The 57,671-nt window shown below is 34.2% G+C and carries 55 protein-coding genes and 1 riboswitch (2 of these 56 running past the window's edge); of the genes, 31 read left to right on the plus strand and 24 right to left on the minus strand.

Annotated features, from left to right (window positions below; all coding sequences use genetic code 11):
• Window positions 1-622, minus strand: the start of a protein-coding gene (tilS, locus tag CSW08_RS03750; RefSeq protein ID WP_106658563.1) for a tRNA lysidine(34) synthetase TilS. Its footprint begins 689 nt before the window's first position; the window shows 622 of its 1,311 coding nt (coding positions 1-622); the start codon lies at window positions 620-622; its stop codon lies off the left edge, out of view.
• A gap of 122 nt (window positions 623-744) precedes the next feature.
• On the opposite strand from tilS, the gene CSW08_RS03755 reads away from it, so the two are divergent.
• On the plus strand, window positions 745-1,437 hold the full coding sequence (locus tag CSW08_RS03755) for a hypothetical protein (RefSeq protein ID WP_106658564.1): 693 nt from the start codon (window positions 745-747) through the stop codon (window positions 1,435-1,437).
• On the opposite strand, the gene CSW08_RS03760 is transcribed toward CSW08_RS03755, so the two are convergent.
• Window positions 1,425-2,750, minus strand: a complete 1,326-nt coding sequence (locus tag CSW08_RS03760) for an anthranilate synthase component I family protein (protein WP_106658565.1) — start codon at window positions 2,748-2,750, stop codon at window positions 1,425-1,427. The genes CSW08_RS03755 and CSW08_RS03760 overlap by 13 nt on opposite strands.
• Window positions 2,751-2,896: 146 nt before the next feature.
• Between CSW08_RS03760 and CSW08_RS03765 the strand changes: the two genes are divergently transcribed.
• The 7 genes from CSW08_RS03765 (at window position 2,897) to CSW08_RS03795 (ending at window position 9,455) form a co-directional block, all read left to right on the plus strand.
• Complete coding sequence (locus CSW08_RS03765) at window positions 2,897-3,790, plus strand: aldose 1-epimerase family protein (protein WP_106658703.1); 894 nt, start codon at window positions 2,897-2,899, stop codon at window positions 3,788-3,790.
• A 68-nt stretch (window positions 3,791-3,858) separates the two neighbouring features.
• Window positions 3,859-4,356: a hypothetical protein gene (locus CSW08_RS03770; protein WP_106658566.1), complete on the plus strand. Its 498-nt coding sequence runs from the start codon at window positions 3,859-3,861 to the stop codon at window positions 4,354-4,356.
• Window positions 4,356-5,108, plus strand: coding sequence for a DUF1828 domain-containing protein (locus CSW08_RS03775; RefSeq protein ID WP_106658567.1), 753 nt, complete (start codon window positions 4,356-4,358; stop codon window positions 5,106-5,108). Before CSW08_RS03770 ends, CSW08_RS03775 begins: the two co-directional genes overlap by 1 nt.
• Window positions 5,109-5,451: 343 nt before the next feature.
• Window positions 5,452-6,585 (plus strand): PAS domain S-box protein, encoded by a 1,134-nt coding sequence (locus CSW08_RS03780; RefSeq protein ID WP_106658568.1) that lies wholly within the window; start codon window positions 5,452-5,454, stop codon window positions 6,583-6,585.
• Window positions 6,561-7,829: a PAS domain-containing sensor histidine kinase gene (locus CSW08_RS03785; protein WP_162495539.1), complete on the plus strand. Its 1,269-nt coding sequence runs from the start codon at window positions 6,561-6,563 to the stop codon at window positions 7,827-7,829. The genes CSW08_RS03780 and CSW08_RS03785 overlap by 25 nt, the downstream gene beginning before the upstream one ends.
• A complete protein-coding gene (locus CSW08_RS03790; protein ID WP_106658570.1) occupies window positions 7,798-8,226 on the plus strand; it encodes a response regulator in 429 nt (142 codons plus the stop codon). The genes CSW08_RS03785 and CSW08_RS03790 overlap by 32 nt, the downstream gene beginning before the upstream one ends.
• 113 nt (window positions 8,227-8,339) lie before the next feature.
• Window positions 8,340-9,455: a sensor histidine kinase gene (locus CSW08_RS03795; RefSeq protein ID WP_106658571.1), complete on the plus strand. Its 1,116-nt coding sequence runs from the start codon at window positions 8,340-8,342 to the stop codon at window positions 9,453-9,455.
• Here the strand turns inward: CSW08_RS03795 and CSW08_RS03800 are convergent.
• Complete coding sequence (locus tag CSW08_RS03800) at window positions 9,452-9,652, minus strand: hypothetical protein (protein ID WP_106658572.1); 201 nt, start codon at window positions 9,650-9,652, stop codon at window positions 9,452-9,454. The genes CSW08_RS03795 and CSW08_RS03800 overlap by 4 nt on opposite strands.
• Between CSW08_RS03800 and CSW08_RS03805 the strand changes: the two genes are divergently transcribed.
• Window positions 9,644-10,993 carry a DEAD/DEAH box helicase gene (locus tag CSW08_RS03805; RefSeq protein ID WP_106658573.1) on the plus strand — a complete coding sequence of 450 codons (1,350 nt, stop codon included), beginning with the start codon at window positions 9,644-9,646 and terminating at the stop codon, window positions 10,991-10,993. The two genes, CSW08_RS03800 and CSW08_RS03805, sit on opposite strands and share 9 nt — an antisense overlap.
• A 117-nt stretch (window positions 10,994-11,110) precedes the next feature.
• Here the strand turns inward: CSW08_RS03805 and CSW08_RS03810 are convergent, their stop codons facing one another.
• Together CSW08_RS03810 and CSW08_RS03815 are read right to left on the minus strand one after the other, a co-directional pair.
• Window positions 11,111-12,055 carry a hypothetical protein gene (locus CSW08_RS03810; RefSeq protein ID WP_157831421.1) on the minus strand — a complete coding sequence of 315 codons (945 nt, stop codon included), beginning with the start codon at window positions 12,053-12,055 and terminating at the stop codon, window positions 11,111-11,113.
• 216 nt (window positions 12,056-12,271) lie between these two features.
• Window positions 12,272-12,823 carry an antibiotic biosynthesis monooxygenase gene (locus CSW08_RS03815; protein ID WP_106658575.1) on the minus strand — a complete coding sequence of 184 codons (552 nt, stop codon included), beginning with the start codon at window positions 12,821-12,823 and terminating at the stop codon, window positions 12,272-12,274.
• Between the two features lie 219 nt (window positions 12,824-13,042).
• On the opposite strand from CSW08_RS03815, the gene CSW08_RS03820 reads away from it, so the two are divergent.
• The 3 genes from CSW08_RS03820 to CSW08_RS03830 are packed head-to-tail and all read left to right on the plus strand — an operon-like array spanning window position 13,043 to window position 15,113.
• Window positions 13,043-13,810, plus strand: a complete 768-nt coding sequence (locus CSW08_RS03820) for a threonine/serine exporter family protein (RefSeq protein ID WP_106658576.1) — start codon at window positions 13,043-13,045, stop codon at window positions 13,808-13,810.
• Between the two features lies 1 nt (window position 13,811).
• Entirely contained in the window at window positions 13,812-14,300 is a 489-nt protein-coding gene (locus tag CSW08_RS03825; RefSeq protein ID WP_106658577.1) for a threonine/serine exporter family protein, read from the plus strand.
• Between the two features lie 33 nt (window positions 14,301-14,333).
• Entirely contained in the window at window positions 14,334-15,113 is a 780-nt protein-coding gene (locus tag CSW08_RS03830) for a S1/P1 nuclease (protein ID WP_106658578.1), read from the plus strand.
• Window positions 15,114-15,282: 169 nt separating this feature from the next.
• On the opposite strand, the gene CSW08_RS03835 is transcribed toward CSW08_RS03830, so the two are convergent.
• The 5 genes from CSW08_RS03835 to CSW08_RS03855 all read right to left on the minus strand — a co-directional run bounded on the left by CSW08_RS03835 (window position 15,283) and on the right by CSW08_RS03855 (window position 21,542).
• The gene (locus tag CSW08_RS03835) at window positions 15,283-15,819 is read right to left on the minus strand and encodes a hypothetical protein (RefSeq protein ID WP_106658579.1); all 537 of its coding nucleotides are present in this window, start codon (window positions 15,817-15,819) and stop codon (window positions 15,283-15,285) included.
• Window positions 15,820-15,849: 30 nt separating this feature from the next.
• Complete coding sequence (locus CSW08_RS03840; protein ID WP_106658580.1) at window positions 15,850-16,782, minus strand: SMP-30/gluconolactonase/LRE family protein; 933 nt, start codon at window positions 16,780-16,782, stop codon at window positions 15,850-15,852.
• 184 nt (window positions 16,783-16,966) lie between these two features.
• Window positions 16,967-18,268 (minus strand): SGNH/GDSL hydrolase family protein, encoded by a 1,302-nt coding sequence (locus CSW08_RS03845; RefSeq protein WP_238987195.1) that lies wholly within the window; start codon window positions 18,266-18,268, stop codon window positions 16,967-16,969.
• Window positions 18,269-18,444: 176 nt separating this feature from the next.
• Window positions 18,445-19,845, minus strand: a complete 1,401-nt coding sequence (lpdA, locus tag CSW08_RS03850; protein ID WP_106658582.1) for a dihydrolipoyl dehydrogenase — start codon at window positions 19,843-19,845, stop codon at window positions 18,445-18,447.
• Between the two features lie 107 nt (window positions 19,846-19,952).
• Window positions 19,953-21,542, minus strand: a complete 1,590-nt coding sequence (locus CSW08_RS03855) for a S41 family peptidase (protein ID WP_106658583.1) — start codon at window positions 21,540-21,542, stop codon at window positions 19,953-19,955.
• A 139-nt stretch (window positions 21,543-21,681) separates the two neighbouring features.
• Here CSW08_RS03855 and smpB point away from each other — a divergent pair, with 139 nt between their 5' ends.
• Window positions 21,682-22,140 carry an SsrA-binding protein SmpB gene (gene smpB, locus CSW08_RS03860; RefSeq protein WP_106658584.1) on the plus strand — a complete coding sequence of 153 codons (459 nt, stop codon included), beginning with the start codon at window positions 21,682-21,684 and terminating at the stop codon, window positions 22,138-22,140.
• Window positions 22,140-22,673 (plus strand): hypothetical protein, encoded by a 534-nt coding sequence (locus CSW08_RS03865; RefSeq protein WP_106658585.1) that lies wholly within the window; start codon window positions 22,140-22,142, stop codon window positions 22,671-22,673. Before smpB ends, CSW08_RS03865 begins: the two co-directional genes overlap by 1 nt.
• A 6-nt stretch (window positions 22,674-22,679) precedes the next feature.
• Here the strand turns inward: CSW08_RS03865 and CSW08_RS03870 are convergent, their stop codons facing one another.
• Both CSW08_RS03870 and CSW08_RS03875 read right to left on the minus strand, forming a co-directional pair.
• Window positions 22,680-23,207, minus strand: coding sequence for an SRPBCC family protein (locus tag CSW08_RS03870; protein ID WP_106658586.1), 528 nt, complete (start codon window positions 23,205-23,207; stop codon window positions 22,680-22,682).
• A gap of 40 nt (window positions 23,208-23,247) precedes the next feature.
• Window positions 23,248-23,901 carry a TrmH family RNA methyltransferase gene (locus CSW08_RS03875; protein WP_106658587.1) on the minus strand — a complete coding sequence of 218 codons (654 nt, stop codon included), beginning with the start codon at window positions 23,899-23,901 and terminating at the stop codon, window positions 23,248-23,250.
• Window positions 23,902-24,049: 148 nt separating this feature from the next.
• Here CSW08_RS03875 and CSW08_RS03880 point away from each other — a divergent pair, with 148 nt between their 5' ends.
• Window positions 24,050-24,724, plus strand: a complete 675-nt coding sequence (locus CSW08_RS03880; protein ID WP_106658588.1) for an SIR2 family NAD-dependent protein deacylase — start codon at window positions 24,050-24,052, stop codon at window positions 24,722-24,724.
• Window positions 24,725-24,728: 4 nt separating this feature from the next.
• Here the strand turns inward: CSW08_RS03880 and CSW08_RS03885 are convergent, their stop codons facing one another.
• Window positions 24,729-28,013 (minus strand): Ig-like domain-containing protein, encoded by a 3,285-nt coding sequence (locus CSW08_RS03885; protein ID WP_106658589.1) that lies wholly within the window; start codon window positions 28,011-28,013, stop codon window positions 24,729-24,731.
• A gap of 331 nt (window positions 28,014-28,344) precedes the next feature.
• Between CSW08_RS03885 and CSW08_RS03890 the strand changes: the two genes are divergently transcribed.
• Complete coding sequence (locus tag CSW08_RS03890; protein ID WP_106658590.1) at window positions 28,345-29,139, plus strand: transglutaminase domain-containing protein; 795 nt, start codon at window positions 28,345-28,347, stop codon at window positions 29,137-29,139.
• A gap of 256 nt (window positions 29,140-29,395) precedes the next feature.
• Here CSW08_RS03890 and CSW08_RS03895 read toward each other — a convergent pair whose 3' ends face one another.
• Complete coding sequence (locus tag CSW08_RS03895; protein ID WP_106658591.1) at window positions 29,396-31,033, minus strand: ABC-F family ATP-binding cassette domain-containing protein; 1,638 nt, start codon at window positions 31,031-31,033, stop codon at window positions 29,396-29,398.
• A gap of 297 nt (window positions 31,034-31,330) precedes the next feature.
• On the opposite strand from CSW08_RS03895, the gene CSW08_RS03900 reads away from it, so the two are divergent.
• Entirely contained in the window at window positions 31,331-31,777 is a 447-nt protein-coding gene (locus CSW08_RS03900) for a KTSC domain-containing protein (protein WP_106658592.1), read from the plus strand.
• 220 nt (window positions 31,778-31,997) lie between these two features.
• On the opposite strand, the gene CSW08_RS03905 is transcribed toward CSW08_RS03900, so the two are convergent.
• The 3 genes from CSW08_RS03905 to CSW08_RS03915 form a co-directional block, all read right to left on the minus strand.
• A complete protein-coding gene (locus CSW08_RS03905) occupies window positions 31,998-34,145 on the minus strand; it encodes a family 43 glycosylhydrolase (protein ID WP_106658593.1) in 2,148 nt (715 codons plus the stop codon).
• 223 nt (window positions 34,146-34,368) lie between these two features.
• The gene (locus tag CSW08_RS03910; RefSeq protein ID WP_238987196.1) at window positions 34,369-35,604 is read right to left on the minus strand and encodes a glycosyltransferase; all 1,236 of its coding nucleotides are present in this window, start codon (window positions 35,602-35,604) and stop codon (window positions 34,369-34,371) included.
• A gap of 69 nt (window positions 35,605-35,673) precedes the next feature.
• Window positions 35,674-36,147: a heme-binding domain-containing protein gene (locus CSW08_RS03915; protein WP_106658594.1), complete on the minus strand. Its 474-nt coding sequence runs from the start codon at window positions 36,145-36,147 to the stop codon at window positions 35,674-35,676.
• Window positions 36,148-36,188: 41 nt separating this feature from the next.
• On the opposite strand from CSW08_RS03915, the gene CSW08_RS03920 reads away from it, so the two are divergent.
• The 3 genes from CSW08_RS03920 to CSW08_RS03930 all read left to right on the plus strand — a co-directional run bounded on the left by CSW08_RS03920 (window position 36,189) and on the right by CSW08_RS03930 (window position 38,396).
• Entirely contained in the window at window positions 36,189-36,758 is a 570-nt protein-coding gene (locus CSW08_RS03920) for an adenylosuccinate lyase (protein WP_106658595.1), read from the plus strand.
• A gap of 92 nt (window positions 36,759-36,850) precedes the next feature.
• The gene (gene purB, locus CSW08_RS03925) at window positions 36,851-38,194 is read left to right on the plus strand and encodes an adenylosuccinate lyase (protein WP_106658596.1); all 1,344 of its coding nucleotides are present in this window, start codon (window positions 36,851-36,853) and stop codon (window positions 38,192-38,194) included.
• Window positions 38,195-38,204: 10 nt separating this feature from the next.
• Window positions 38,205-38,396, plus strand: a complete 192-nt coding sequence (locus CSW08_RS03930) for a hypothetical protein (RefSeq protein WP_106658597.1) — start codon at window positions 38,205-38,207, stop codon at window positions 38,394-38,396.
• Window positions 38,397-38,453: 57 nt separating this feature from the next.
• On the opposite strand, the gene CSW08_RS03935 is transcribed toward CSW08_RS03930, so the two are convergent.
• From CSW08_RS03935 to CSW08_RS03950, 4 genes are read right to left on the minus strand one after another with little or no spacing between them, the layout of a single operon-like run.
• Window positions 38,454-38,996 carry a DUF4252 domain-containing protein gene (locus tag CSW08_RS03935; protein ID WP_106658598.1) on the minus strand — a complete coding sequence of 181 codons (543 nt, stop codon included), beginning with the start codon at window positions 38,994-38,996 and terminating at the stop codon, window positions 38,454-38,456.
• A gap of 7 nt (window positions 38,997-39,003) precedes the next feature.
• On the minus strand, window positions 39,004-39,564 hold the full coding sequence (locus tag CSW08_RS03940; RefSeq protein ID WP_106658705.1) for a DUF4252 domain-containing protein: 561 nt from the start codon (window positions 39,562-39,564) through the stop codon (window positions 39,004-39,006).
• A 42-nt stretch (window positions 39,565-39,606) separates the two neighbouring features.
• On the minus strand, window positions 39,607-40,098 hold the full coding sequence (locus CSW08_RS03945; RefSeq protein WP_106658599.1) for a hypothetical protein: 492 nt from the start codon (window positions 40,096-40,098) through the stop codon (window positions 39,607-39,609).
• The gene (locus CSW08_RS03950) at window positions 40,085-40,594 is read right to left on the minus strand and encodes an RNA polymerase sigma factor (RefSeq protein WP_106658600.1); all 510 of its coding nucleotides are present in this window, start codon (window positions 40,592-40,594) and stop codon (window positions 40,085-40,087) included. The genes CSW08_RS03945 and CSW08_RS03950 overlap by 14 nt, the downstream gene beginning before the upstream one ends.
• Window positions 40,595-40,741: 147 nt before the next feature.
• Between CSW08_RS03950 and CSW08_RS03955 the strand changes: the two genes are divergently transcribed.
• Genes CSW08_RS03955 through CSW08_RS03965 form a run of 3 tightly spaced genes read left to right on the plus strand, consistent with a single transcriptional unit; the run spans window position 40,742 to window position 44,541 of the window.
• Complete coding sequence (locus CSW08_RS03955) at window positions 40,742-42,328, plus strand: S41 family peptidase (protein WP_106658601.1); 1,587 nt, start codon at window positions 40,742-40,744, stop codon at window positions 42,326-42,328.
• A 20-nt stretch (window positions 42,329-42,348) separates the two neighbouring features.
• A complete protein-coding gene (locus tag CSW08_RS03960; RefSeq protein ID WP_106658602.1) occupies window positions 42,349-43,821 on the plus strand; it encodes a S41 family peptidase in 1,473 nt (490 codons plus the stop codon).
• The gene (locus CSW08_RS03965; protein WP_106658603.1) at window positions 43,822-44,541 is read left to right on the plus strand and encodes a Dph6-related ATP pyrophosphatase; all 720 of its coding nucleotides are present in this window, start codon (window positions 43,822-43,824) and stop codon (window positions 44,539-44,541) included.
• 34 nt (window positions 44,542-44,575) lie between these two features.
• Here the strand turns inward: CSW08_RS03965 and CSW08_RS03970 are convergent, their stop codons facing one another.
• Window positions 44,576-46,462: a TonB-dependent receptor plug domain-containing protein gene (locus tag CSW08_RS03970; protein WP_106658604.1), complete on the minus strand. Its 1,887-nt coding sequence runs from the start codon at window positions 46,460-46,462 to the stop codon at window positions 44,576-44,578.
• Window positions 46,463-46,531: 69 nt separating this feature from the next.
• Window positions 46,532-46,807, minus strand: a riboswitch (cobalamin riboswitch).
• 204 nt (window positions 46,808-47,011) lie between these two features.
• Between CSW08_RS03970 and CSW08_RS03975 the strand changes: the two genes are divergently transcribed.
• The 8 genes from CSW08_RS03975 to CSW08_RS04010 all read left to right on the plus strand — a co-directional run bounded on the left by CSW08_RS03975 (window position 47,012) and on the right by CSW08_RS04010 (window position 54,849).
• The gene (locus tag CSW08_RS03975) at window positions 47,012-48,160 is read left to right on the plus strand and encodes an ABC transporter substrate-binding protein (protein ID WP_106658605.1); all 1,149 of its coding nucleotides are present in this window, start codon (window positions 47,012-47,014) and stop codon (window positions 48,158-48,160) included.
• Window positions 48,161-49,192 (plus strand): FecCD family ABC transporter permease, encoded by a 1,032-nt coding sequence (locus CSW08_RS03980; protein WP_106658606.1) that lies wholly within the window; start codon window positions 48,161-48,163, stop codon window positions 49,190-49,192.
• 217 nt (window positions 49,193-49,409) lie between these two features.
• The gene (locus tag CSW08_RS03985; RefSeq protein WP_106658607.1) at window positions 49,410-50,204 is read left to right on the plus strand and encodes an ABC transporter ATP-binding protein; all 795 of its coding nucleotides are present in this window, start codon (window positions 49,410-49,412) and stop codon (window positions 50,202-50,204) included.
• Between the two features lie 133 nt (window positions 50,205-50,337).
• Window positions 50,338-52,062 (plus strand): tetratricopeptide repeat protein, encoded by a 1,725-nt coding sequence (locus CSW08_RS03990; RefSeq protein WP_106658608.1) that lies wholly within the window; start codon window positions 50,338-50,340, stop codon window positions 52,060-52,062.
• A gap of 85 nt (window positions 52,063-52,147) precedes the next feature.
• A complete protein-coding gene (rmuC, locus tag CSW08_RS03995; RefSeq protein ID WP_106658609.1) occupies window positions 52,148-53,464 on the plus strand; it encodes a DNA recombination protein RmuC in 1,317 nt (438 codons plus the stop codon).
• Window positions 53,465-53,474: 10 nt separating this feature from the next.
• The gene (locus tag CSW08_RS04000; RefSeq protein ID WP_106658610.1) at window positions 53,475-53,819 is read left to right on the plus strand and encodes a 6-phosphogluconate dehydrogenase; all 345 of its coding nucleotides are present in this window, start codon (window positions 53,475-53,477) and stop codon (window positions 53,817-53,819) included.
• A gap of 9 nt (window positions 53,820-53,828) precedes the next feature.
• The gene (locus CSW08_RS18545) at window positions 53,829-54,374 is read left to right on the plus strand and encodes an acyl-CoA thioesterase (protein WP_203226845.1); all 546 of its coding nucleotides are present in this window, start codon (window positions 53,829-53,831) and stop codon (window positions 54,372-54,374) included.
• Window positions 54,375-54,489: 115 nt separating this feature from the next.
• The gene (locus CSW08_RS04010) at window positions 54,490-54,849 is read left to right on the plus strand and encodes a c-type cytochrome (RefSeq protein ID WP_106658612.1); all 360 of its coding nucleotides are present in this window, start codon (window positions 54,490-54,492) and stop codon (window positions 54,847-54,849) included.
• Window positions 54,850-54,902: 53 nt separating this feature from the next.
• Here CSW08_RS04010 and CSW08_RS04015 read toward each other — a convergent pair whose 3' ends face one another.
• A complete protein-coding gene (locus CSW08_RS04015) occupies window positions 54,903-57,419 on the minus strand; it encodes a TonB-dependent receptor (RefSeq protein ID WP_106658613.1) in 2,517 nt (838 codons plus the stop codon).
• Window positions 57,403-57,671, minus strand: the 3' portion of a protein-coding gene (locus CSW08_RS04020) for a FecR family protein (protein ID WP_106658614.1). The gene runs 643 nt beyond the window's last position; only the last 269 of its 912 coding nucleotides appear in the window; the start codon falls outside the window, past its right edge — the gene reads right to left on this strand; it ends in the stop codon at window positions 57,403-57,405. Before CSW08_RS04020 ends, CSW08_RS04015 begins: the two co-directional genes overlap by 17 nt.

The raw sequence follows: 57,671 nt of genomic DNA on the forward strand, positions 1-57,671 counted from the left end.
TAGGATTGATTTCCTTTAAAATAGGAATCACATCGTGACGCAATTTATTCCGTAAATATTTTGTTGATGCATTACTACTATCATCTCGCCATTCAATGTGTTTTTCTTTGGCAAACGTTTCCAGATCCTCTCTTGAAAATGGCAAAAGTGGCCTCACAAATTTTCCATTAATTTCAGGAATTCCTGTTAAGCCTTCCAAACCCGTGCCTCGCGTAAAATTGATCAAAAACGTTTCTAAATTATCATCAGCGTGGTGGGCCGTTAAAATATAATCGAATCCCAGTTGGTCGCCAAGTTCTAAAAACCAATTATAGCGCAATTCCCTTGCTGCCATTTGTATGGAACGTTTATAATCTTTAGCATACTGATTCGTATCAAAACTTTCCACAAAAACTTCTAAATCCAAATCCTCTGCCAATTGCAAAACAAAGTCCTCGTCGGCATCGCTTTCCTTGCCTCTTAGGTTAAAATTACAATGTGCCAAAGCGATGTTTAATTGTAATTCATGGCATAAATAGGTTAGCACCACGCTATCCATACCGCCCGAAATGGCAATGAGCAGCCTTTTATCCTTAAAAAAAGGAAACTTCGTATTTATATGGCTTTGAAACTTGTGTAACATCCTTCAAATATACAATATTGCCTTTTTAAAAAGAGTGGCATTTTATCTTAAAATCATACAAATCATAGTTTTTGAATCTAAAATTCAGTATCTTTTATGAGTAAATTTTAATACATGACGTTATGAGCTCTTTTGAAAAAATAATCGACAGAAAAACACAGATAGCTTTCAACAAAAAAGTGCTTTCCGCAAGCCAACAATTGCATCCTTATGTAAAACACAGGCTTTATATTGCCGAATCTACGGGCGTACTTCCTAAAAATATGTTTACTTCAAATGGTATTATTGATGAAAGCATTGCCACGTTTTATGAAAATGGCTATGATATTGACTGCGGTATACATGCCATTAAGTTGAAACTTTTTAAGATTGTTGATAAAGATTTAGACACCCTTTTTAAAAAAGAAGCGTTTCATAAAAACACGATAAGTACCAACTCTATTTTGGAAGAAGAATTGGATGGCTTGGATGAACAATACACCATTGATGATGACTGGGATTTCATTATGGGCGAAGAATTAAACGATATATCGTATCATCAACCCGATAAACACAATCATATCTTTTTATATGACGATAATAACAGTTCTATTTTAAATGCTTTCGACATGGAACATGTTTCTGCCAATAACTCACAAAAAGCTCTAGGAAGTCTTTATACTTGGCTGCCTTTAAATGTGTCGAATATTGTGGATTTATATATTTTTGGAAAGCTGAGTTTTGAAGATATTTCGAAAGTTAAAAACATAGAATCAAGTCGTGTAGAACTTATTTTTGATGAAATCATCAAGAAATTTAAAAATCATATCGAATAACCCTCCAAAACCTCTCGCATGGCTTTGGCTTTAACCAAACACTCCTCGTATTCCTTCAAGGGGTCGCTTTTAGATGTAATGGCACCACCCACGGAATAAGATACATAACGCTTGGTTTCATTGTACAGAATACTGCGAATCACCACATTGAAATCGAAATCTCCCATTGGCGTAAAATAACCAACGGCTCCAGAATAAAGTCCGCGTTTGGTTTCTTCCATAGCCTCAATAATTTTCATTGCCGAAATCTTGGGTGCGCCAGTCATACTTCCCATAGGAAATGTGCTTTTAATAATATCCACCGCATGCGTGTTTAACTCCACTTCCGAGGTGACTGTGGAAATCATTTGATGCACTTGTTTAAACGTATAGACTTGGCATAATTCTTCAACTTTCACACTCCCTTTGATGGCGGTTTTAGATAAATCGTTACGGATTAAATCGACAATCATAGTGTTTTCACTGCGCTCTTTATCGCTTGCTGCTAATTCCGACTTTAATTGCTCATCTTCCTCCAAATTACTGGAACGTTTTGCCGTCCCTTTTATGGGTTGAGACACCACATGTTGTCCTTCTTTTTTTAAATACCGTTCGGGTGAGGCGGACAATACATACTTATCATTGCATTTTAAAAAAGTGGCGAATGGCGGTTTGGAAATGGCATTGAGTTTTAAATAGGTTTCCAACGGATTGATACTTGTATCTTCTGCATAAAACTCTTGGCAAAAATTGGCTTCGTAGATATCACCTCTGTGGATGTGTGCTAGTAAACTTTGTACTTTTTCGAAATAGGAATCTTTGTGGATTCTTAACTTGATTTTTATATTATTGTGGAGTTGTTGAGTCGTTGAGGTGTTGAGTTGTTTAATCGTGGAATTGTTTAATTGTTCGATAGCTTTTAAATCGAATTCTAATTCATCTGAAACGGCATTTAAATAGAGTATTTCAACTTGACTGCCCTTAAATAAAAACAATTTTTTGGGTTGAAAAAAATAAAGGTCGGGAAACTGTAAACCGTCAAAATTATGGGAACTCAAATCTTCGACATCGTTCTTTAAATCGTAGGTTAAATATCCGAAAATCCAATCTTTTGTGATGGATTGATAGTCTTTTAATTTTTCAAAACCATGATGAACATCCGTTTGAATGCTAGTAAAGGCATCCACCGCCAACACAGCATCAAAATTGGAATAGGTTTGTGCGTAATTATTGGAATCCAACCAAACCACATCATCAAATTGTTGGCTCCATAACAACAATTTATGCTTAAAATCTTCGGGGTCTGTAATGGTATGGGTGTACGAGGTTCTCAATCAAAAAATTTATGTAACAAAGTTAGTTAGAATCCTTAAAAAATTAAGATTTTTACGTTTTAGTTTGCATTCCTGCGCAGACAGGAATCTTTAAACCAAAAAAGTGGATTCCGCATCAAGTGCGGAATGACAAAAAGAACAAAATCATGCAATACACCCTACAAAACCACAAACTCAAAATAGCCATTAAAAAAACCGGCGCAGAGCTTTGCAGCATAGAGTCCGTAAAGAACAACACCCAGTTTATGTGGGACGCCAGCCCAGCTATTTGGGCAAATCATGCACCTAATTTGTTCCCGATTATTGGAGCGTTAAAAGACGATACCTATATTTTTGAAGGTGAAACATACAGCTTACCAAAGCATGGTTTTTTAAGGGGCAATACCGATTTTGAAGTTGACGAACACACCGAAACCAGCCTCACGCTTAAATTACGTTACAACGACGCCTTACTAAAAATATATCCTTTTAAGTTTGAATTTTACATGACGTATAAGCTGACCGACAACCGACTTGATATCATTCATACCGTTAAAAATCTGGATGATAAAACGATGTATTTCTCGCTTGGTGGGCATCCAGCTTTTAAATGCCCAGTGTTTGAAGACGAACAGTACGATGATTATGTTTTGGAATTTGAACATCCAGAAAACTCCGAAACACATTTAATTAACACAACAAACGGCTTAATTTCCAACAAAACAAACCCCATTTTTAATAACACCAACACACTGCCACTTACCCATGACTTGTTTAACGACGATGCTCTTATTTTTAAAGATTTAAAGTCAAAAAAAGTGAGTTTGAAAAGCAAAAAGTATGGCAACATACTGACGGTTAGCTACCCAGATTTTGACTATTTAGGCATTTGGGCAAAACCAACAGGCAATTATGTGTGTATAGAACCTTGGTTGGGTATTGCCGATAATAATAATACCGACCAAGATTTTAAAACTAAGGAAGGGATTTTGAGGTTGGATAGTAAAGAGACTTTTATGGCTGGGTATTGGGTTGAGGTTGATGGGAGGGTTTTGGGATAAAAATTATTATTTTTTCGTTAATTTAAAAATATTCCACAAACAAAAAGTTTTTCGTTAATTTGTGCAAGATGATTTTTACAGATAAAATTATATCAGAGTTAATAGCCTGCTCAAAGAAAGTAATAGATTCTCCAAAAAATTCTGTCGCTGTTAGAGGTAGTGACAAAATAAAATTTTTGTTGGAATCTGTTGATGGTGAGCATTCTTTTAGTGGATTTATTTCTAAAAATCAAACTTTTCAAGAGAATTTCTCAATCGGTTTAGTCTATAACCCAAAGGAAGAAAAGGGCAAAATTGTATTACTGAGAGTCAATGGTCCTCATGGATTAAACGAGAATGCACCACATCATGATGGCCCACATGTTCACATTTCTACAGCAGAAAGAATTAATGCTGGATTAAAACCTGAAGGACAAATAGAAACAAATGTTCCATATGCAACTATTCAAGATGCAATACAGTATTACATTCATCGAATAAATATAGTTCCTTCAGACATTCAAAAATATTTTCCGCCACCAGATAACCAATTAAATATTACCTTTGAAGAAGGAGACAATATATAATGGAACATATCATTCAAAATATAAAAAATGAGTTTAATGGTAAACTTTTTATCAAGCAAAAAAGGCCTGATATATACCAATTGTTACTCCCTATTTATCATGAAGATGGAGATATGATTGATTTATTCATTACTCCGAAAGGTGATAATAAATTTGCTCTTTGTGATTATGGTCTAACTCTTCAAAGATTAGCTTATTCATACGATATTGATACAGAGAATAAAGAATCTATCTTACAAAAAATCCTTTCTGAAAATAAACTTAATGAGCAGGAAGGAAATATTTATTTAGAAACTAAACCTGAGACTTTATTTTCTGATATTATGCATATTACTCAAGCTTATGCTAAAATTGGAAGTATGAGGTATTTCAAAAGAGAAGTCATAGAAAATTTATTTTTTGAAATGTTGGATGATTTTATTTTTGATGAACTTAATGAATTTCATCCAAAGAAAAAAGTCATGCCTATTCCTAATAGAGATGATTTAGAAGCAGATTATTCATTTCAACCAAATGGCAAACCTGTTTATTTATTTGGTGTTAAAGATGTAGCAAAAGCTAGGCTGGCGACTTTAAGCTATCAAGCGTATTTATTAAATGATATAAAATATCATGGTTGGGTTGTAACAGAGAATTTTGAAGCTCTGCCAAGAAAAGATAAATTAAGACTAACAAATACTTGCGACAAACAATTCACTTCTCTTGATGAATTCAAAATGAATGCAAAAGTATTTCTTGAAAAGGAAAGATAATTTGTAGAACTTCTAGCTAAACTTTCTAAAATAATTGGACAAAGCACTAAGGATAGCTGAGCCTAATTTCAAAATAGAAGTTATAAACAAAAAGGCATACATTTTTAGTATGTCGATTGAATCGACATGAAACAAAAGAATGTCGAAAAAATTAAAAAAAATCGACATGGTTTTAGTAAAAGTCTAGCGTTCACAAATAAAATTTATAACAAGTTCAATACCTTCCCAATCGAAACTTAAAAGCTCTTCTTACGTATTAATTTTGTTAAAATTTAAAAATAAAAAAACTAAGTGATATAATTACCCTACATTGCAGTCCCCCAATATTTAACACCTACAATGAATGATCTTACGCCCCCAATTTGACCATATTTTTCAAATTTCACCCTACCCCAGTTTAATTCTCCTTCCTGATGCTCCAAAATTCACCATTGTAGCGGTTAATGATGCTTATCTGGAAGCTGTAGATTCAACTGAAAAAGATTTAATAGGTAAAGGAGTCTTTGAAGCCTTCCCTGAAAATCCGGAAGATAAAATTTCAAAAGGCGTTGAAAAATTAAGAAACTCCCTGCATGTTGTAATCGCCAAAAAGGAGTCGGATAAAATGCCGCTTCAAAAATATGACATCCCTATTCGGGGGACTTCAAAATTTAAAATCAAATATGCCAATGTTCGGAACATTCCATTAACGGATGATACTAACAATATCACCCATATTTTTCACTCGATTGAAGATGTAACGGATAAAAAACAACTGGAACTATCGCTTGACATTGAAAGACAGCGATTTAATGATTTATATTTTCAAGCGCCTTCGTGTATGGGTATATTAAAAGGTCCGGATCATGTGTATGAATTGGCAAACCCATTGTATTTAGAGCTAATAGGTGTAAAGAATATCATTGGCAAGACCGTCAAGGAGGTTTTGCCAGAACTGGAGGCGCAAGGGATTTTCGAAATTTTAGATACTGTCTATAAAACCGGAGAACCCTTTTCGGCTAATGAGATGCTTGTACAATTTGACCATCATAGAAACGGAGAACTTATTGACACCTATCTAGACTTCAATTATCAAGCAAATAGAGATGAAGAGGGCACTATAAACGGAATCCATTTTTTTGCATCGGATGTGACTGAGCTGGTACTGGCACGCAAAAAAATTGAGGAAAGCAGAAAACGCTATAAGAAACTCATTGAAAATTTACCCGTTGCCACCTATTCCTGTGACCTTGAAGGCCGCATCTTATTATACAACAAAGCGGCAGCAGCCTTATGGGGAAGAGAACCAGAAATTGGTGTAGATATGTGGTGCGGATCTTGGAAGATTTATAGTAAGAATGGCAAGCAACTTCCCCTCGATCAATGCCCCATGGCGGTAGCCTTGAAGGAAGGTAGAACAATTACTAATAAGGAACTGATTGTAGAGCGTCCCAATGGTGAAAACGCCATGTGGTGCCACATCCTGTTCCTTTCTTAAATTCGTCAGGTCGGGTAACAGGAGCTGTTAATGTGCTGATTGATATCACTGAAAGCAAAAAAGCAGAAAAGATTCTTAGGGAAAATGAAAAAAAATACCGTCAGATTGTGGAAACTGCACAAGAAGGCATCTGGGTGATAGATGAAAATAACAAGACCACATTTGTCAATAATAAACTTTGTGAGATTTTGGGATATACCCAAGAGGAGATGTTGGGAGAAGACATCTATTTTTTTATGGACGAGGATACAAGGAAAATTGCCGAACAATTAATGCAAAAGAAAATAAAAGGATATACCAATCAGATACAGTTTAAATATACATCTAAATGTGGTAAAGACGTTTGGACCCATCTTTCTACAAACCCACTTTTTGATGATGCAGGCAATTATAAAGGAGGCCTCGCCATGGTGACTGATATTACCGAACGAAAAAACACAGATGAAAAACTCGGAGACTTAATCAAAGAACTCGCTCATCAAAACGAGGAGAATGAAAGAAAGGCAGCAGAATTATGCTATTCTAATAAGGAACTGGTTAAAACAAATAAGGAACTGGATAGCTTTGTCTATAGCGTTTCCCACGATTTACGTTCTCCGCTCACTTCTATTCTCGGACTTGTTTCTTGTATTGAAGAAGACAGCAAGGAACCCGACACCCTAGAACAGGTTAAAATGATACGGACCAGCATAAACCGTTTGGACGGCTTCATTAAAAACATCCTGAATTACTCACAAAACAATCGCATTGGATTAGAAACCCAAAACATACCCCTCAACAAAACCTTACACGATATTGTAGATTCGGTACGCAACATCAAAGAGGCCAATGGTATTTCTTTTGAGATTGCTATTGATGAGCAACACCCATTTTATTCCGATTGGCAGCGCTTTAATACCGTTCTTGAAAATCTTGTTTCCAATGCCATTAAATACCACACAAACGAGGTTTCTGGGAGGTACCTTAAATTTACCGGAACATCTAACAAAGATGAATTAAACCTCAGCATCTCTGATAATGGCATGGGTATCGATCCTAAATTTCATAATAAAATTTTTGAAATGTTTTATCGCTTACCTGGCAATACTGTTGGCTCTGGTATCGGGCTTTATATTGTTAAGGAAACCTTAGATAAAATGCAAGGAACCATTAAGATTGAGTCCGAAAAAGGCATAGGAACAACCTTTAATATTTCTCTAAAAAATTTAAAAGATGATGATAGAAGCACAATCCCCTCGATTTGAAAATGTCATGATTATCGACGATAACCACATAGACCTATATATTGCATCCCGCTTGATTACAAAAAACCATTTTGGAAAAAAAGTGTTGCAGTATTCTTCTGCTATCGAGGCATTTAACTACCTTCAAGAAAACCAGGAACACATACACCTGTTGCCTGAAATTATTTTCTTGGATATATACATGCCTGTGATGACCGGATTTGAATTTATGGAAGCATACGACACATTACCATCCTCCTTTAAATCCAAGTGCAAGGTGTTTCTACTTTCCTCATCAATTGACGAACGGGATGTAGCTAGAGCAAAAAATGATAAAAACATTGTGTCCATGAAGGAAAAACCCATTACCAAAGAATTTTTAAACGACTTTAAGATGAGTCATAACAGTTCCTCATAATAATTCTTTAATTTCGAAAATAGAAATCACAGTAGTAGCATACAAATTCAACTCATAATTCAACCCTCCCTCAGGTTAATTTTTTAAATAATTTTTAATACTCCTAAGGGTAAATGAAACACGAATACCATACCGTACCAATTTCTGAGAAAGCTTCATTCGATATTGATCAACATTTTAACATTGAACCTTTTTTTGAATCATCAACAGATTTTCTTTGCATTGCGGGCTATGACGGATTTTTTAGAAGAGTAAATCCTGCATTTATTAAGTTAATGGGATATACCCGGGAAGAATTATTTGCCAGTCCCATAAGCCATTTTGTACATCCCGACCATAAGCGGAATACAGCTGAAACGCGGGCCCTGATTTTGGAAGGAGTTCCATTGTTACACTTTCAAAACCGTTATATCACGAAAAATGGTGAAATTGTATGGCTCACCTGGACATCTATTCCCGAACCATCACAAAATTTAATTTATGCCATCGCAAAAAATATCACCCATATTAAAAAATTGGAGGAAGAGCGTAATTTTCTCCTTGCCAATCTTACAAAAGTCAATGCCGAATTCAAACAATTAACCTATACAACTTCCCATGACCTAAGGACTCCCGTAAATAATTTAATTTCGCTAGTAAGTTTAATAGATACCTCAACCATCCAAAATGAAGAGACCCTGGTTTATTTAGAGATGCTGGAAACGTCGGCTTTTCAGTTGAAAAACACTTTAAATGAGCATATTGATCATTTAAATAAAGAAGATAAACTGAACGTAAAAGTTGAAAATCTCAGTCTAAAAAATATCCTTGACACTACCATAGAACCATTAAGGGCTTTGATTAAAGATTCAAACACTATTTTTAATATAGATTTTTCGGAAGTCCAACATATAAATTCCAATGCTTTCTATCTGCAAAGTATATTTCTCAATTTAATTTCCAATTCCATAAAATATTCTAGGCCCAGGTGTACTCCAATAATTACTATTACCTCTAAAAAAGTGGGGAATTTTGTTCGGATTATTTTTTCGGATAACGGACTTGGTTTTGATATGGAACAGGTTGATGGAAAAATTTTTGGGATAAACCAGAGTTTTCATGATCACCCGGACAGTAAAGGTATAGGCTTATACTTGGTGAATAGTTATATGAATAGTTTAGGAGGCAATATAAGTTTAGAAAGTGAAGTGAATGTTGGAACAACCTTTATTTTAAATTTCAGATGTTAAACTTTAATTGAAAAGAATCTAATTCCCATAAGCAAACTATTTAAACGAGCTTTATCAACTAAAAAATAATAAACGTAACTTTGCCAGCTAAATAACACTTTCCGTGAGTTTTCATCTGATAGTTTATATTGATTTTTATCTGACAGATGCAATTCGCCTTCATCAATAAGTGCAATATCAAGATTTTTATGGCTCATTTCAAAGATTTAAATTTAAGCACCCCACTATATAACGCCTTAGACGATTTAGGGTTTGCGACACCCACACCCATACAAGAACAAGCGTTTAATGTGGTGAATTCTGGTAAAGATGTGGTTGGTATTGCACAAACTGGTACAGGAAAAACCTTTGCCTACATGCTGCCCATTCTTAAAAACCTACCTTATTCCACACAAGAACTTCCGCGTATTTTAGTGCTTGTACCCACCCGCGAACTAGTGGTGCAAGTGGTTGAAGAAATTGAAAAATTATCTAAATACTTGAATACCCGTGTTTTGGGCGTGTATGGTGGCGCAAACATCAATACCCAAAAGCAAGCCATTGCCGAAGGTTTGGATGTTTTGGTGGCAACACCTGGTCGATTTTACGATTTGGCTTTGAGTCGCGTGTTACAGCTTAAATCGATTCAGAAATTAGTGATTGATGAAGTTGATGTAATGCTGGACTTGGGATTTAGACATCAGCTTATTAATATTTTCGACATCCTGCCTGAGCGCCGACAAAACATTATGTTTTCGGCGACCATGACACACGATGTGGATGTGTTGATTAACGATTTCTTTAAAAGTCCGGAACGTGTGTCTATCGCTGTTTCTGGAACACCGCTGGAGAATATAAAACAACTGCGTTATAATGTCCCTAACTTTTATACCAAGGTAAACCTGCTAGTCCATTTGCTTCAAGATGAAGAACGGTTTAATAAAACCTTGATTTTTGTAGGCAATAAAAAAATGGCGGACCGTTTATTCGATAAGTTAGACGAGCATTTCCATGATGAATTATGTGTGATCCATTCCAATAAAACACAAAATTACCGTTTGCGAAGCATCGAGCAATTTAGAACCGGCGCCAACCGTATTTTAGTAGCCACCGATGTGATGGCGCGTGGTTTGGATATAGATAACGTGTCGCATGTCATTAATTTTGACACGCCCGATTATCCTGAAAATTATATGCACCGTATTGGTAGAACCGGACGTGCCGAACGTGAAGGTGAAGCCCTTGTTTTTTCTACGGAAAGCGAAACGGAAGCCATCGACAATATAGAACGGTTGATGAATATGCCAATTCCTGTATTGGATTTACCTGAAGATGTTGCCATATCGGACCAGTTGATTGAAGAGGAACGTCCTCAAATAAAAGAGCGCAACAATCCAGATAAGAAACCCGAAGATGTTGGGCCTGCGTTTCATGAAAAATCCGAAAAGAACAAAAAGGAAAATTTAGGCGGTTCGTATAAATTCAAAATTGCCGAGAAGTACAAAAAGCCTCTAACCAGAGGAGATAAGAATTATAATAAGCGGAATAAGAAGAAGTAGAATTTAGTCTCAGTACTCAGTCACAGTTTGCAGTATTCAGTCTCAGTTTGCAGTGTTCAGTCTCAGTTTGCTTTTTAGAATTTAAGTACTTAAGCTGATTTTGTGTTTGGAAATCTATTAATAATCACTAAAAACTTCATAAGTTAAATCGATAATTATTTGGTGCTGTTTTCCTGGTACATCTTCTAGCTTATATGCAACTTTTAAATCATAATCATTCATTTCAGATAGAAAATTTCCAGTGTTGGTACTGTACAATGTTCCTGAAACTGGGCTTTCCTCATAGGAACCTGGATAAACATCAGCAAATACTTCAAAAGGGTAAAACTCTTTATTATATTCAAAATCCTCATCAAAACCTATCATGATTCTGGAAAAAGGATTTCTATTAGTTTCATACTTAGTCACAAAATTAGTTTCAAATTTTACAGGTCTAATAAACTGTATTTTATCAAAATTCAAATTATTTTCATTTGATATTTCAAACAGCTTATAATTGTCCATTTTTAAAACACTGGAATAATAGAATTCATTGGATTCTTCAGTTGTAAAATTGAAATTATAAGAAACAGTAATAACTTCTTTTTTAAGATTTAGAAGTGGTGCAATTGCAAATGTGCGTACATCTGTCCATAAACTATATTTTTGTGGGTTACCAATATCTGCTGTTCTTATTCTATAAGCCACAAAAACAGAATCTATTATAGGTCCGTTATATTGACTTAATTGATGATAATGTATAAATTGATTACCATAACCAACAGAGGGTAAATTATTCAATAAATGAAATTTTTCATAATCGAAACATTCATATGGCTTGTCAAGTTCAATAATTTGTAATTCACTATTCCATAAACCCTTTGGTAATTCCCATTCAATTTCAACTCTTTCGTCAGAATAAAATATAAGAGAATTAGGATTTACTGGTGAATATATTATAGGTTTATCATATACGGCAAAATATTTTAAACTGTCAGGTGTAGGCATAACCTTTTCACAGGGATCGTTATATAATAATGGTGGTTTATCTGAATTATCCTCACAAGAAGTGACTACACACATAAGAATAAAAATGATAGAAATAACTTTAATTTTATTGTTAAACCACATACTATGATGCTAGTTGATTTAGTTAAAAATTGTAAAAATATAATTAGTGACTAAATTAATTTTTTTAACAATAATAATTAATATTTCAAGGAGAAATAGTTTGTTATCCAGAATTTGGATGCTTAATTGATTTCCGCCTTAATAAAAGTGATATTTAAACCATTCAAATCAATTATATAACCATTTTTTAATCAATTTGGTATAGTGAGGCATGACTAAATAAACCATGAGCCATACAATGACTCCAGAAACCACTAAAGCATCTATCACATGATACTGGGGGATTGGCAACATCCTTAAAATGGGTATGATGATTAATGGAATTCCGAAAGCCAATGGGAATATGGCAGACCACGTTACTAAATACTGTTTCCAACGAACTGGAGGTTTATATTTTTCGCTTTCAGATACAAATAAAAAGTCCAAGCCGCTATTGATATAATAATGATCATCTTTAGCAAAAAGAGGTTTTGCTTTTTTAATTAATCGCTCCCTGTCTTGTGATTCCATCCAATTTTTGAGATTTTGGATGGTATTAAATCTGATGATAACCGTATATATAAACGTTAAATTCGGGATAGGCCGAATAATTTGCCAATCTATATGACCAGGATAGCTTTTACAAATGGGTGCAATCTCGCTTAACCATTCTTCGTATTCTTGATTTTTACCATCTAAAATGTGATGAGAAATAACCACAGAAGCTCCTTGATTTTCCATAAATTTAAAACATTGTTTTGGTGAAATTTATTCTATTAAGTCTAATCTAAAGTAAGAAATTAAAGAATTAGTTTAAAGAGAATGAAAATATATAACTTGGAATGGTATGCAAACGTATGCGTAGAATAAGCTAAAATTAAAATAATTTTCCCAAAAAACAAATACCTTAAAGTTATAAAAACACTAAATTTACACACCGTTTACTGATTTAAAAAAATCATGGATTCTTCAAAGGAACTTATAAAAACAGTAGATTTACTTTTAGACATTTCATCACTATTGATGGTTTCTGGAGCAAATACCAACCGAGTAAATTTGAGCATCTACCGATTTGCTTCTGCATTACATTTTAATACATCTTGCTTTATAAGTCATAAAAGTATCGTCATGACTGTTTATGAAGACAACTCTACCTTAAGTTGTACCCGAGTTAAAAATATTCCGCCTTATGCCATTAATTTCTCCATAATTTCGTCAGTAAGTAAAGCCAGTTGGACCGCTGTTGAAGAGCATTGGACTTTGGACAAAATTTCCAAAGAAATTGAAACCATTAAAAAACAGAAAAGATACCCAAAACTAGTGGTGCTCATCGCCGTTAGTCTATCTGGCGCTGGGTTTTGCAATATTTTTAAAGGCGATTACCTAAACATGGGCGTTGCTTTTTTTAGCACCTTTATTGGATTACTTATTTTTCAGTTAACGCACAAAGAAAAATACAATGTGTACCTCCGTATTTTTTCAGCATCGCTTATAGCTTCTATTCTGGCGTCCCTAGGCATTATTTTTAATATTGGGTCAAACCCTCAAACCGCCTTGGCGACTTCCATTCTGTTTCTGGTACCTGGAGTTGCTTTGATTAATTCGTTTACAGACTTTTTAGATAACAACATCATCAATGGCATGGTACGGTTTACAACAGGATTAATGACTGTGCTTGCCATTGCTTTAGGCCTTTTTATTGCCATGATACTATTTCAATTAAATTAATATGCTAACAACTATTTTAAATTTACTGGAAGTTGCTGCTTGGTCGGGCATAGCTGCCTTAGGCTTTGGCATATTATTTAATATTCCTAAAAGTGTCATTTTTACTGTTTTTATGCTAGGGTTTACAGCAGGTCTTATAAAATTTAGCTTGATGTATTTTAATGTCCATATTGTATTGGCAACCTTTATTGCCGTATTTTTTGTCGGCATTATTTGTATGCCTGTTGCCCATAAAATACACCATCCGCCAGTTGTTTTTTGCATCCCACCAACCATTCCCATGATACCTGGTTATTTTGCTTATGAAACTGTTCTATCTGTCATGAATTTTATTTTTATGGAAGACGATCAAGCCAAACGAGTAGAACTTATAGATACTATTTTCACCAATGGTTTCACTATGATTTTTATATTAATCTCCATAGCTGCAGGGATTTCATTACCTATGCTTTTATTAAGAAAGGACAGTGTTAAGAAGATAGAAGAATAAATCTGTTTAATTGTTTAAATACTAATTTTAAAAATGCAAAAATCACTTTCAATATTACTAACCTTCTTGTTTATGCATTCTTTCCAACTTCATGCTGAAGATGATTGGGGTGCCACTGGCCACCGCACTGTTGGAGAAATAGCAAGCCATTATCTCACGTCCAAAACAAAACGTAAAATAAGGAAACTTTTAAACAAACAATCCTTGGGGTTGGTATCTACCCATGCCGATGAAATCAAGTCTGATAAACGTTATGACAAATTTAGCACCTGGCATTACATCAATATGCCCATGGAAGCGGATTACGATGTGTCCAAACAACATCCTGAAGGGGATTTGGTTTCAGCCATCGCTTTTTGCAAATCGGTCATCCTAGACAAAAACGCTTCTGATGATGACAAAGCGTTTTATTTAAAACTCCTCATACATTTTATAGGCGATTTACACCAGCCTTTACATGTGGCTCTTGAAGAAGACAGGGGCGGAAACGATTTTAAGTTACAGTGGTTTTATAATGACACCAATCTGCACAGTGTTTGGGATAGCAAAATGATTGATGATTATGGTATGGGTTATTTGGAATTGGCCAATAACGAAGATTATTTAACCAAAGACGACATTCAAGAACTTCAAAAAGGAACCGTTATTGATTGGGTAAATGATACCCATAAACTCACGAGAGATGTTTATGCTAACGTAAAACCAGGGGATAATTTACGTTATGAGTACTCCTATAAATACATGAACGTGGCTCGTAAACAAATACAAATTGCTGGTGTGAGATTGGCTAAAATTTTAAATGAGTTGTTTTAGTTGTACTTTTCAAAAATTATGTTGTCTGTCCAGAATACTTTATAGCCACTTTTCATAAATTGGCTTTACATATAACTTTTTACTTGAAAGACATAAAATGCAAACTGCCGCAAGTAAATAGTCAAGTAATTTTATAATGATTTTTTGTATGTGTGTTTCTAGTAAGCTTTTAATCAATTAATATTTTAATGTCTTTTGGTATAAAGTCTTCTTGTATTGAGCTATATACGGTATGACAATTCCCTGTAATTATTATTTCGGGATTTTCGAAAAGTTCCGATTTTTCTATACTCTCTGATATGTTTAATTCAGGTATTTTAAAAACTACAATCCCTTCATTTTCCGAAATTGTCCCTTTGAAAGACTTTTTAAAAGGCTGGGTTTGTGAAATGGTATATTCATCAATATATTTACTATCATCTCCTGTCAAACTCGGTCCCTCAATAAAATGCTTTTTTAATTCTTGTGAGAATTCTGATTCACTGTTTTTTAAATGAAATGAAATTTTTAAATTATTAAATTTTTTGAAAATTCTGATTTTATTTTCTCCATTTTTGGGAAATATCACAACAGTTATTTCAAAGTCATCATTAAGCCTGTATGCTTCCTTATCAGTCTGAAAATACATTTCAGTATCAGAAAAGTCATTTGAATTACAACTAAAAGTCAAAATTAAAAGTAGAGAATAAGCTAATACGTTTTTCATTTCTCAAATGTGATACAACTGATTTTATATCTAATTAATATCAACCGAATGCACCAAACCCGTTTTCATATCTGGCAATAATAAACGTCCTTTATCTTCTTCTAAATAAAAGTCGGCCGCAGATTCCAATCCCTCAATTAATACAGTAGAATCCTCTGTTTTACCATCTATTTTCCAAACTTTCCCTTGTTGCCAGCTACTCACATAATAATTGCCTTTACTATCTTGCTCTACCGCATCTGCACCACGAAACTGACCTTTAAGCGGGGTTAATTGGCCATTTCGAGTTACCAAAAAATTACCTTTAAAAAATTCACCTACCATCATGTTGCCATCATTATCAATGCCTACGCCGTTCGGATTCAACAGTAATGGGGATGTATCTTGAGCAATGGTGACGTTACCGTCTAAATCAATATGGTAAATACGCCCTAATTCCGGAACCAACATGGCCTGTTCACTATCTAACGGCCATAAATTATTGTTTTCATCACGCATGTATATCGTGGCACCCATATCCACCACATAAATACCTTTACCTTCGCCATCCACGGAAACATCATTTAAATAGAGAACGTCTTCTGGGAAATCTTCTTTATCAGCAAAAACCTGTGTATTACCATCTTTATCAACTTTCCAAACACGCGTCACATCCGAAAAATACAAGTGACCTCCTACATAAGCAATACCTTTAGGCTGATTAAACCCTTTTGCAAAAACCTTTAATGTACCATCCTTAGACATTTCAACCAACTCAGCATCTCCCTCTTCATTGCCATTCATCACAGTTACATAATAATTGTCATTAAAACCTTTTGTAATACTTTCTGGATTTTCACCTACTTTAATTGGGAACTGAATATCTGAACCGCAGCCCGTAAAAGATACTACAAGCGTAGTTAAAATTATACCCATTAAAATGTGTTGAAAAGAGGCTTTGGTAATCGTTGATAATGTCTTCATTTTTTTAATTTTGATTGGTTTTAAGATGCGGATTAATAAAATAATTAACCCACAAATACTGAAAATTCAGTATAAGTAAGCTAATTTAGTTTTTTAAAAGTTTAAAGGCAATTTTTTCACTTCGAAAAGAAATCATAAAAACGTTTCACTAAATCATTTTTGAATTAAAATAACGAGGTAATGACTACTCGAACAACTTCAAGTCAATGGATTCTGCCATTAACGCATAGCCTAATTCATTAGGATGCAGAAAATCGCCTGTATGGGCATTTGGCAATATGACCGATGGATTTTCAGGGTCGCTCATGGCTTTATCGAAATCGATAACCGCATCAAATTTTCCACTGTTACGAATCCAATCATTTACTTTTTGCCTTGCTGTTTCCCTGTAATCTTGGTAATAAAAGGACTTATCTATAGGTAAAATAGTAGCACCATACACAATGATATTTTGTGAATGTGCTTCTTCTATCATTTTACCGTACGCAGCAATTAAACCATCGGCAACCATATTGGCGGCTTCACTACTTCGTGTACCACCAAGATCGTTAACCCCTTCAAGGATTATCAACCATTTTACACCATGTTGTTTAAGGACATCCCTATCAAATCTATTTAATGCCGTAGGTCCTAACCCACCTTTAAGCACGGCGTTACCACCAATCCCCATATTTAGAACGCCAATTTGTTGGGTTGCAGGGTTTTTAAGAAACCGTTCCGACAACATATCAGGCCATCTGTTCTGTTTGTTAGTTCCAGAGCCTCGGCCATCGGTAATGGAATTACCCAAAATCACTACAGCGTTCGCTTCTTCTGGTGCTTTTACATCTATCCCATTAATAACATACCAGTGCTCGGTTTTAACGGCATTATTAAAATTTTCTTCTGCAATTTTATTTCCTTCATAGATATATGACGTGGTGCGAGACCCAGGATGCCCTGTCACATCTGGTGATGTTTCGCCAAAATAAATCGTAATGGCAATATCCATTCTTGGGGCTAACTTAAATGCTATGGGGTCGGATGTCATAACATCATTAGGTTGCATCGTAACTTCAGTGTTGCCATTAAATGTCAATTCCTTAATGGTGGCAACATCAATCACACTGCTGTCTTTTGATACGGCTATTTGAACTGCTTTCATAGTGACTGGCGACTTACTAAATTCGTTGTTAAATCGTAACCTAATGCTATCCCCACCAATGGAAACCCTCACTATTTGGCGCAATGTATTGTTCGTTAAACCTGGTTTTGGTGGCATGTTATTGGGTTCAACAAGTTGTGGTGCCGTGCCCCAAGTACCTACCCATTGAGTTGGTAGTTTTGATATATCATTTTGTTTATTGGCAACATTGTCTTTAGTTGATTTAGAGCCTGAGCAACCCATCAATGTAAAAACGACTATAAACGTAAAATGCCATAATAATCTTAAAAATGAAAATCGAAGAAATATAATTCCAGTGGAAAAGGTTTTATAATAAGTCATTGGTCTTAATTTGAATTTTAGTGGTCAATAAAAGTAACTCTTAGATATTACAATTTGTTCCAAAAAAGTGTTGATGACTTATAAAAAATGAACATTCTATATTTTACAAACAAAAAAGCGAACACAATTTGGTTCGCTTTTTGTTATAATGAGATTCCTGCATGCGCAGGAATAAGTTACATATGTAAAGCTCTATCGCCTGTAGCGGCTAAAGCGGCTTCTTTAATAGCTTCCGTAAATGTTGGATGTGCATGCGACATTCTGGAAACATCTTCGGCACTTGCTCTGTATTCCATAGCCACAACCGCTTCTGCAATCATGTCGGCTGCACGGGCACCAATCATGTGAACACCTAAAATTTCATCCGTTGTTTTATCAGCTAGAATTTTTACAAAACCATCTAAATCCATACTCGCTCTACTTCTACCTAAAGCACGCATTGGGAAAGACCCTGTTTTGTATTCAACACCAGCTTCTTTTAATTGCTCTTCGGTTTTACCAACCGCAGCAACTTCTGGCCATGTGTAAACCACACCTGGGATTAAATTATAATCAATATGTGGTTTTTGTCCTGCAATCGTTTCAGCAACAAAAACACCTTCTTCTTCAGCTTTATGCGCTAACATCGCCCCTTTTACCACATCGCCAATCGCATAGATGTTTTTAGCAGATGTTTGTAAATGATCATTGACTTCAATTTGCCCTCTGTCCGTTACGTTCACACCGACAGCTTCTGCATTTAGTCCATCAGTATATGGGCGACGACCCACCGATACCAAACAATAATCGCCTTTAAATTCTATTTCGTTTCCTTTTTTATCATCTGCTTTTACAATAACTTCATTGCCTTTACGGGCAACAGATTTCACTTTATGGGAAACATTGATATTGAATTTTTGTTTCTTCAATACTTTGGTCAGTTCTTTAGATAAACCAGCATCCATCGTCGGGATGATTCTATCTAAATACTCTATAACAGTTACTTCTGAACCCAAACGTCTGTAAACTTGTCCAAGTTCCAAACCAATAACACCACCACCAATTACGATTAAATGTTTTGGTATTTCTTTAAGTTTCAAAGCTTCGGTTGATGTTATAACACGTTCTTTATCTAAATTAATGAATGGTAAGTTGGATGGTTTACTTCCTGTTGCAATGATGGTATTTTTAGCTTCTATTTCAATTGGTTTTTCACCAGAAATAGTAATATGTGTGGCATCTTTAAAACTACCTACACCACGATACACATCAATTTTATTTTTATTCATCAAAAAATCAATACCGCCAACTGTTTGATCGACAACAGATTGTTTACGGGCAATCATTTTCTCTAAATTCACTTTAATATCGCCCGGAATATCAATACCATGCTCTTCAAAATGTTTTACGGCATCTTCATAATGGTGTGACGAATCTAAAAGTGCTTTACTTGGTATACAACCCACATTTAAACAGGTACCACCAAGGGTAGCATATTTTTCTATTATGGCCGTTTTCATGCCTAATTGAGCGCAACGTATGGCTGCAACATATCCTCCTGGACCCGAACCAATTACGGCTACATCGTATGAATTCATAGTATAATTTTGATATTCGTTGATTAAAAAATGAATCACAAAAATACAAATGTTTTATGTGAAGGCAATAAAAAACACTGATTTATAAAGTGAATTTATAATATTAATTAAGGCTTATTTTCTTTTTCATTAATGCTATTTAATACCCAATCCAGCTCTACATCCTTTTTTAAAAAAACATCTTCCCAAGTCGGCAATATGGTTACATCAGGTTTTACTCCATAACCATCCGGTGTTTGTTTATATGGGGCATCAACGTGCATTAAACCCATTCGTACTTTTAGTTTTGTGTTGGGCAATTCGTAAATTTTATAAATCCCAGACACGGTACCATTGTAGGCACCGCCCGTTTCTTCACCAACAAAAACAGCTCTTTTTGTTGCTTGCAAATGTGTTGAAATTAAGGAGGATGCGGAAAACGAATTCCCATTTATAAGTACATACATATCACCTGTAAAATGATTTGGCTTTGGACTTTTTAGTTTGGTGTACTTGAATCTATAATACAGTTTGCCATCTCTTTTTTTTGTTTTAATTAGGTTATGGATAACGACTAATGGTGACACCATACCAGACAATGCTTTTAAACTATTGGGGGTTGTATTACTCATGGCTGCCGTTAAAAATGGGGTGCGACTATTAACCTCGCTATCTTCTAAAAATTGATATTCTTTTGTAGCTAAATAGGAATACAAATAATTGATTTCTGATATTCTACCGCCACCATTATTTCTTAAATCTAAAACCAAATGCTTTGTTTTGGCAGAATCTAATTTTTGAAAACTTTTTCTGTAGAACTTCCGGTAAGGTCCGTTGGTAAAACTTCGAAGGTTCATATACGCCACTGTACTATCTGCTTCCATAAAGCGAAAATTACGAGTATAATTTTTTGTTTCCGCTATAAAACCATGCTTTTTATTGAACTTTCTTTTTTGTTTTATCGCTAATTTGGAAGCCTTTTTTTCTGATTTTGTTAATTTTATTGGTTTTGAAACAGCATTAGAATCTACCTTCTTAGTAGAATCATCTTTCAAAATTCGTTTAAATGTTTTTGTAAAGATGGAATCGTTTTTCTTGAAAGAAATTTGCAGACTATCCATAAATCCTTTGTCCTTGAAATAAAAACTGGAAAAATATCTTCCAACAGATCGATCATGCAACGTCGCATTATAACCATCAGAAGAAAAGCGATTTTTATAAGCCCTAATTAAGTTGGATATGGAGTCGTTTTCAATTTTAACCACCTCACTGCCAACTATTGAAGAATCTTTTCCTTTATTACCCTTAACCCAAAGCTTACTTTGTTGATAGTCGAAATCTAAATCGTAAAACTCGAACTTCTGTTTTTTTAGTTTCTTAGACTCTTTTCTAGTATATCGCTTATTGGCAGAACCTACCGAAATATGACCTTGCTTTACATAACTAACTACTGGTGCTAATTTTTTGTAAAATTCACGAGAATCCATGGGTTCTGTTATGGCATTTTTCAAACTATCAAACTTAAAATCCAAGATCTCTTTACTTGAATATTGATATAGTCTTGGATGATGCTTTTGTAATTGGCTATATAATTTATCTACATCCTTTTGTAAATCGGCTACAGCATGTAAATTAGTAATTTGAGCATTATAGTTTTTAACGCTTTTACATGACGCTAGCAACAACAAAAAAGATATAAAAAGCATCACATTTTTCATAATTAACTCTAAAGACTTCTGCTAAAATAAATGTATTTTGTTTAAAATAATGTATTATTACATCCATTAACTTCTAAATTATTTTTTTCAGAAGCAACTCCCATTTAAAAACATATAAATTTGCGTAATTTTGTGCCCCATGCAAAAAAACATTAACATACAAAACAAAAAAGCACGTTTTCTATTTGAAATAATAGATACGTACACGGCAGGTATTGTATTAACTGGTACCGAAATAAAATCGATACGAAGCAGCAAAGCGTCTATTGCCGAAAGTTTTTGTGAGTTTAATGAACAAGGTGAACTGTTTGCTATTAATATGACCATTGAAGAATATACTTTTGGAAATTATTACAATCACCGACCAAAAGCCGAAAGAAAGTTACTTTTAAATAAAAAAGAACTTAAAAAATTACTTAAAGAGGTTCAAACTAGCGGACTTACCATTATTCCGTTACGATTATTTATCAATGAAAAAGGCTTTGCAAAAGTCGATATTGCTTTAGCAAAAGGTAAAAAATTATATGACAAACGTGAAACTATTAAAGACCGAGATAATAAAAGGGATTTAGATAGGGTTAAAAAAATATATAAATAATGAAATCATCCATATCGCTTTTATTGATCATTTTCTTTGTGTTTAGTTTAAATGCCCAAGAAAAAGAAGTCAAAAACCCAATTGACACTACGTCTGTTTTAACATTAGATAAAACCATAAAAACACTTTACAACGTTATTTCTGGCGAAAGTGGTAAAAAACGGCATTGGGAACAATTTAAATTTTTATTTAAGTCTGATGCCAAATTAATTGCTGCAGGAAAAGATGTTAATGGTGAAACCAAAATAAGCTATATGAAACCAGATGACTATATTAAAAATTCTGGTAAGTGGTTGGAAACAAACGGCTTTTTTGAAAAAGAAATTCACAGAACGGTGAATACGTTTGGAAACATGGCGCAAGTGTTTAGTACCTATGAATGTTTTTATAATATTAAGGATAAAAAACCATTTATGCGTGGCATTAATAGTATCCAGTTATGGAATGATGGCAAACGCTGGTGGATTATTAATTTATATTGGTCCCAAGAAACCAGAGACAACCCAATACCTGAAGCGTATTTGATAAAATAATTTCACTTATTCTTCTAACATTTTTTTTAAATTTACTAAACCATTTTCAAAATCCTCTCCAATTGCTTTCTCCACATTAAACAATAAGAAAAATATACTGGATAATGTTTTGTTTTTTCCAGAAAAACCCCATGTTACAATGGTTGAATTGTATTTATCTAAGTCTTTAATTTTTATATAGGCATCTGATTCTGATTTCCATGGTTTATAAAACCGTAGCTTAGTTTCAATGACCTCATTTTCAACAATACGCGTAATTTCCTGCTCTCCAGAACCTACATCTTTATTACCTTCCCATTTAGCAATAAAACCAATTTTGCCATCAGTACCTACATAGCTTTGTTTCATGTTAGGGTCTTTCTTTTTCCAAGGTGACCAATCATCCTGATTTTTAATAAATTTTAAATACGCGAAAACTTCATTTGCTGGTTTATTAATGACAATATTTCTGCTGATATTAAAATGCTTCGGAACGGCAATAACCAATATAAATAAAGTTATGGCTATCATTAAAATACCAAAAAAGAAAAACATATTTAGAGAGAATTATTTATTCCCTTAAATATAATCATTTTTAAGACTTATAAATTTTTTTTACAATATCTTCATAACTTCTTGTGCTTTTTATGGCCCAATCCAAACGTTTTACAAGAATCTCATGTTCTGTTAGTTGCCAATCCATATCCGATTGCCTTAATTTGGAAGTCACCTGTTGCAAAATAATGGCTGCAGACACCGAAATATTTAAACTTTCCGTAAAACCTACCATGGGGATTTTCAAAAAACAGTCGGCTACATCCAATACTTCTTGCGAAAGTCCTTCTACTTCCCTTCCAAAGAAAAAACAGGACTTTTTAGAAATATCAAAATCATACAATTCACAATCATTGGTATGCGGCGAGGTTGCGACAATTTGATAGCCTTTTTGTTTCATGACTGCAATACAATCGTTAACTGAATGAAACCGATTCACATCCACCCACTTTTGTGCACCCATAGCAATTTCCCTATCAATACGTTTGGTATTGCGTTCTTCAATAATTTGCACTTCTTGAATGCCAAATACATCGCATGTACGAATGACGGCACTGGTATTATGCAATTGATACACGTCTTCTGTAGCCACCGTAAAATGTCTGGTACGCTCAGATAATACTTTTTTAAATTTTTCCTTTCGGGAATCGGTTAAATAGGTTTCTAGATGTTCTAAAAGTTTTATGTCAATCATATATCAAAATTAATAAAGTTTTCGTCTTTACTAGGAACGAGGAGACGAAGAAATCTCATGAATTGAAAAAAAAACAAACAGATTGCTTCGTCGTCCCGATAGCAATCGGGACTTTGCGCAATGACTATAAATTAACTATTTTTATAGGATGCAAAAACACCTAGTAATATTAACAGGCGCAGGTATAAGTGCCGAAAGTGGTATTAAAACTTTTAGAGATGCTGATGGTTTATGGGAAGGTCATGATGTTATGGATGTCGCAACTCCAGAGGGTTTTGCCAGAAATCCTGAATTGGTTTTAAATTTCTACAACCAACGCAGAAAGCAGTTATTTGAGGTAAATCCGAATCAAGCTCACATCGATTTAGCTGGTTTTGAAAATGATTACCGCGTATCTATCATTACACAGAATGTTGATGATTTACATGAACGTGCCGGTAGTACCAACGTGATTCATTTGCATGGCGAATTACTTAAAGTACGAAGCACCTATGATGACAATGATATTAGAGAATGGAAAACCGATGTGCTTTTAGGCGATGTTTGTAAAAAAGGACATCAATTACGTCCGCATATTGTATGGTTTGGTGAAGAAGTGCCCATGATTGAGAATGCCATGCGTATTTGTGAAACAGCCGATATTTTAGTGATTATTGGCACATCCATGCAAGTATATCCTGCGGCAGGTTTGATGCATTATGTACCAGCAAATACGCCTATTTTTTATATTGACCCAAGGCCAGCATTAAGCGGTAAACAAAACTTGACCGTTATTGCAGAAACCGCAACTGTTGGCGTTTCAAAACTTAGGAATTTACTATAAGAGGTTATCTAACCAAACTAAAATGGCCTCGGTAGGTTTTTTTATTTCCGTTTACATCAAACAAATCAACCATGAACCAATAGTCAGTCGCACTCAATTGTTGTCCGTTAAATGTACCATTCCAACCGTCTCCTCTCGGATTTAATTCCTTGATTAACTTACCATAACGGTCAAAAATTAAAACTTTGGAATTTTGGGAAAACGTATCACTCAAGCCTTTAATGTTCCATGTATCATTATAGCCATCATCATTAGGTGTGAAATACTTAGGAAATCCCAGCACAAAAACTTCCAAGCTTGCAATACCACAACCTTTTTTATCCCGTACATAAATGGTATGTACTCCTGCTCCAACATCATTAAAAACAGGCTGGTCTTGATAAGGGCCTGAACTAGCATCCAATGAAAATTCGTAATCCCCAATACCAAGATTATTGGTGTCAATCGTTATGGAATTATTATCTGAAAGCTCCACAATAGTAACATCATCTATGGTGATATTGGCAATAGCGGACTCAACAACTGGAAACACAACAGGAAAAGATTCACAACCAAAACCTGATGTGGCAATAACGGTATAGGTTCCAGGCTCACTTAACGTAACCGTTGGCATATCTCCAACAATGATACCATTAGCATCGGTCCACACATAAGTATAAGATCCTTGTGGATTAAATGTGGATAAGGTTATGGGACTATTATCAAAACAATAGACTTCGGACTGTTCTACCTCAAATTCTGGACGCGGGTGAACCGTCAACGTTAAATGCGGACCTATGCCAAAACAATCTCCATTATCTTCACTTTCTACCCTAACATATAATACTTGCGAAAAAGGATCTTCACTTAAATAATTGGTTTGGTTTGTAATTTCATTGAGTTCTAACTGAGCATCATTTAAATTTCTGTAATAATGCACAGTTAAATTTTGACCTGTTGGAAATTCATCTATAAAGCCTTGCGAGGCTGTTGTTAAGTCAAATTCATGCAATCCGTCAATTATAGCGTCGTCATCACAGGAATCTAATTCCTGCATATAATCATCATCCAATGAAGTTGTAGAAACCTCTAAATTTATGGTAGAAACCCTGTAGCATCCATTGGCATTTTCTACTCGGGCATATACGGTATTTGCTGTTGCATTGTTAAATGGTACTGGATTAATAGCACCAGTTTTTAAATTTGCTTCAGAAGAAGTAAGATAATATGTAAACTCTAAATTAGCAGAATTTCCATTTGTGATGATATCATTGACTTCATTTAAATTAAAATCGGTAAAACCATCTGGAGTACCATCTTCATCACAATTTCTAAATATGACTGATGGTTGAACAACAGGCAGTTCATCAACTTGAATCGAAAAAGACGTATCGGTATAACAGGTTGCATCTAGATTATTATTCATTCTCACATAAATAATCTGATTGGTTTGCACCGTATTTACAAAAGTGCTCGGATTTAGGATTTGATTGGTATAAACGTCATCTAAAAAGTAATTTACTTGAAAATCGGAAACAGCACTTCCATTCAATAAAATAGTTTCATGTAATGTTAAATCAAACACAGCAAAACCATTTGTGTCATCGCCATCTATATCAGTATCACAAATTCTTAAAATTGGAATATCTGAACTTTGTAATGGAATTACTGTATCATAAATAATGACATCTACCGCCAATCTTGTATTGCTTTCACAACCTGATTCCATTTGGGTGGCATAATAGGTTTGAGATGTTAACACTTCGGAAGTATCCAATGGTGTGCCTCCAGTCGCTACATCATACCATAAAATATTGGGTCCCACAGCCGTTAAATTACCTACTGTTGCATTCTCTATATCACAAAACGTTTGCATTGTATTTCCTGTAGGAGGTGCTGTTTTTTGAACATTTATTGTGACAGCAGACCTAGTAGCTGTCGTACACTCATTTAATGTAGCATCCACATAATAGGTTGTTGTATTTGTAACCACGGGTGGTGTAAATGAATTTCCTGTACCAACCTCAGCTCCTCCTGTTAACGAATCGTACCAAGTTATAGACCCCATATTACTTGTAGCCCTTAAAATGGCCGTACCACTATCACATACTTGCCCATCTGTTGTGGAAGTAATACTAGGAATTGGGTTGATTCTAGCAGTGATTGGCACTCTTGCACCTTCCAAACAGCCATTATAGGAAGCCATGGCATAATATGTTGTGGTTGCATTTATATTAGGCGTATCAAATGTATTTCCGTTTCCTACTGATGTTCCCCCAGTTGCAGTCTCATACCATAGTACGGTCCCTAAAGAAGCTGAAGCCTCTAGAGTCAAAGTACCGGCACCACATCTAGTAGCACCATTAATAGCTGTAATTGATGGTATGGTAATTTTTGTACTTGCAGCAATATCAACTGTAGGATCGTCAGGCATCCCACCATACTCTACAATATAGCCCTGTGGAAAATAACTATTAACACCACCTATAATGGGCAAATCGTTCCAGGTACCGGGTGTACCTACATTAAAAGTTACGTGAACATAATCTTCATTCCCTAAATTATTTGGTTCGTTATTATTCCAATTAGCATAATTTGGTGTAGTACCGTTAGAACCACCATTCCAAAAAATAGTTCCTGCTTCAGAAGGAGGGCCAGTTACCCATTTCCAAACACCTTCGGTCTCTTCATCTGTACCTCCCAACCAACCCACACCACCAGCTTGTTCTCCAGACAGCTGCGCTTCATCTGCTGTTAATATGGTTGCCAAATAGCCCTGCAGACCAAAATAAGTTCTATTGGCAGCAGCAGTTCTTGCATCAGACCATGAAATGCCTGAATCTGCCACATATTCGTAATAATGCCCTGTAGATGGTAAATAATTGGCATCGCCTATGGTAAAAGAAAAAAACTTTTCACCAGAAACATTTGCATTAAGACTTTCGTAAACAACATTATTTACCGCCACTATCAAATCTGTATAAAGCATTTCGGCACCGCCAACACCCGTAAATCTTAATTTACCTTCGTTGGGATTCCAAGAAGCCACAATATTGGGATGGGACCCCATCAAAGACAACCTATCGACCCCATTAATATATCCTGTTGAAATTTGAATATTAAATGATTCTATACTGTCATCATCATCATCATCAATGTTAAAATCTGTTACAATTTGCAATTGAGTTAATGGGCAGTAATATTGGTCACCCACAGCAGTAATAGTTGGAGGTTCATTATTTACTTGGGATATACCGTATTGAAAGCAAATAAAGCAAAAAAGCAATACTGAAACACCAAATTTACTCATCAGGTTTTATACTTATTTAGAAGTTGAATTGCTAAAAATAGGAAAATAATTTAGTTATCAAAGAGCTAATCGATTAAATAGACTTTAAGTTCGAGTAACTTTTTGTTTTATCTACTAAAATTAAAAAATGTCATATTTAAAGATTATTTTGATACTAAAAATCAATAAAAAAAACCAATCTCATATTTAATAATTTTATAGGCCCTTTTTTGTCACAACAGCAAATTAGAAGGATAATTAATAAACAAAATTTAACATGATTCATATTAAAATCAGCTACTTTTGGCAAAACCTTTATTACTAACCCTCAGGTTTTATGACACTTTAGTTTATGTGGTTGAAAGTAAGTTGCGAATTGGTATTCGATATTGAAATACCTACCCCTTTTATATTAATGTTACGCCCAAGAAGCGGAGCTCAGCAATGGGTAGCTCGAGAAATTTACAAAATAGAACCCAATCTACAAGCCTATGAATATACGGATACTTTTGGTAATTTATGTCAACGGGTTTTAGCTCCTGCAGGACAGTTTAAAGTGTATACCGAAGCCGATGTAAAAACAGCTGAGTTTATTGATGTGGATCCTGGTGCTCCTTTTATAGACATTCAGAATTTGCCTGATGCTATGTTAAATTATTTATTACCCAGCCGCTATTGTGAGTCTGATCGTTTCAGTGATTTGGCCAATAGCATTACAACCAACCAATTACCTGGCTACGATCAAGTAGCTGCCATAGAATCTTGGTTACGAGATACCATAAGTTATATTCCTGGCAGTAGTGACTTTGCAATTTCGGCCATAGAGGTTAATTATAGACAAAGTGGTGTATGCCGGGATTTAGCCCATTTAGGTATTGCCTTGTGCCGTAGTTTAAGCATCCCAGCACGTTTGGTTGTGGGTTATTTGCATAATTTACAACCGATGGATATGCATGCTTGGTTTGAAGCCTATGTAGGTGGACGATGGTATATTTTTGATGCGACACAAACCGAACATAAGGGAGGCTATGTATCTGTGGGATATGGACGAGATGCTGCCGATGTACCTATGTTTAATCAATTTGGTCCTTCGGTATTCCCTTTAAAGCAAGTGATAACAGTAGTAGAGTTTGAAAACGGGAAATAAATTACTATGAACTTGAAGTCCATAGATTTTGTTTTACAAACTAAAGGTCGCCAGATTATGGAACTTAATTCATTTGCCACGAATGACACAAATTAGCTCGAATTAATTTGTGAAAATTTGTGTAATTCGTGGTTAAGTTTTTAGAATCTGAAACCGCAAAATGTTTCACGAATACCAAAACAATAACAACTAATGCGTATAGGGAAATGCACTAAAAGCGCATAGTTTTAACTGTGTTTGGTACCAAATCAAAAAATTATTTCTTCAAATCAATCTGTTTCAAATTCTCGATACGGTTTCTTACTAAAAAGTCGTCAATGGTTTCAAAATGCTCAATAACACGTTGGTCTTTAAACTCAAATACTTTTTGTGACAAGCCTTGAAGAAAATCACGGTCGTGCGACACTAATATAAGTGTGCCTTCAAAGTTTTTTAAGGCTTCTTTTAAAACATCTTTCGATTTTAAATCCAAGTGATTGGTCGGCTCATCCAGAATCAGCAAATTAACAGGTTCTAAAAGGAGCTTCACCATCGCCAATCGGGTTTTTTCCCCACCAGAAAGGACACTGACTTTTTTATCTATATCGTCCCCTCTAAACATAAAACCTCCTAAAATGGTTTTTATTTGGGTACGGATATCGCCTTCGGCAACTTCATCAACGGTTTGGAAAATAGTTAAGTTTTCATCCAATAAAGACGCTTGATTTTGTGCAAAATAACCCACTTTCACATTATGTCCCAACGCACATTTGCCTTCAAAATCAATCTCGCCCATGATGGCTTTGATCATGGTAGATTTTCCTTCGCCATTCCTACCAACAAACGACACTTTTTCGCCGCGGGAAATAGACATATTGGCATTTTTAAACACCACATGGCCATCGTACGATTTTGATAAATCTTTAACAGTCACTGGATAATCCCCTGAACGTGGTGCTGGGGGAAATCGTAATTTTAAAGCAGACGTATCAACTTCATCAATTTCTATGATTTCCAGTTTTTCCAACATACGCTCACGCGAACTAACTTGATTGGTTTTAGAATATGTGCCCTTAAAACGTTCAATAAAAGCCATATTGTCCGCTATAAATTTTTGTTGTTCGTTATATGCTTTAATTTGGTGGGTGCGCCTATCTTCCCGCAACTGTATATAATGCGAATAATTGGCTTTATAGTCGTAAATACGCCCCATAGTGACCTCAATGGTTCTATTGGTAATATTATCAATGAAGGCTTTATCGTGTGAAATTACCATAACAGCTTTGGCCTTATTTAGTAAAAAATCTTCTAACCAAATAACCGATTCTATATCGATGTGATTTGTTGGCTCATCCAACAGGATTAAATCGGGTTTTTGCAATAATATCTTTGCCAACTCAATACGCATACGGTAACCACCACTAAACTCACTGGTTAGGCGTGAAAAATCTTCGCGTTTAAAACCCAAACCACGTAAAGCTTTTTCAACTTCGGCATCATAATTTACATCTTCTAGAGCATAGAATTTTTCACCTACATCAGATACTTGCTGGATGATTTTCATATAGGCATCAGAATCATAATCCGTTCTAGTTTCCAATTCTTTATTTAGGCGTTCCATCTCGTCACGCATCTTAAAAATATGGGTAAAAGCTTTGGAAGCTTCTTCAAAAACAGTGCAATCATCTTCGGTCAATAAATGTTGAGGCAGGTAAGCAATAATAACATCCTTTGGATAGCGAACACCACCCCGACTGGCTTTTTGTTCACCAGCAATAATTTTCATCATCGTAGATTTTCCTGCGCCATTTTTACCCATAAGGGCAATTTTATCATTCTCGTTTATGGTAAAAGACACCTCACTAAATAAGGCACTTCCGCCAAACTCTACTGCTAAATTATCAACTGAAATCATCGTATATTTTTTGAAGTTGCAAATCTATGAAAAGATGTTAGATTATAGACCGCTACGCTTTTAGATTTTAGACTAAAGCCACTAATTCCACTGATTCTCACTAATTTTAAAATAAGTGATCTTAATCATCTGTTATAATTTGTGCAATTCGTGACAAAAAAACTAAACTTTAGACCGCTTTGCTTTTAGACTTTTAGACTACAATCTTGGGGAGATATTTATTCTTTTATCTCTAGTCTAGCGTCTTACATCTCAAAAAAAGACTATCTTCGCGCCTTATTTTAAAAAAACGACCACATGAAACGTATTGGCGAGTACAAGAAATTGTTTAATATTGAAAAGGACATCGACCTTAAAGAACTAAAATCTACTTACAGAAATTTAGTGAAAGAATGGCATCCTGATAAGTTTCAAAAAGGTGATGAAAAAGCTGTTGAAGCAGAATTAATGAGTAGACAAATCATTGATGGGTATCACTTTTTAGTAAGTATTGCCCCAGAAACCAAAGCTGCTAATTTAGATGAATATAATGAAACCATTAACTCTGCAATAATAGACTGGCAACATAAAGGCATGGTTTTAGAATTAACCTTTTTAGATGGCAATACTTATGAATTTTTCGGTGTTAACAAAGCCTTATTTACTAAGTTTTACCAATCTGGTACATTAACACGTTTTGCCAAGCGTAACATTTTCAATACCTATACTTACAGGAAAATTAAAAAAAGTGAAGTGGAAGCTTAGATTTCTAGACTTCTTAGATTACTTGGACTTCTTAAATTTTTAGACTTGTTAGAATATTAGATTTGTGAGATTATCAGACTGTGATTAGATACTAATGATAATTTTCTATAATCTATATTGAATATTACCAATTATAGAGAAAGGTTTCTAAAACTTTAGACATAATAACAGAAGGGTTGAAAAACAACCCTTCTGTTCATAATAGAGTATTGGCTAAGCTCTATTTTTCTTCATTATAATCAAACGTAATGACTATTTTTCCGGTTTCCTTTCCTGGAATTACTTTAAAGTTCATGTCGCCTTTAACCTCCATACCTGTACCGAGTTCGGTCAATTTAACGCTTATTGTTGGTTGATCTCCAGAGCCAATGAGTTCAGCTTTAGTCAGCTCACCACTCCAAAGCACAGGACCAAACGTATGCTTAAATGTATAAATACCAGGTGTGATGCTATCAAAAACATATTCATTAATGCCTTCATAAGTCATTTTCCGTTCAATCAAAGTGCCACCCCTATATCCAATACTAATACCGCTGGAAAGTTCAATTTCTGCACCTGTTCCCATGGTGTTTTGCGTTCTTTCCTTGTAATAATCTGTTCCACTATCAAATGCCTCCACTTCAAAAACATATTTTTCGCTCTTGTTTAAACTATGTATCGTTGTTGAATACCCATTATAAACCATATAATTATTATAAAGCTTATTGGGTTCTATACCATATCGAACCACGTAGCCATCTGCTCCAGCTACAGGTTGCCATGTAATTGTGGCATCGCGGGTATCATCAGGATTTCTAACAACCATTACATCTTCAACTATGGTATATTTGGCGACATCAGGATTACCAAAAATCCGTAAATCTTTCACAGCAAATTTTCCTTCATCATGGGTAAACACATTGGTTAATTTTACATACCGCGCATTAGTTGGTTCTGCCAGTTCGATGTAATCGTGTCGTAAATCTTGTGTGTTATTGCTCTTATCAACAATCTTCGACCAAGTATTATTATCGTTAGAAACCTCAATGGTATAAGACTGGTAGCGCTCTAGATGGGCCGCAGGCCCAAAACCTCTTCCTATTTGCACATTTGTATCATGTCGGTCCCAATTGACCTGCAAAGCATGGATTTGACATTCTTTTCCAAGATCTACTGTCATATATTCGCCCGGATTTCCTGTTTCTGCACACCAAAAGGTCATAAAATTTTCATCAACGGCGTTGGCAGGTTTATAGCCATCTAATGTAGAAGACACTTCTACATATTTCTTGTGTGATAAAAGCATCCAATTGGTGAAATTATTATCGACTGCATCTCTCTTTATCCCAGGATAATATTGAGGATAATCGCCAAAAGCGGTATTGGAATACATGATGCCTTCAGCATCCACATCCGTAGGAAATAAGGCTATCTCAGAGCCTCCTCTTCCACCATAATAAGATGGAATCATACAAATAGTCCACAATTGTCCGTTTTTATCTTTGAATGTGCTACCATGCCCTGCCCCTGGTGCAAAACCTGTGGTTTTGAATGTGAGCGGATTGTGTGGTGAATATTCAAACGGCCCCATAGGATTGTCCGAAACATAAACGCCGTGAGAATAGGATAAAAATTCTAGACCAATAGCTGCATATTGCAAATAATATTTACCCTTGTGTTTTGTTACCCATGGGCCTTCTATCCATGGATATTCCTCAGCATAATACTCCCTATGATCAAAAAATGGGAATATAACATCATCTTTTCTTCTGCGCTCAAAACCATGCTCTTCATAATTACCAAAGAAACAAATTTTTGGTTCACCTATTTCCTTGAAGGTCTTAGAATCCAGTTCAACCACCATGAAGGGCATTATTTGAGACCATCCGTAATACATATATAACTTGCCATCATCATCTAAATACATATTGGCATCTCCATATCTGTCACTATCAAAAGTACCGGCCTTTGCCCATACACCACTTTTTGGATCACTAGAAGAGAACACGTCTTTTTGGTTCATGGCACAGGCATATAATGTTCCATCAATATCGACAACAGATACCACACCACCAGGAAAATTAGGGGCATCCACATACGTCCAATCCCTCATATTACCTGAATACCAATAGCCCCTACTACCAGTAACAAAAAGATAGTAATCGTCTTCGTAAATAAGAACAACAGGTTCACCGCCCCGTCGGGCTCTTTCTGACCCCACAACAACGTTAAGTGGGTTACAAAACGTTTGAGGACTATCTGTTATCTGAATGGTAAATGCTTCTGTTTTTTCGGGGCTTGTGGAATCGGTGGGCTCCTTTTTACAGGACATGCTAATGCAGGCAAGTAACATCAGTGGAATGACCACTTTAAATGCTGTTTTTTTCATGATTAATTAGTTTAGTTTTTTAGTTGATTGCCAATTTTTAACTCATGGAATAAGTAAAATTCATTTTTATTGAACATTTTTGGTGGTACAAAAACGCTGTAGACATAACATTAACCATTGTTTTGGCAACCTACTAATTTAGTGTATTTTCTTCTAAAAATAAAGCTAAATACTTGTTTTTTGACCTGCTATTCAATCATTTTAAAAAAATTACACCAATTGATCATTTGTTCTTTTCCTCAATCCATTTACTCATATATTTCGTGCTTTGCATGGTTTGATGTTGTAACATTTGACCTGTAAAATTATCCAAACGATGTATTTGAAGATTGTTTTGTATCGAGGTTAACTTAAATATAAAATCTAAAACAAACAGTTGCTTATCAAAGCGGGCATTCATAATCTGAAAGCCATTTTTTTGGTTACCTCTCCAAAAAATTTTGCCTGTATATAATTCGATGGCTTTATTTGCAAATTCTTCAGTATCATCGGCTATAAACCCGTTAGGCTCAAAATTTCCAAACATACCTTCAGCAGCAATTGTGGTCATCACGCACGGCGTTCCATTTAACATGGCATCAATAAGCTTGCCTTTCAATCCAGCACCAAAACGTAATGGTGCTAAACACACTTTTGCGTGCTGCATAACGGTTTCCAAATCATCAACAAACCCTTTAATAATAAACCCGTCCTTTATATTATTAAGTTTAAGTACTTTATCTGAAGCATACGCGCCATAAATATGAACTTCTATTTTGGGTAATCTTTTTCTAATTAAAGGCCAAATGTGTTCTTTTAAAAACAAAACAGCATCATAATTAGGCGCATGCAAAAAATTACCAATAGAAATAAAGTGCTCCCTTTCGTTAAACTTTGGCAGATTGCGCTTGGTTTCCATAGCGACTGTCTCGGTTAAAAATGGCAAATAATACAAAAGATGTGAATTGACTTTGAATTGGTTTTTTAATATTTCTATTTCTTCCTCTGAAATAACAAGTGTAACATCACATCTATAAATACTTGCTATTTCCCGTTTTGCGGTATCATTAAATAAATAAAATTTATCAAACAGAACCTTATTCTTTAGTGCTTCTTCCCTGCCTTTCCTTAAACAATGCAAATCTTCGGTATCTAAAACCCGCAGAGCATCTGGGCATTGCTCAGTAACTCGCCAACCAAATTGTTCTTCGGTCATAAATCTATCGAAAACCACAACATCTGGATGTAACTTTTTTACGAACCCATCAAAACTAGAGTTGTTTAGTTCTATTGGAACTTGTTTTATTCCAAGGGTTTGAAGATTGAATGCATTATCAGTTTTAGCACATGCACTAGCAAATGTAATTTGGTAGTTTTGGGATTGAAATATGTCAATAAGTTGCATCATTCTGCTACCTGCCGCAGAGCTTTTGGGTTCTGGCCAAACAAAACCAATTATCAAGAGCTTTTTTGATGCCACTAATACTGGGTATTTTATTATATAAATTGAAACTCCAATTATAAGGTAGAGCCTATGCTTATAAAAACATTATTCAGGTTGAGGTTCCAAGCTGTATTTTAAACGAACCTGTTTAGCCCAATCTATAACAGATGTCATTTGTGCCTCTGTAAGTTTTGCATCTGTATGTGTCCATGTATAAGAATCTAAAGGCATCTCTTTTTTCTCGATCATTTCAATAAGCTCTTCGAACTTATGGTCTTTACGTTTTGTTGAAGTTCCCTCCCATTTTGAGATATTAAAATGCTTTTTTCCATCGTTTACGTGATCTGCCAACCAATAATTTACGGGAGTAATATTATTATACCAAGGGTATATAGTAACATCGCTATGACAGTCGATACAACTAACTTCTAAAATACGTTTCACTTCGGCAGGTGGGTTGGTCTCTGCATAAAAGGCATCCATAGAAGCCATATCACCTTCATTTTTTTCTGGTCCAAAAAACTGGGCAATAACAAATAGTACAAGTAAAGCAATAAGTATCTTTTTTAATATCTTCATGATTATTTATATTTAAAGTTTAAAAATAGTAAAATAAATCGATGACTAAAGAAGAATTTTATAATGAATTGACAAAAATAAGCGCATTGCGAGACAGCCGGCTAAACTGTGCGCAACTTGTTAAAAATGATATGAAGTTGTTTCCTTATCTCATTGAGATTTTATTTAACGTAGATGATAAAAAGTCTTGCCATGCTGCTTGGGTTTTTGAATTTGTTTGTGAAGATTATATTTATGCGCTCATTCCGCATTTGGATACCTTCACTAAAAACATTCATAAAGTACATTTAGAATCTGCAATTCGTCCGGTCTCAAAAGTGTGTCAATTCATGGCAAAAGCTTATTATTCCAAAGAAAATAACACTTTTAAAAGATTGCTTTCTCCAGAACATAAAGAACGCATTGTAGAAACCTGTTTTGATTGGATGATTAACAAACATAAAGTCGCAACCAAAGTATTTGCTATGGAAACGCTGTTTCTTTTCGGACAAAATAATGCTTGGATACATACCGATTTAAAACACATTTTAGAGCAGGATTTTCAAACCCAAAGTGCGGCATATAAATCCAGAGCCAAACATATTCTTCATAGAATGAAAAAAAATACCTAATTCATAGATTTGAAAAATAAAAAATCATAAATGGTAAGTCGGAAATCGTAAATCAAAACCGTATCTTTGCAAATTGTAAAAAACAACCAAATATGTCATTATCACAACTAAACGCCATCTCACCCATTGATGGAAGATATAGAAATAAAGTTAACGAATTAGCGCCTTATTTTTCGGAAGAAGCTTTAATAAAATATCGTGTTTTAGTAGAAATAGAATATTTTATTGCGCTTTGTGAAATCCCCTTACCTCAACTGAAAAACGTTGATTCTAGTGTATTTGAAAATTTAAGAGGTATTTATAAAAACTTTTCAACTGAAGATGCTCTAGCTATAAAAGAGATTGAAAGCGTTACAAACCATGATGTTAAAGCGGTTGAATATTTTATTAAAGAAAAATTTGATGCATTGGGGCTGTCTTCCTTTAAGGAATTCATTCATTTTGGCTTAACATCACAAGATATAAACAATACAGCCATTCCTTTAAGTATTAAAGAAGCGGTGAACAACGTATATATTCCAGAATATTTAAAAGTTGTAAACAAACTTAAAACGTTAAGCGACGATTGGGCTGCTATTTCCATGTTGGCGAGGACTCACGGACAACCAGCATCTCCAACCCGATTAGGTAAGGAAATAGCCGTTTTTGTGGCGCGATTAGAACAACAGTTCAATTTATTACAACACATTCCACATGCTGCTAAATTTGGTGGTGCTACGGGTAATTTTAATGCGCATCATGTTGCTTTTCCAAATATGGATTGGCAAGCTTTTGGATGTAAATTTGTTCAAGACACTTTAGGTTTACACCATTCCTTTCCAACGACACAAATTGAGCATTACGACCACATGGCAGCTTTATTTGACAATTTAAAACGCATCAACACCATTTTAATAGATTTAAATAAAGATATATGGACGTATGTGTCCATGGATTATTTTAAACAAAAAATCAAGGCTGGTGAAATAGGTAGTTCTGCCATGCCACATAAAGTAAACCCTATTGATTTTGAAAACAGTGAAGGTAATTTAGGCATTGCCAATGCTGTTTTTGAACATTTATCAGCTAAACTTCCTGTGTCTAGATTACAACGCGATTTAACCGATAGTACTGTATTGCGAAATGTGGGTGTCCCATTTGGACATACGTTAATTGGATTTAAATCTACTTTAAAGGGATTGAATAAATTATTATTGAACGAAAGCAAATTTGCTGATGACTTAAATAATAATTGGGCCGTTGTAGCAGAAGCTATCCAAACTATTTTACGTCGGGAAGGTTTTGCAAACCCTTATGAAGCGTTAAAAGGATTGACCAGAACGAACGAACGAATAAATCAAGATTCTATTTCAAATTTTATTGATACCTTGGAGGTTTCCAATACAATAAAAGAAGAATTAAAACGTATAACACCTAGTAATTATACTGGGATTTAGAATATAAAACATGTTAACAGACAAACAGTCATTACTACTTTGTGGCCTGATGGCGATGGGTATTTTTGTAGCAGGAATACTTAGTATTCTTGGGAATTTTGTTGTGTTAACTCTGCTTACCATTATCTTTTTAGCGATTGTTATTAATCTCTTTTTTTGGAAACATCCAAAAGAAGAAAGTGATGAAGAACCTGCTGAATAAAAAACTAGGGCTTTCCAAAACTGGAAAGCCCTAGTTTTTTAAATTATTTAATAATCTTTATTTAAAAAAAGTCATCAGGTCTTTAAATTGCGACGTATCAACATTTGAACTTTCAAATAATTGTCCCAATGTCATCATTTTCTCTGGACTCATATCCTCCCCCAAAACGCGTACAATACCAAAACCCATATCTTTTGAGCTTCCAAAGATGATAAATTCATCAGCTTCATAATCATCTCCAACATACTTCACTGCTATTTTAGCTCCTTCATAACTGAAATCGATTAGTTCATTGTATTTTTCGTCATTTAAAATGGTTATAACTTTTGCTAATTCCGAATTAAACACATCAACATTTGTTGAGTCTATTTTATAACCTAAAAAATTCAATCGTTTTACCGAATTGTAAGCTTCTCTTTGTTCTGCTGTTAATTTAGATTCGTCAATATTCAACATAGATATTGGCACATCTTGTGCCAAAAAATTATTAGTTTCTTGATGCTCTACAAAATAACGTTGCATTGTTAAACCATCATTACAGCCAACTAAAAAGAAAGCTGCAATAATGGTTATTACTATATATTTGATGGATTGATGCATGACTATATTATTTCTTTTTCTCTAAATGCTGACCTCCAGGAATATTCATTTTATCTGTAAGTCTAGATATTTCGTTTAAATCGATGTCACCCGTAAGCGATACCACAACGGTTTCAATTTTTCGTTGTTGACCATTAATATCAACACCATTGCTTTGCATAACTTTATCAATACCGTTTACAAAAATCAACAGTTCTTTAACGTGGTCTGAATCTTTACCCTCCTTTATATAGAATTTCACCTCGGCACCATTGTCTTTAACCTGCATTAATTCTTCTAAAGAACTTGAACGCGATTTAACCCATTTTGAGATATCGGCTGAAATCGTTTTGTTATCGGTCACTATGGTTTTAAAACTGGTGATGCTTTTTACCATATCCATATAAGCTTTAGCTTCAGCGTCATCAACATTAATACCCATTTTCGCTATCATTTGAAACATTTTAGGTTGAATGGACACAAATGTGACGTCTGAATTACCATTATATTTATCAAAAATATCCTGAGCCATTGCTGATATTGGCAATAACATGATTGCCATTACTACTACTGTTATTATTTTTTTCATGAGCGTTGTTTTTAAATTATTCATTATTTGTGTGTTCGTTTTTTATTGATTTTTTTTAAAAATTATACTTGTTCCCTTTTCAATTTCATTAAGATATCCTAATGTTGAAGCCCCTTTATCATATTCTTCAAGGTAGCTAATTGTAGAAGTTCCTTTATTGAAATTTTTAGAAATCATTTCCAACGATTTTGATACCTCGTTGAAAGCTAGTTCTGGGTCTTGAATAGTACCTAAATCATTATTAATAGTCGATTTTAAGTACACTCCCAACATAAGAACCGCTACCGCCGCAACAGAAATCCATTTATAGTTAAATACTTTTTTAGTCTCGATAGCTATCGGGATTAATGGAACGTCCTTAGTAAATTGCTCTTGTTGGTTTACCAAAAAATACGCAAACATTGGTTTATATATCTCTAAATGGGGCGCGACGGTTTCTTGCGAAAAGTAGTTTTTTAACTCTTGCTCTTCTTTTAGGGATGTTTCTCCGTTTTCATACTTTTCAAGTAATTCTTCTATATTATTTAATACCATAACTGTGTGTATTAGTTAATTTTTCTCTTATTGTTTTCCTAGCTCTAGATAAGGTGACGCGTACTGCTGTGTTATTCATATCCAGCATTTGGGCAATCTCATCAAAATCGTATTCTTCTATATCCCTTAGTTGAATGACCATTTTTTGTTGCTCTGGTAATTCTTCTATAATTCTTGATACCCAATTAACACTATCATTTAATTCAACCTGCTTTTGTAATGATGTGCTATTATCTTCATAATTGCTATGTACAATTTTTAAATTTTGTGATTGTTTGGATTTCAACTTATCAAAACAAAAATTTTTAGTCATCGTCATTGAAAAAGCTTCCACATTCTTGTACTCCTCAATCTTTTCTTTATTACTCCATAATTTCAACAAAATCTCTTGTGTGGCATCTTCTGCTTCCTCAGTAGATATAAGTAATCGCTTTGCTAAACGAAACACTTTATCCTTAAATGGCATCACAATATTTAAAAACTCTTTTTGAGTCATTACTTCGGTTTGATTAGTTTTAAAAATAACTTAGTTATGGTTATTTGAGATTACGACGAACGACCATCTATTTTGTTACAAAATATTTATATTTACATAATAATGTAAGCTAATTTACAGTTTATAAGACCAAGCTATAAAAATGTTATGAAAAAAATCAATATAATCCTCAAATCAAGCCGCCTTTTACTTCTATCCTTTACGGCATTAGCCTTATTTAATTGTAGTAAAAATGATGAGCCTACAACTACTGCAGATCCTATTGTAGTTGAACCCGTAACATTAAACAGCGAAATAAACGACTTTATTTGGAGGGGTTTAAACGAAATTTATTTATGGCAGGAAGATGTCCCAAATTTATCTGACACCAAATTTTTCTCAAACTCAGATTATGTTACGTTCTATAACAATTATGGCAAATCAGATGAATTATCTCAAGATATTGTAAAAAATTATTTTACATTTTTAAACGATTATAACACGCCTGAATCTTTATTTGATGATTTATTATACCAAAAAGATGTCATAGATAGATTCAGCTGGATAGAAGACGATTATGTTGCTCTAGAAAACTTTTTTCAAGGAAATTCTAATTCTAATGGCTTGGATTTTGGTTTAGTAAGACTTTCTGGTTCTGATGATGTTTTTGGTTATGTTAGATATTTAGCTAATAATTCTGATGCTTCAGGAAAAGATATACATAGAGGTGATTTTTTTTTAACGGTAAATGGTCAACAATTAAACGTTAACAACTATGCTAATTTGCTATTTGGAGCAAATAACACCTATACTCTTGGTATGGCAAATATTACCAACAATGCCATTGCATTAAATGGTAAAGTAGTAGAGCTTACTAAAACCAATTTTACGGAAAGTCCTATTTTAGTAAACAAAGTCATTGATGTTGGTGGCATAAAAGTTGGATATCTTATGTATAATCAATTCCTTGTTAATTTCGAGTTAGAGTTAAACAATGTGTTTAGTCAATTTAAAGCTGAAGGTATTGACGAATTGGTTTTAGACTTGAGGTACAATCTAGGAGGCAATGGATATATTGCTGTTGACTTGGCAAGTATGATTACTGGTCAATTTGAAGGAGAAATTTTTTATAAAGAGCAGTGGAATTCAAAATACCAAGCTTATTTTGAAGCTAATGCTCCTGAAATATTAGTAAACCCTTTTGTAAATGAACTTTCTGATGGCACTCCAATTAACAGTTTGAATTTAAATAAAGTTTATATTTTAACTACAGACGAAACAGCATCTTCAAGCGAATTGATGATTAATGGCTTAAATCCATATATTGATGTTATACAGATTGGAACCAACACTACTGGAAAATTCCATGGATCTGTAACTTTATATGATTCTCCAAATTTTGAAAAAACGGGTGCTAACCCTAACCATAAATATGCCATGCAGCCATTAGTTATTAAAGCTACAAATGTAAATGGTGTTTCAGACTATTACGATGGACTTGTTCCAGATTATTTAATTACTTATAATACTTCAGCGGGTACAGTAGAAGGTGAAAATTTATTAAATCTTGGTACCTTAGGTGATGCCAATGAGCCTTTTTTAGCGAAAGCTCTAGAATTAATTACAGGAACAACCACCAAGTTTGATTTAGATAAAGCCAACAAACCTGGAGTGAAAGTTGAACCAGTTGCTAGCAGTAAAGATTTCAATACTCGTGGTTCTGGGTTAATAGTCGATTTTAAACAAATCAAATAAAAGCATTTTAAAAACCACTTATGAAAATTAAAACGCCCCTAATTCTATTAATAGTCATTGCTTTTTTAAACATTAGCTGTTTTGAAGATAAAGATGATAACCAAATCACAGGAAGTTCTATAAATGATTTTGTTTGGAAAGGCATGAACTTAGTGTATCTATACAAAGATAATGTTCCGAATCTAGCAAATGACGCCTTCAATAGTGATGAAGCTTATGCCAATTATTTAAACGGTTTTTCAAGTCCTGAAGATTTATTTGAAAGTCTGATTTACCAGAGGGAAACCGTTGACAGATTCAGTTGGATTGTAGATGATTACATCGCTTTAGAACAGCAGTTAGCAGGCGTTACCACAAGCAATGGTATGGAATTTAAATTATTTCTTCAGCCAAACAGCAACACGCAATTAATAGGTATTGTAACCATGGTTTTGCCAAATAGTAGTGCCAGCGCCAGTGGTTTAATAAGGGGCGATGTTTTTAGTGGCATTGATGGTAATCCATTAACAATCGATAACTATATCAGCTTACTGGGTTCTAACGCATATGCTTTAAATTTAGCTAATTATAATGATAATGGCACTTCTACCACAACAGACGATACGATAGTTTCTAGAAATGAAAGCATTAGTCTTGCCAAAGTTCAGTATACTGAAAATCCCATTTTTACAACAAACATTTTTAATGTTGGAGGACAAAACGTGGGCTACTTAATGTATAATGGTTTCACTGCAAATTTTGATGAGCAGCTCAACAATGCCTTTGCGACTTTTAAATCAAGTAATGTACAACATCTTGTATTGGATTTAAGGTATAACTCTGGAGGCTCGGTAAACTCAGCTATATTATTATCAAGCATGATAACAGGGCAATTTAATGGCGAAATTTTTATTACAGAACAATGGAACAGTGAATTTCAGGCCGCTTTTGAAAATGAAGATCCAGAATTATTAATAAGCAGGTTTGTAAACAACGATGATGGAGCCGCTCTAAACAGTTTAAATCTTCAAAAAGTATATGTGATTGCTTTGGAATCATCGGCATCTGCTAGTGAATTGGTTATAAATGCCTTAGACCCTTATATTAATGTGATCCATATTGGTGAAAATACAGCTGGTAAATATCAAGCCTCTACGACACTTTATGATTCCCCTGATTTTTCTCGTCAAGGTGCCAACCCAAGCCATAGTTATGCCATGCAACCATTAATTTTTAAATCGTTGAATAAAGTTGGAAGAACAGATTATTTTGATGGTTTAACCCCAGATGTTGAACTCTCTGAAAGTTATTTAGACTTAGGTATTATTGGTGATGAAAATGAAACATTATTGGCTGCTGCTTTGGCAGACATTCAGAGTCCGACTGCAAAATTAGCTCCAATAAAATCTGAAAAGGAAGCCTCTTTAACATTGTTTAAAGATAGTAATAGCTTTAAACCATTCCATAATGAGATGTATGTTGATAAAAAACTTCCATTTAATATCTCAAATTAATTGTTAGCCCCGAAAATTAAAACCTATTTCAATTGGAGTTCGGGTAAAGACTCAGCACTAGCGCTTTTCTATTTGCTAAAGGACAACCGTTATGCTGTTGATGAATTAATTACAACCGTAAACAGCCATTACAATCGTGTATCTATGCATGGGCTTAGAAAGGAACTTTTAGTAGCCCAAACCAACGCACTTAATATTAAAGCCAGTTTAATAGAATTACCTGAAATGCCTAGTATGGAAGTTTACGAACAAAAAATGATAGAAACTGTATCGAGATTAAAAACCGAAGGTTTTACACATAGTGCTTTTGGCGATATTTTTTTAGAGGATTTAAGAACTTATAGAGAAACGCAATTAGCCAAACAGAATTTAAAAGCGGTATTTCCTATTTGGAAACGAGACACTAAAGAATTAATGAACGAATTTTTAGATTTAGGTTTCAAAACAGTTATTGTCTGTGCCAATTCAAAATATTTTAATGAAGATTTTGTTGGAACCGTTATAGACAGAAACTTTATTGATAATTTACCCGATGGTGTTGATCCTTGTGGCGAAAATGGTGAATTTCACACCTTTTGTTTTGATGGGCCTATTTTCAAAAACCCAATCCCGTTTACCTTAGGCGAAAAAGTATATCGTGAATATAAAAATCCAAACACCAGTGACTCCATTTGTAAAAGTGAGCCATATGGTGTTTGGTACTGTGATTTAATTCCTTGAAAAAAACTTTTCAGCCAGCCGCCTCTTAATGAAATTAAAAATTCAAATTCATTCCCAAACTGACATTTCTACCTTTGGTTGTATATCCAATGATTTCCGTGTAATCTTCATTAAACAGATTGGTTACTGTGGCAAAAAGTTTTAATTTATTTTCTATTAGTTTTTGGCTAAAATATAAATCAATTAAAGAAAACGATTTTAATTCCACATTTTGATAGGTTGAGAAATCGGTATCCGTTCTGTTTCCAACAAATTGATAGGTCAACGATGTATACGTGCTTTCAGAAAAATTATAACCCAAATTGGCATTCACTTTATGTTTGGGCAAACGCAAACGTAAACCTTCTTGCAATTCCGTAAATGTATAGTTTGTAGAAACCGTTAAATCCTTAATTAAATTAATCGTAGCTTCAACTTCCACACCATGTACCGTGGCGCTTTCAGTGGCATTTTCGTAACCGGTTGTATAAATAATGGTGTTGTCTTCTTGTCGGTTAAAATAAAGGCCGTTCAAACGAAACCCTTTTCTATTTGAAAATTCCAAACCACCTTCAATCGTCCTGTTTTCTTCTGGCTCTAAATCAGGATTGGCTCCAAAAAACCCAAATAACTGTGATAAATTAGGTGCTATAAACGATGTGGCGTACGAACCCAGAATCTTAACATATCCAGAATTCACCGCAACAGTATAAGATGGATTAAAATTATAAACAAAATGGGAACCATATTCACTATGATTATTCAATCTGGCTCCAGCATTCAAATTCAATCCGAAATCTGATACATAAACAGCATTTACATAAGGATCGGACGTTGTATATGACCGTTCTTGATCAAACAATGTGTTGTAATCGGCATAATTAAATCCAACAATGGTATAAAAGGTATCGTCAAAAACGTACTTATTAAACGCATCCACCACATAACTCTTCGCTTCATAACTTGTAACAAAATCTGAAATACTTTCTCTATTTATTTCTGTATAAGCAGCATTCACCTGAAAACTTCCGTTTGCATAGGTGAATTTAGGTGAAATCCCAATCCTTTTTTGTTCATTTTTATAAGCATCGTCTGTATCTGCGATGGTATAGTTTGGTGGTGGAAAGCCATCTGTATCAGTTTTTAACTTATCATAACTTGCAAAAGTGGATAATTCAAAAGCATCACTAAAAGTATAACCTAATTTTAGATTGGTATTGAATCTTGAAAATGGGTCTTTTTCTGCATTCTCAGATTTTGCAGCGGATAAACCATCCACATACCTATTTGCAAAACTTGCTAAATAGTTAAACTTATCAAGATTTCCATTTACGGACACATTGTTGTTAAAACTGGAACCGTTATAATTCTGGTCATCTGCCGATTGGTTTGTCCCTATAACCGATAAAAAACTAGCGGAAATTGGTTTTCCATAGCTTTTTTTGGTCGTAATATTAATGACAGCCGTGGCAGCAGAATTACCATATAAGGTACTGGCCGCCCCTTTAATAATCTCGATGGATTCTACGGTGTTCAAATCTACCAAACGTAAATCAAATTCATTGGAAACGAGCGACGGATCGTTCACTTGAACGCCATCAATAAGCACCAAAACCTGCCTATTGTTACCACCTCTAACAAAATACCCTAAATTAATACCTTCAACACTTCGTGTCCCATTAATTTCTATACCACTTTTGGCATTAATTAAGTCTGAAATGTTTCTTCCTTGATTATTTTCAATTTCAGCTTTTGAAATTTTAATAACCGTTTTACCTGAATTTTCACGTTTCAATTGAAAACGTGAATCGGAAACAACTACTTCATCAAGTTGTTCCACTTTTGTTGAATCGATCCCGATAGCTATCGGGAGCTGTTGCGCAAAGCCACATAATGATATACCTAAGCACAGTACACCAAAAACATTTGTTTTTTTGTTCATTTTAATGAATAATTACTCGGAGAATCGCATGGATTATCATACAAAAACCTTTATCCCGAAAGTTTAACTTATTTGTTTTGAAAAAAGGCAGGTCTCCTGACTTGCGTCTTCATGTTCGTCTTCCCAAAGATTGCTCTTAAGTGACTTGAAGTATAACATGAAGCTTTGTAGCTTACAGTTGCGGGAACAGTCCAGGAATTGTTGAATTACGAATGACGAATTACGATTTCAACAATCGTAAATCCAATCCCGATAGCTATCGGGACTAATTCGTAAATCAACTCACCTGATTCCCTTTTAATTTATTCACTTGAAATGAACAAAACCAAATTTCGATGCAAATGTAAATATTAACTTTAAAATAGTATTCAAAAGCTTACTTTTTCTTAGTCATTTTATAAATTAAATAAATAAATCCAATTAAAAAATGAGCTATTATTACGCCAGCTACTATATATAATGTTAAATTTGAACCATCTCGCATTGTTAATATTTTCAACAAAAATAACAAGCTTTAAAATGTTTAAAAATGACAATTGTCATCTATTAATGAAATACAAATCGCTTCTTTTAATTATTATACTAACACTACTTAATTGTAAAAATGAGACAAAAAAACAATTAACCGAAAGTGTTAAAGGTGAACAATTACCATTAAAATACGCTAAAGGTTTTTCGGTTAAAGATTACGGAACCCATAAAATTTTAGAAATAAAAAATCCTTGGCCTAAGGCAGAAAAATCATATACATATGTTCTTTTGAACACTAACTATGATGCTGATTTTTGGAGTACGGAAAAAAACAATTATGATGGAGCTATTGAAATGCCCATTCAAAAAATAGTCGTCACCTCCACCACTCACATTCCTGCTTTAGAACTTTTAAACGTTGAAGAAACTTTGGTTGGCTTCCCGGGAATCGATTATATTTCTTCTGAAAAGACCAGAAGTCGAATCGATAAAGGATTGGTTCGGGAATTAGGAAAAAACGAAGGGATTAATACCGAAGTGTTGTTGGAATTAAAACCAAATCTTGTTATTGGTTTTGGAGTTGATGGTAACAACCGAACTTTTGAAACGATAAAAAAATCGGGGATTCCTGTTATATTTAATGGTGATTGGGTTGAAGAATCGCCACTTGCAAAAGCAGAATGGATTAAGTTTTTTGGCGTATTATTCAATAAAGAAAAAGAGGCCGATTCTATTTTTAATAGTATTGAATACAATTATTTAGAAGCTAAAAAGTTGGCAAAAAACACTAAAAGCCAACCCATTATTTTAAGTGGCGCGATGCACAACGATATTTGGTTCTTACCCAATGGAACAAGCACCGAAGCACAGCTTTTAAAAGATGCCAATGCTAATTATTTGTGGAGCGACTCTAAAGGAACAGGTAGTTTATCCCTGAATTTTGAAACCGTTTTTTCAAAAGCTAAAAATGCTGATATTTGGTTAAGTCCGTCAAATTATGCAAGCAAAGAAGCTCTTAAAAATGGAAACACACATCATGCGCTGTTTAAAGCTTTCCAAAATAATACGATTTATTCTTCTATAAATACGACGGGAACATCTGGTGGTATTCTATATTTTGAGCTGGGCACTACCCGACCCGATTTGGTTTTGAAAGATCTTATTAAAATTTGTCACCCAGAACTGTTAAAAAATTATGACCTTTACTTTTTTAAACCTTTAGACTAATTGCCGAATTCAAATACATATAAACTATCCTTTTTGGTATTATCCATCATACTTGTATTCTGTTTTTTAGCAAATATAAGTTTGGGTTCTGTTTATATTCCGCTTAAAGATGTTTTCAACAGTATTATTGGAAACGTAACCGAACAAGAAACATGGCAACATATCATTCAAAATTACCGATTGCCAAAAGCAGTAACCGCCATATTGGTGGGCTCTGGCTTGGGCATTTCCGGATTGTTAATGCAAACATTATTTAGAAATCCGTTAGCAGGACCATTTGTTTTGGGAATTAGTTCGGGAGCGAGTTTAGGTGTAGCCTTAGTCATTCTTGGCTCATCGGTTTTTGGCGGGGTTTTTATGTCGCTTTTAATCTCAAAATGGAGCATTGTTATAGCTGCCAGTTTAGGTAGTTTTTTAGTATTGTTAGCGGTTTTAATGGTATCGTTAAAAGTACGTGATACTATGGCAATACTTATCATCGGACTCATGTTTGCAAGTATCACGGCGGCCATTGTAAGCGTGCTTTCATACTTTGGGTCTGCGCAACAACTACAACAATATATTTTCTGGGGTTTTGGCAGTTTGGGAAATTTATCTTGGGATGAATTGATCATCTTTTTTATCATTTACAGCTTTGGTATCATAGTAAGTTTAGCTTCCGTAAAATCGTTAAATACCATGCTTTTAGGTGAAAACTATGCCAAAAGTTTGGGCTTGAACATTAAAAGAAGTCGGTTTGCCATTATTATTGCAACCAGTTTATTGGCAGGAACTATTACGGCTTTTGCGGGGCCTATAGCGTTTATAGGTTTAGCCATTCCGCATTTAACGCGTCAAGTTTTCAACACCTCAAACCATAAAATATTATTACCTGCTGTTTTTTTATTTGGAGGCATCGTGATGCTTATTTGCGACAGTATTGCGCAAGTACCAAATAGCGATTATACCTTGCCAATTAATGCCATTACATCTTTAATAGGTGCTCCGGTTGTTATTTGGTTGTTGGTTAGGAAACGTAAAATGGTTTTTTAGATTGTTAGACAAATTAGATTTTAAGACCTGTTAGATTTTTAGACTTTTTTAACATTGTAACCTATAACTCTGTAACTCTGTAACTTTGTAGCTTTGTAGCTTTGTAGCTTTGCAACCCTGTAACTTTGAAACTCTGTAACTCTGTAACTCTGTAACTTTGTAGCTTTGTAACTTTGTAGCTTTGTAACTTTGTAGCTTTGTAACTTTAATTAAATCAATGATAGAAAAAAACCAACATATCATTTTAAAAGCCAAAGATGTATCTATTGGATATGCTTCTAAAAAAGAGCTTACTGTTGTAGCTTCCAATATTAATATTGAATTACACAAAGGTGAATTAGTTGGTTTGGTTGGTGTTAATGGCGTTGGGAAATCAACACTTTTAAGAACACTTACTAATGTTCAAAACGCATTAAGTGGAGATATATTTATTAATAACAAAAACATTAAGCAGTATGCTGCACTGGACTTAGCAAAAGCATTGAGTTTGGTGTTAACTGAGCAACTAATGTCTAAAAACTTGTCTGTTTTCGAGTTAGTTGCTTTAGGCAGACAACCTTATACCAATTGGGTGGGTAATTTATCTGAAACCGATATGACGATTATAAATTCTGCTTTAACCCAAACCAACATATCCGACTTAAAGCATAAAAGATGCTTTGAGTTAAGTGATGGACAATTACAAAAAGTGATGATTGCGCGTGCTTTAGCTCAAGATACCGATTTAATCATTTTAGACGAACCCACCACCCACTTAGACATTTACCATAAAGTTTACACCCTAAAATTATTGCAAAAATTAGCTAAAGAAACCAATAAAACCATACTGTTTTCATCGCACGAAATAGATTTAGCAATTCAATTATGTGACAAGTTAATTGTTATGACTCCTAGCCAAGTGGTGTCTGATATGCCTTGTAATTTAATTCTGAATGGTACTTTTAAGTCCTTATTTCCAGAAGATTTAATAACTTTTGATGAGAAAACGGGAAGTTTTCGGGTGAAACAGTAATATTACTTTTTTATTAGCTATAAATTAATTACATTTATTACGTTACCGCCTTAATATCAACCAAATACATCTGCTTATACTTTAATTATTGATAGTTAAAGTTCATGGTTTCATTAACATTAATACTGTCATTATGAAAACCAAACCCATCATTCTATTTACCTTTGTAATGCTCTTAGCTACTTTTTTTTATAAAATATCGCCTGATAAAGCATTAGATTATCCTCGTAAAATTGGTAGTAATTCGATAAGTTGCACACCCGCCAAATTCTTATTAGATAATATAGACACAACAAAACAAATTGCTCCATTGTTTGAAAACCTTGGAAACCACACCTATAAAGTAAGCACAAAAAATGAATTGGCACAACGCTTTTTTAATCAGGGAATCAGGCTTACTTACGGTTTTAATCATGCAGAAGCACACCGTTCATTTATGGAAGCCTCAAGGTTAGACCCAAATTGTGCCATGGCATTTTGGGGGCAAGCCTATACATTAGGTCCAAATATTAATGACCCATTTCCTGATGATGAACGCAAAAACAAATACAATGAGGCTATTGAAAAAGCGCTACAGGTTTCCTCAAATGCAACACCAAAAGAACAAGCACTTATTGAAGCGCTAACCCATAGATATTCGACTGATTTAAAAAAAGATGTAGCCGAACTTAATTTGGCATACATGAAAGGCATGGAAAAAGTAGTAGCCAATTATCCTGAAGATTCTGATATCCAAACTTTATATGCAGCTTCAGTAATGAATACGGTTCCTTGGAATTATTGGGATAAAAATGGAAAACCATCTCCATACATTCTTGAAGCAAAAGCCGCTCTCGAAAAAGCAATGGAATTAAATCCTAATAATCCAGGTGCAAATCATTATTACATACATATGGTTGAACTTCCATTTCCAGATTTAGCTTTACCGAGTGCTGATAAACTCGGCTCTTTAATGCCAGCAGCTGGCCATTTAGTACATATGCCTTCTCATATATACATTAGAGTTGGCAAATATAAAGATGCCGTTAGGGTTAATCAAGAAGCTATTTTAGCAGATGAAGATTATATTTCGCAATGCTACGCACAAGGCATGTATCCACTCGGTTATTATCCACATAATATACATTTTCTTTGGTCTGCATCTAGTTTATTGGGAAATAGTAAAATAGCTATCGATGCTGCAAAAAAAACAGCAGAAAAAGTACCCGTGGGTGAAATGAAAGAGCTTCATTTTTTACAAAATTTTGCCTCCACGCCACTTTTAGCTTACATAAGATTTGGAAAATGGAATGACATCCTAACTTACCCAAAACCAAATGATAGTATTAAACACTTAAAACTTATATGGCATTATGCAAGAGGAATTGCATTTACCAGAAAAAACAATTTAAAAGAAGCACAAGAAGAACTTGACGCCATTGATTTATTTATTAAAGATCCTGCGATGGAAACTCTGGTTGCAACAGGATTTGATAATGGCACCACCCTAGCAAAATTAGCCTATGAAGTTGTTGCAGGAGAAATGGCTTCTATTAAAAACGACTACGATTCAGCTATTATGCATTTAAAAAGAGGAGTTGAAATCGAAGACGCTTTAATTTATAACGAACCTTCAGCATGGCATATTCCAACGAGACAAAATTTAGGGGCCGTTTTAATGAAAGCAAAAAAATATGCAGAAGCTGAAAAAGTGTATCATGAAGATTTAAAAGTACTCAGACAAAACGGTTGGTCCTTAATAGGTTTATATCAAAGTTTAAAAGCCCAAGGTAAATTGACTGAAGCAGACAAAATAAAACATGAGTTTGATCAAGCTTGGAGTGATGCCGATATAAAAATTGACTCATCCATCTTGTGAAATAATTTAAAATTCTTGATATCTGATAATATCATTTTTCGTTCTTCTGACTAAAAAAATTATCTTTGGTCAAACTTATTTTTAAATGAACGACAACCTTATTCTAATTCTCGCCATTTTAATTTCTGGAGGTATTGGTGCGTATATTGGCATGACCATTACCAAGTTGAAAAGTAAAAGCGACCAAAGCACCCTGGAAGAACGTCAAAATCAAATGAGTTTAACCATAAATGACCTTAAACAAACACTTAGCAAAATTGAAGTTGAGCGTGATGATATAAGAAAAGAGAAAGAGTTTTTAAATGCTGACTTAACCAGACGGAATACCGAATATGAAAACCTTTATCAACTTAATTTGAAGCGTGATGAGGAATTAGAAAAACGACAAGAGGAACTACGTAAAGATTTTGAGTTATTGGCCAATAAAATTTTAGAAGAAAAATCAGAAAAATTCACGCTTCAGAATAAAGAAAACATCAAAAACATCTTAAATCCGTTACAAGAAAAAATTAAGATTTTTGAAGATAAAGTCGATTTAACACAAAAAGAAAGTATCAGTATGCATTCGGCTTTAAAAGAGCAACTGATTGGCTTGAAAGACTTAAATCTATTGATGACCAAAGAAGCCACTAACCTAACCCGAGCTTTAAAAGGTGATAGTAAAATGCAAGGGAATTGGGGCGAGTTGGTTTTAGAACGTGTTTTAGAAAAATCGGGACTCGAAAAAGATAGAGAATATTTTGTGCAACAAAGCTTTGCACGCGAAGATGGTTCTAGAGTGATGCCCGATGTGGTTTTACACCTTCCCGATGGTAAAAAAATGGTCATCGACTCTAAAGTATCGTTAACAGATTATGAGCGTTTGGTAAATGCTGAAGATGAAGATAAAGCTATGCTTTTAAAAGCACATGTAAATTCCATTAAAAGGCACATAGACCAACTTTCAGAAAAAAATTATCAAGATTTATACGATATAGAATCCCCGGATTTTGTCCTCATGTTTATTCCTATTGAGCCCGCATTTGCGGTTGTTGTCAATGAAGATAATAGCATTTATAATAAAGCATTTGAAAAAAATATTGTTATTGTAACGCCTTCTACCCTTTTGGCAACTTTGCGAACTATTGACAGTATGTGGAATAATGAAAAGCAACAACAAAACGCTATTGAAATTGCCCGACAAGCAGGTGCCTTATACGATAAGTTTGAAGGATTGGTTCTTGATTTAACAGGTGTTGGCAAAAAAATTGATGCTGCAAAAAGTGATTATTCTGCCGCCATGAATAAATTAGTTGATGGCAAAGGCAATTTAATTTCGAGTGTTGAAAAACTTAAAAAAATGGGCGCCAAGGCTAAAAAAGCACTTCCTGAAGCGATACTTAAACGTGCTGAAGACCACTAAAAACTAAGACATGAAAATCATCACAAAAATTGGTATTGGTATTGGTATTATATTTATAGTATATATCTGTTTTCTTTATTTTGCAAGCTACAGCAATGGCGTAAGAGCAGGTGAGTTAATTAAATTCAGTCATAAAGGCATGGTTTTCAAAACCTGGGAAGGTGAAATAAGTCAAGGTGTTTCTGAATCCCAAAGATTTATATTTTCAGTAGAAGGTAATGAAAAACAAGTGATTGAAGATTTGAACAACTTCCAAGGCAAAATGGTTAAACTTCATTATTTTGAACGCTATAAAACATTATTTTGGCTGGGAGACACCAAATATTTTATAACAGAAGTTGAACTACAAAACTAAATATATTCTATGTTTAAAACCACCGAAGAATCACAAGTAACCATGACCCAATTAATGTTGCCATCACATTCCAATTTTAGTGGAAAAATTCATGGCGGTTTTATATTGAGCCTAATGGATCAAATTGCATTTGCTTGTGCCTCCAGACATTCCAGAAACTATTGTGTAACAGCATCTGTTAACAAAGTCGATTTTTTAAATCCCATTGAAGTTGGTGAACTTGTTACCCTTAAAGCATCCGTAAATTATACAGGAAAAACCTCTATGGTTATTGGTGTGAGGATCGAATCTGAAAATATACAAACTGGAGAAAAAAAACATTGCAATTCCTCATATTTTACCATGGTGGCTAAAGACAAGCATGGAAACAATGTTCAGGTTCCTGGTATTATTTTAGATACTAAAAATAAAGTTAGACGTTATGCGAGAAGTATCGCGAGACAAGAGCAAGCCAAAAATAGATCTTCAGAGTTTAGAACTTCAGAATTTAAAATGGAATTATATTTAGATTCATTAAAAGACCAAAATGCTAAAATTGAGTTAATTGATAATTAAATAAATTTTTAAAAATCTAATTTTATAAAGGTTAATGTCTCAAACAATATAGTTTTTAATTCAACAACTAAAAGATGATAGCCCGTTAAAATTAATAAACTTAAATTAATTTGTTATGAATTTTAAAAATTCATTCTACATTTCTACCATGCTAATATTGCTCTATAATTGTTCGAGTAGCGGAGATGATCCAACAAATTCAAACCCAAATAATTCGGTTAAAATAACTTATGACAGCCATATTAAAAGTATCACAACCAATTATTGTATAGCTTGCCATGGAGAACCACCTTCAAGTGGTGCCCCTATGTCTTTAACATCCTATGAACTAATGAAAAACGCAGTTGAAACCAGAGGATTGATAAACAGAATAAACAGTACAACTAACCCAATGCCTCCAAAAGGTGGACTTTTATCACAGGAACAAAGAAATTTAATTCAAAAATGGGTGGATGATGGTTTATTAGAAAAGTAATATTGTTTTTGATTTTTCAAAACCAATAATGTTAAAATTGAATTGTTTAATTTTTAAAAATAAATATTCAAAACGGCATTTGGGGTTAAGCCCAAAGAACGTTGATTTGTTTCGTTAAGCTCTCCACTATTTATTTTATAAAATCGGTTAATCTGATTTTCTTTGTTTAAAACATTCCAAAGTGAAATCCCAACGTTTGCTTTTGTTTTCTTGGTAAGTTTAAAATTATAAAGAGCAGATATATCTAAACGTAAATAATCTTCTAAACTTGATATATTAACAGCTTCATAATTCACTTCATCATTTACAATTTCATTACCTGTAACTGGTAAAGTTGTAGGTTTTCCAGAATGCCAATTTAATCCAGCGGATAGTTTTAAATTCGTCAAACCATATGTCATCCCTAAAGTAGCAGCATGTTTAATATTATAATTACTAGGAAAATAATTGGGTTGTAAGTCTTTAAATTGGTATTCATTATGCATGTACGCATAGCTTATCCAAGTGCTAAACTTATTGATATGTTTTCGAAATAAAACATCTACCCCAATTACACGGTTAACACCCTTGCTTTTAGCAAATTCAAATTGATTTTGAAACCCTTGGCTTTGTGCTGTAATGCCATCAACATGCTTTATGTACCCTTCTATATTAAATAACCACCCTCGATGACCATAATTTAAACCTAATGATGCCTGTTTGCTTGTAATGACAGGAATATCTTTATTATTAGATAGTTGCCACCTTCGTTTCTCAATTCCTAAAAAATCGTTTTGGAAGTTAATAACCTGCGATGTATTTTGATGCTTAAACTCTCCTAAAACTTCAACTGTAAAAAAGTCTAAAAAACGCTGACTAAAACTTAATCGGGGTTCCCAAATAGACTTACTGAATTTTTCAATAAAATTATAGCGCACACCAAAATTTAAATTTGAATTTCTGTTTTTGGACTTATAACCTAATTGAGAGAAAACACCATGTGTTCTAACCACTTCTGAGACCAATAGCCTAAACAATGGGGTGTCTATATCATCTAAATTGGTAACTTGGGTTTCTACAAAATGGTAACCGCTCAATAAGTGTAAAGCGTTATTAAATCTATAATTGCTTTTTAACTTTAAACTGGTTTCAGACACGATATTTTCCTGTAAAAAACGCTGAGAATCTAATATATCAACATTTACAGCTTTAAGTTTATAATCGGTTTCATAAGCTTCAAATGTCGTTTGCAATTTGTCGTTCCAAATTCTGTTGTAATGCAACGCCCCTGCAATGCTATATTGGGTTAGATTACTTTTCCTAGATTCTTCTTCGTCATTTACAACCGCATTTTCATTGAACTGAAGTTCGTTAAATACATTTATAAAATTAATCCGCAATTCATCTTTGTCGCCAATTTTATATATCCAACGCAAGGAAGTGTCATAAAAATCAAATGTTTTATCTGTATTGGTAATGGTTGTGGTATTGTTAGATACCTCCGTGTTTTGAGAAATTCTGTCAAAAAAAGCTGAGTACGTTGGCGTTTCAATAAAATCGCTAATCGATTTTCTTGCAGCCACTTGTATTGAAGATGTTTTATTAATTGGAACATCCACAAAAGCATTGGCATCGGTTAAATTAATACCTAGAGTTGCGTTGAGTTTATTGTTAACCGATTGATTGGTTTGCATTGAAATAGTACCGGAAACACCATCGGTATAACTCACATCGCTGCCATTTTTTCTTAATGAAACCGAGTGTGTGATTTGCGGATTATACATTGAAATCAATCCGAAAAAATGACCAGACTGGTACATTTTTATATCATCCCAAAGAATCAGGTTTTGATCATGTGTGCCACCTCGAATATTAATATTTGAAACGGTCTCGTTAATACTTTGAATACCTGGAAATGCCTGAACAGACTGCAAAACATCGTTATCAATTAATCCTGGAAGTATGTCAAAATCAGAAAAATTAATTTCATAAGAACCATTATTTATCTTATTTATACCACTTGCGATATAATTTGAAACAACAACTTCAGACAGTGACTGAAAATTTGGAAACAAAAAAATATCGTCACAACCCGTTTTTGAAAATTGATTAGTTAGTTTAATGATGGTTTTATACCCTAAAAACCGAATGGTAATGGATTGCGTAACATTTTCAATTTTAATTTGAAAAAAGCCATTTTCATCTGTTGTGGTAGAGTTCTTTAAGGTTTGAACAGTTGCCGACGCTAAGGGTTGTAAATTATCTTTATCTTTTACATAGCCACATAAAACCATAGCTTCTCTAGGTTTAACGAGAATAATACCATCACTCAATATGGAAAACAATAACCCCGTTTGGGTTTCTAGATAAGTTATAGCTTCTTTTAACGACAAACTAGTATCTGGAGGAATGAGGAAAACAGCTTCAATAGTATCTTCCGCATAATTAAACTGAACATGATACTGCGCTTCTAATACATTTATAACATGAGCTAATGATTCTTGCTTGTTGGTATTTTGAGCATAACTACTAAAAAGAACAAAAAGCAAAAAACTAAAAAAAAGGATTGATTCTTTAATTCTCCTTTCCATGAATTATTACCAGGTTTGAAGAACTCAATTCATAGGTCATATTCATAGGCAGCGTTATGGCAATAAGAGCGTTTTCGAGATTATTATGTACAAATTCCCCCGTAAACAATCTGTTGGTATTTATATTTTTAAAAGTGACTTGTATGTTGTATTGTCGTTCTAATTCCGAAAGCACTTCTTTTATTGGAATAGCTTCAAATTCGCTCCTGTTTTCTCTCCATTTTGGAGCAGATGTCACTATTTTACCTTCCG

This window comes from Confluentibacter flavum, from assembly GCF_002843175.1.
GTDB classification, from domain to species: domain Bacteria; phylum Bacteroidota; class Bacteroidia; order Flavobacteriales; family Flavobacteriaceae; genus Confluentibacter; species Confluentibacter flavum.

Coding starts and splice junctions, on each gene's coding strand:
- CSW08_RS03805 (WP_106658573.1), top strand. CDS start 9,644: ATGGCTCATTTCAAAGATTTAAATTTAAGCACCCCACTATATAACGCC.
- CSW08_RS03775 (WP_106658567.1), top strand. CDS start 4,356: ATGGAACATATCATTCAAAATATAAAAAATGAGTTTAATGGTAAACTT.
- CSW08_RS03770 (WP_106658566.1), top strand. CDS start 3,859: ATGATTTTTACAGATAAAATTATATCAGAGTTAATAGCCTGCTCAAAG.
- CSW08_RS03855 (WP_106658583.1), bottom strand. CDS start 21,542: ATGAAAAATGTGATGCTTTTTATATCTTTTTTGTTGTTGCTAGCGTCA.
- CSW08_RS03955 (WP_106658601.1), top strand. CDS start 40,742: ATGAAAAAAATCAATATAATCCTCAAATCAAGCCGCCTTTTACTTCTA.
- CSW08_RS03815 (WP_106658575.1), bottom strand. CDS start 12,823: ATGGAAAATCAAGGAGCTTCTGTGGTTATTTCTCATCACATTTTAGAT.
- CSW08_RS03930 (WP_106658597.1), top strand. CDS start 38,205: ATGTTAACAGACAAACAGTCATTACTACTTTGTGGCCTGATGGCGATG.
- CSW08_RS18545 (WP_203226845.1), top strand. CDS start 53,829: ATGTTTAAAACCACCGAAGAATCACAAGTAACCATGACCCAATTAATG.
- purB (WP_106658596.1), top strand. CDS start 36,851: ATGTCATTATCACAACTAAACGCCATCTCACCCATTGATGGAAGATAT.
- CSW08_RS03935 (WP_106658598.1), bottom strand. CDS start 38,996: ATGCATCAATCCATCAAATATATAGTAATAACCATTATTGCAGCTTTC.
- CSW08_RS03845 (WP_238987195.1), bottom strand. CDS start 18,268: ATGACTTATTATAAAACCTTTTCCACTGGAATTATATTTCTTCGATTT.
- smpB (WP_106658584.1), top strand. CDS start 21,682: ATGCAAAAAAACATTAACATACAAAACAAAAAAGCACGTTTTCTATTT.
- CSW08_RS03905 (WP_106658593.1), bottom strand. CDS start 34,145: ATGAAAAAAACAGCATTTAAAGTGGTCATTCCACTGATGTTACTTGCC.
- CSW08_RS03830 (WP_106658578.1), top strand. CDS start 14,334: ATGCAAAAATCACTTTCAATATTACTAACCTTCTTGTTTATGCATTCT.
- CSW08_RS04000 (WP_106658610.1), top strand. CDS start 53,475: ATGAAAATCATCACAAAAATTGGTATTGGTATTGGTATTATATTTATA.
- CSW08_RS04015 (WP_106658613.1), bottom strand. CDS start 57,419: ATGGAAAGGAGAATTAAAGAATCAATCCTTTTTTTTAGTTTTTTGCTT.
- CSW08_RS03780 (WP_106658568.1), top strand. CDS start 5,452: ATGATCTTACGCCCCCAATTTGACCATATTTTTCAAATTTCACCCTAC.
- CSW08_RS03870 (WP_106658586.1), bottom strand. CDS start 23,207: ATGTTTTTCTTTTTTGGTATTTTAATGATAGCCATAACTTTATTTATA.
- CSW08_RS03755 (WP_106658564.1), top strand. CDS start 745: ATGAGCTCTTTTGAAAAAATAATCGACAGAAAAACACAGATAGCTTTC.
- CSW08_RS03990 (WP_106658608.1), top strand. CDS start 50,338: ATGAAAACCAAACCCATCATTCTATTTACCTTTGTAATGCTCTTAGCT.
- CSW08_RS04010 (WP_106658612.1), top strand. CDS start 54,490: ATGAATTTTAAAAATTCATTCTACATTTCTACCATGCTAATATTGCTC.
- CSW08_RS03945 (WP_106658599.1), bottom strand. CDS start 40,098: ATGGTATTAAATAATATAGAAGAATTACTTGAAAAGTATGAAAACGGA.
- CSW08_RS03985 (WP_106658607.1), top strand. CDS start 49,410: ATGATAGAAAAAAACCAACATATCATTTTAAAAGCCAAAGATGTATCT.
- CSW08_RS03875 (WP_106658587.1), bottom strand. CDS start 23,901: ATGATTGACATAAAACTTTTAGAACATCTAGAAACCTATTTAACCGAT.
- CSW08_RS03975 (WP_106658605.1), top strand. CDS start 47,012: ATGAAATACAAATCGCTTCTTTTAATTATTATACTAACACTACTTAAT.
- CSW08_RS03895 (WP_106658591.1), bottom strand. CDS start 31,033: ATGATTTCAGTTGATAATTTAGCAGTAGAGTTTGGCGGAAGTGCCTTA.
- CSW08_RS03920 (WP_106658595.1), top strand. CDS start 36,189: ATGACTAAAGAAGAATTTTATAATGAATTGACAAAAATAAGCGCATTG.
- CSW08_RS03820 (WP_106658576.1), top strand. CDS start 13,043: ATGGATTCTTCAAAGGAACTTATAAAAACAGTAGATTTACTTTTAGAC.
- CSW08_RS03880 (WP_106658588.1), top strand. CDS start 24,050: ATGCAAAAACACCTAGTAATATTAACAGGCGCAGGTATAAGTGCCGAA.
- CSW08_RS03940 (WP_106658705.1), bottom strand. CDS start 39,564: ATGAAAAAAATAATAACAGTAGTAGTAATGGCAATCATGTTATTGCCA.
- CSW08_RS03890 (WP_106658590.1), top strand. CDS start 28,345: ATGTGGTTGAAAGTAAGTTGCGAATTGGTATTCGATATTGAAATACCT.
- CSW08_RS03810 (WP_157831421.1), bottom strand. CDS start 12,055: ATGTGTGTAGTCACTTCTTGTGAGGATAATTCAGATAAACCACCATTA.
- CSW08_RS03765 (WP_106658703.1), top strand. CDS start 2,897: ATGCAATACACCCTACAAAACCACAAACTCAAAATAGCCATTAAAAAA.
- lpdA (WP_106658582.1), bottom strand. CDS start 19,845: ATGAATTCATACGATGTAGCCGTAATTGGTTCGGGTCCAGGAGGATAT.
- CSW08_RS03885 (WP_106658589.1), bottom strand. CDS start 28,013: ATGAGTAAATTTGGTGTTTCAGTATTGCTTTTTTGCTTTATTTGCTTT.
- CSW08_RS03970 (WP_106658604.1), bottom strand. CDS start 46,462: ATGAACAAAAAAACAAATGTTTTTGGTGTACTGTGCTTAGGTATATCA.
- CSW08_RS03865 (WP_106658585.1), top strand. CDS start 22,140: ATGAAATCATCCATATCGCTTTTATTGATCATTTTCTTTGTGTTTAGT.
- CSW08_RS03840 (WP_106658580.1), bottom strand. CDS start 16,782: ATGAAGACATTATCAACGATTACCAAAGCCTCTTTTCAACACATTTTA.
- CSW08_RS03900 (WP_106658592.1), top strand. CDS start 31,331: ATGAAACGTATTGGCGAGTACAAGAAATTGTTTAATATTGAAAAGGAC.
- CSW08_RS03835 (WP_106658579.1), bottom strand. CDS start 15,819: ATGAAAAACGTATTAGCTTATTCTCTACTTTTAATTTTGACTTTTAGT.
- rmuC (WP_106658609.1), top strand. CDS start 52,148: ATGAACGACAACCTTATTCTAATTCTCGCCATTTTAATTTCTGGAGGT.
- CSW08_RS03795 (WP_106658571.1), top strand. CDS start 8,340: ATGAAACACGAATACCATACCGTACCAATTTCTGAGAAAGCTTCATTC.
- CSW08_RS03790 (WP_106658570.1), top strand. CDS start 7,798: ATGATGATAGAAGCACAATCCCCTCGATTTGAAAATGTCATGATTATC.
- CSW08_RS03950 (WP_106658600.1), bottom strand. CDS start 40,594: ATGACTCAAAAAGAGTTTTTAAATATTGTGATGCCATTTAAGGATAAA.
- CSW08_RS03825 (WP_106658577.1), top strand. CDS start 13,812: ATGCTAACAACTATTTTAAATTTACTGGAAGTTGCTGCTTGGTCGGGC.
- CSW08_RS03915 (WP_106658594.1), bottom strand. CDS start 36,147: ATGAAGATATTAAAAAAGATACTTATTGCTTTACTTGTACTATTTGTT.
- CSW08_RS03800 (WP_106658572.1), bottom strand. CDS start 9,652: ATGAGCCATAAAAATCTTGATATTGCACTTATTGATGAAGGCGAATTG.
- CSW08_RS03960 (WP_106658602.1), top strand. CDS start 42,349: ATGAAAATTAAAACGCCCCTAATTCTATTAATAGTCATTGCTTTTTTA.